The following is a 56,137-nucleotide window of genomic DNA, read 5'->3' on the forward strand; positions in this document are numbered from 1 at the left end:
TCTCCAACCGGGACGGCTGGGGCCGCCTGCTGAGCCTGGCGACCGTCTCCGACCCGGAGCTGGAGGCGATGCACCGGGGCGACGACCCGTTCGGTCCGGCGCCGTTCACGGTACGGCGCCCGATCGACATGAAGGCGTGCCAGAAGGGCTTCCGTGCCACCGCGAGCATGTCCGCGACGGTGGCCCGCACCGCCGCGGGGCAGCGAGCGGCACTCACCCGGGCCCTCGACGAGGCCGGCACCGACCTGGCGACCATCGACTGGTACGTCCTCCCCCACTTCGGCCGGCGCCGGCTCGACGCCTCCTACACCGCCCCGCTGAGCATCCCCGAGGAGCGCACGCTCTGGTCGTGGTTCCGCGGCGTCGGCCACCTCGGCGCCGCCGACCAGTTCGCGAGCCTGGGACACCTGGCGGACACCCATGCCCTGCGCCCCGGCCAGCGGGTGCTGGTCATGGGCGTGGGCGCCGGGTTCACCTGGTCCTCGGCGGTGGTCGAGGTGGTGCGGCCACCCGCCCGGCCCGTCTGACCGTCCCGCCGTGCCCCGGCCCCCCTCCCGACCCCCGTCTCCTGCCGACCTCTCCTGCCGAAGGGACACCTGACCCGTATGGGAACCACCACCAAGCGGCCGGCCGCGCCGCCCGCCCCCGCGATCGCCTTGGAGGGCGTCTCCAAGCGCTACGGCGACGTCCGCGCCGTCGACGACCTCACCGTCACCGTCGAGCCCGGCCAGACGGTCGGCCTGCTCGGGCCCAACGGCGCCGGCAAGTCGACCACGCTGGACATCCTGCTGGGCCTGGTCCGCCCCGACTCCGGCCAGGTGCGGCTGTTCGGGCAGCGGCCGGCCGATGCCATTAGGGCCGGGCTGGTCGGCGCGATGCTCCAGACCGGCGGGCTCATGCCCGAGGTGAAGGTGCGGGACCTGATCCGGCTGGTGCACCGGCTCGCCCAGCACCCGCTGCCGGTCAAGACCATCATGAGCCAGGCCGGCATCGAGGACATCGCCGGACACCGGGTCGACAAGCTCTCCGGCGGTCAGCGGCAGCGCATCCGCTTCGCCCTCGCCATCGTCGAGGACCCCGACCTGGTCGTGCTCGACGAGCCCACCGCGGGGATGGACGTGGCCACCCGCAACCAGTTCTGGGAGACGATGCGGGCCCAGACCCGGGCCGGGCGGACCCTGCTGTTCGCCACCCACTACATGGAGGAGGCGGACAATGCCGCTGACCGCATCCTCGTGATGCACCAGGGGCGGCTGCTCGCCGACACCACCCCCGCCGCCATGAAGGCCCGCACCGGTCTGCGCCGCATGAGCTTCACCTGCCCGGGCGCCGACGTCGGGCAGTTGCGCGGACTGCCGGGCGTGGTCGACGCGCAGGCGCACGGCGACACGGCGGTGCTGCACAGCGCGGACTCCGACGCCACGGTGGAGGCCATGGTGCTCGGTGGGCCCCGCCCGCGCGACCTGGAGATCACCGGCCTCGGGCTGGAGCAGGCCTATCTGAGCATCACCCAGGATCCGGGCGGCGAGCGGTCCGGCTCCGACCCCCAGCCCCTTGGCTCCCTCGTCACGAACAAGGAGACGACCCGTTGAGCGTCCTGCTGGAACTGGAGATCAAGCGCGCCTTCCGGGACTGGCGCTTCATCGTCTTCACCATCGGCATGCCCATGATGATCTACCTGTCGAGCGCCCGCAACAAGACGGCGACGCTCGGCGGCACCTCGGCGGCCAAGTACCTGCTGGTGTCGATGGCCGTCTTCAGCGCGATCGGCGCCGCCCTCAACGCCGGCGGCCCGCGCATCGCCGCCGAGCGGGAGATCGGCTGGACCCGGCAGCTGCGGCTCACCTCGATGTCGAGCGGCAAGTACATCGCGGCCAAGGTGCTCACCGGCGCGACGGTGAGCCTCACCGCCACCGTCGCCATCTTCGCCTTCGGCGGGTTCTTCAACGGGGTGCGGATGTCGGGCCCGTCCTGGGTGGGCGCCACGCTCGCCGTATGGTTCGGCAGCCTGGTCTTCTGCTCGCTGAGCGTGCTGCTCGGCTACATGTTCACCTCCACCTCGATCACCGTCGGCCTGATGGTGGTGAACCTGGGCTTCTCGATGGCGGGAGGGCTGTTCTGGCCGGTCGAGACCTTCCCGTCGTGGCTGCGGGTGGTGGCGAAGCTGACCCCCACCTACCACCTCGCGCAGCTCGGCCACTACGCGCAGCGCGGCGAATGGCCCTCCGTGGTCGACCTCGTCGTCCTCGGCGGCTATCTGGCGCTGTTCTCGGCGCTGGCGGCCTGGCTCTACCGGCGCGACGAGATCCGCGTCTGACCGGCGCCGGAGTGTCTCCGGCCGCCCCGTACGAACGGCCCGCCCGGATGATCCGGGCGGGCCGTCGGCGTGCGCGCGTACCGCGACCCGAGGCGCAGGGCTCAGCGGGCGGCCAGCGCCGCCAGATCACGTACGAGCTGTGCCGGGCTGGGCAGCGCCCGCATCTCGTCGCGCAGCCGCGCCGCCCGCTCGCGGTGGCCGGGATCGCCGAGCAGTTCCCCCACCGCGGCGCGCACCGCCACGGCGTCGGCCCGATGGGCGGGCAGGGCGAGCCCGGCGCCGGCGGCGGCGACCCGGCGGGCGTTGAGGAACTGGTCCATCGCGCACGCCATGACCATCTGCGGCACCCCGGCGGCCGTCGCCGTCATCACCGCCCCCGCGCCGCCGTGGTGGACGACCGCGTCGCAGCCGGGCAGCAGCAGGTGGAGCGGGCACTGGGCCAACACGGTCACCGACGGCGGCAGTTGCCCGAGCGCGGCGACGTCGGCCGCCGGGGCGGTGAGGACGACGTCGGCGTCCAGCTCCGTCAGGGCCGCCAGCACCTCGGGCAGCCTGAACGCCTGCGGACCTGCCACCCGGGTGGCCGAGTTGCCCCAGATGACGCAGACCCGGGGCCGGCCGGGGCGCGGCGGCGCCAGGCGGGGCACGGCGCCGGGCCCGTTGTAGGGGACGTACCGCATCGGCAGGCGCGCCGCGTCGGTGCGCGGCCGCAGCCCGGCGGGGCACGGGTCGATGACGTGCCGGACGAAGTCGGGCCGGAACTCCCCCGCGCCGTGGCGGCGGAACGCGCCCGTGGGGTCGTCCGGGCGCAGCCGCAGCCCCGGCTCGTCCTCGTCGGTGCCGACCGGACCCCACAGGTGCAGCACCGATGGCACCCCGGTCACCCGGGCTGCCAGCACGCCTTCAAGGCTGAGCAGTTCATGCACCACGAGGTCGGGCCGCCAGCGCCGGGCGAGGCCGACGGCGGCGTCGAAGCCGCGCCGGGCCGGCTCGGCGAGCCGCGCACCGCTCTCCCGGGTGAAGTCGGCGAAGGTGAACTCGGCGAGGGACCGCATGGGTTCGCCGGTGACCGGGTGCGGCGGCGGCGCGGGGTAGGGCCAGGTGCCCTCCTGGGCGTTCCAGACGTTCTGCAACCGGGCCAGGAACATCATGTCGACCTCGCCGAGCACCGGCACCGGCACCAGCCCGGCCCGGCCGATCTCCGTGCTCTGCGACGGGGCGCAGGCCACCCGCACCTCGTGCCCGGATGCCTGGAGCGCCCACCCCAGGGGCACGAGCGGGTACCAGTGCCCGCGCCAGGCCGACACCGTGAACAGCACACGCATGCATGTCTCCTCGGATTCAACCACCGGTCCGCCAGGATCGCGGAGCGCTCTCGATCCGGGGTCGAGCCGCCCTGCAGGCGGCCCGGCCACAGTGGCGGCGGCCCGCCGCCCGGCGGCCACCCTGGGAAGGAGCGATCGTGACCGGAGCGGATGCCGAACGGCTCACACCGCAGCGGCTGTTCGAGATGATGGCCGCGTTCAAGCAGACCGCGGTGGTGCGTGCCGCGGTCGAGTTGAAGATCTTCGACGCACTCGCCGAGGGGCCGGCCGACGCGGCGGTGGTGGCCGCCCGGACCGGCGCCGACGAGCGCGGTACCCGGCTGCTGCTCGGTGCGCTGGCCGCGCTGCGGCTCGTCGACGAGTGCGAGGGGCGCTACGGCCTGGTGCCCGGCGCCGGGGAACTGCTCGTCACCACCAGCCCCGGATACTGCGGCGGCATCGCCTCGGTGGCGGCGAGCACCGGTGAGTGGGAGGCACTGGGACGGCTGGCGCGCACGGTACGCGAGGGCGGCCCGGTGCCGGGCGTCGACGCCCTGGCGCCGGATTTCCCGTACTGGGTTGACTTCGCCACCCACACCACCTTCGGCACCGTTCGCGCGGCCGAGCTCCTCGCCGACGTCCTGGAACCCTGGGCGAAGGAGCGCACCGGGCTGCGCGTGCTGGACGCCGGGTGCGGGCACGGCCTGACCGGCTACACGCTCGCCCGGCGGCTGCCGGACGCCCGGATCACCTCGCAGGACTGGCCCACCGTGCTCGAGGTCGCCGACGGGCACGCCCGCCGGCTCGGGGTGCGCGACCGGGTGGAGCTGCTCCCCGGCGACGTCTTTGATGTGCCGCTGGACGGCCCGTACAACGTCGTGGTGGTGGGCAACCTGCTCTTCCACTTCCCGCCGGAGCGCGCCGCCGCGCTGATGAAACGGCTCGCCGGGGTCCTCGCGCCGGGCGGCCGGCTGGTGGTGCTGGGGTTCACCACCGGCGACCGGCCGCCCGCCGACGAGCCGCACGCCCACCTGCTCGGCCTGCTCATGCTGTCGTGGACCGCGGGCGGCGAGCTGCACTCGACCGAGGCGCACCGCGCGATGCTCGCCGAAGCCGGTCTGACCCGGGCCGAGTTGACGACGCGGCCCGGCCTGCCGCTGAGCGTGCTGGTCGGCTCGCGCGCCGACGAGGGCTGACCGGTGAGACGGTCGCCGGAGGGGGCGCCGGGAGCGCGGCCCTCGCCGAGGAACTCCTCCAGCGGTCCTCGAGGACCTCGTGCAGCATGGTGGGGACAGGCCGTGCGTGGCGGGCAAGCACCGGACAGGAGTGGGACGTTGATGGACACCAGCAGGCCCGGCGCGGGCGGGCGCCGATGACGCGGCGACCGCCCGGCAGACGGCGGTTCCCGGTGGCGACCGCCTCCGTCCTCCTGGTCACCGGTGCGGTGACCGCGGCGCAGTTCGCCTGGCCGGAGGTGCTGTCGGCACTGCGGCGCGACCCCGACGCGCTCGCCCGCGGCGAGTGGTGGCGGGCGCTGTCCCCGCTGCTGGTCCAGGACCCCTCCTGGCAGTCGCTGATCACCGTGCCGGGCATCGCGCTGCTCGGGGTGCCGGTCGAGCGGCTCCTCGGCTCGCGCGCGATGCTCGCGCTCTATCTGGTGCCCGGCGCGGTCGGCGAACTCGTCGGGTACGCCTGGCAACCGCACGGCGCGGGCAACTCCGTCGCCGACCTGGGCCTCGCGGGCGGGCTGATCGCCTGGCTGTACCTCGAGGCGGGCGACCGCGGCTGGCCGCGACCGCTGCTGAACCGGGTCCGCCTGTGGGGCGGTGCGGTGCTCGCCGGGGCCGTGGTGGACACCGCGCTGCGCGACATCCACGGCCTGCCCACGATGACCGGCGCCGCCCTCGGCGCCGGTCTGCTCCTGCGGCGCCGCCGACGCGCCCGCTGACACCGGCGCGCCGACGGTCCGTGGCGAACCGCCACGGGCCGTCGGCGTCTGCGCGGGGATACGGCCGGCTCGCCACCGCTGGCTCCGCTGTCGAGGCCGATCGCCGTCGCGGCGGGGAAAGGCCGGTCCCCGGCGGCACCGCAGCCCGCGCCCGGTGCGCGGACACGGCCCGGCACGGCGGCGCGGGCGCCGGCGACTCCCCGGCGCCCGCGCCGCCTCGCGTGCTCAGTCCCGCGGAGCGGCGACGCGGCGGCGAACGGTGTCCAGGTGTTCCAGGCCCGCCAGGACGGCGTCGGTGTCGCCGACGAAGTCGACCAGGCAGGCGATCTCGTCGGCGCCCGCGGCGCGTACTCGTTCGGCCACCGCCGTGCAGGCGTCCACCGAGCCGATCAGCGAGGTGCCGCCCAGGTACCGGTTGACGCCGAATTCGGCGAGGCGGGAGCGGGCGTCGTCGCGGCCCATGAAGTCACGGCCCCGGCGCCCGCCGCTCATCGACCCGCCGGCGCGTACCGCGCGGGCCTCCAGGTCGATGGCGGTCAGCAGGTACTCCCTGAGCGCGGGCGCGGCAACCGCGTGCGCGGCCTCGGTGGTCGCGGCGACGTAGGTGTGCATCATCACCGTGACCCGCCCCTGGTCGAACCCGGCCTGCGCGCGTGCCTTGCGGTAGACCGTGATCTTCTCGGCGAGCCCGTCGACGTCCTGGTTCTCCAGGTGGGTGAGGACGTTGGTGCCGAGACGGCCCGCGGTGCGGAAGGTCTCCTCGCTTCGCGAGACGGTGGTCCAGATCGGCAGCTCACGCTGGACCGGCCGCGGGTAGAGGTCGACGGTGACCTCCTCGCCGTGCGGGTTGGGCCCGGTCCAGGTGCCGTCGGCCCAGGCCCGGCGGATCGCCGCGATGTCGGCGACGACCCGCTCGCGGCGGCCTTCGTACGCCTCCGGGGCCAGCACGAAGTCGTTGACGTTCCACCCGGAGCCGACCGAGATCGCCGCGCGCCCGCCCGAGATGACGTCGATGACGCCGAAGTCCTCGACCACGCGCGCGGGATGGTGCAGCGGGGTGACCACGCTGCCCACCCGGATCTGCATCCGCTCGGTCACCGCGGCCACCGCGGCTGAGGTGACCGCCGGGTTGGGGAAGGCTCCGCCGAAGCGGTGGAAGTGGCGCTCCGGAGTGGAGACGAAGGAGAAGCCGAGCTCGTCGGCGCGGCGGGCGCCTGCCAGCAGCAGTCGGTAGGCGTCGGCGGCGGCGTCCCCGACCGCGGCGAAGAAGAACAGGCCGAAGTCGAGGCCGTCCGGGGTGTCGGTCATGATGCTGCTCCCTGCTGTCCGAGCTGCTGTATGAGCTGCGGTATGTGCTGTGCGATGGGCGCGAGCGCGTCGGCGGCCCCGTCTCCGGCCGCCAGCCGCTCCACGACCGGTATGTAGTCCGCGAGTGTCGGCAGGCCCGTCATGGCGTCCCGCAGGGCCGCCGCGGCCGCTCGGCAGGCGGGGTCGCCGAGCAGCTCCCCGACGAGCCCGCGCAGTTCGGCGGGCCCCGCCTCGGCTGCGGGGAGGTGGCTGCCCGCGCCGGTGCGCGCCAGGTGGACGGCGAAGAACCGCTGGTCGGGGCTGTGGCTGAGCGCCAGCTGCGGTACGCCGTGCAGTGCGGCGGTGAGCATGGTGCCGGTGCCGCCGTGGTGGATGACGAGGTCGCAGGAGGGGATGAGCATGTGCAGGGCGCAGTCCTCCACGACCCGAACCCCCTGCGGCACCGTACCCAGCAGCGGCCGCTGGCCCGCCACGACGGCGGCGACGAGCTCGACGTCGAGCCCGCACAGGGCGTCGAGCACCCGGGGGGCGAAGAAGCCGTCCGGGCCAGCCACCTCGGTCATGGTGATGCCCAGCGCGACGCAGATCCGGGGCCGGCCAGCGGGCCGCTCCAGCACCCCGGACGGCACCCGCCCGGCGCTGCTATACGGCACGTAGCGCACCGGCAACCGCCTGGCCATCCCCGGCACCTGCGCCGCCTCGGGGCAGGCGTCGAGGTTCCACCACTCTGGCACGTCGGCCAGGCGCAGCCCGAACCGTTCGAAGAGCGCGCCGAACTCGGGCGGCAGGTTGTCCCGGCCCAGGCCGCGGCCGACGATGTCCGGCCCCCAAGGGCAGCGCAGCGACAGCGCGCCCGTGACGGCGGCGACGAGCGGCCCGGCGAGCGCGGACGGCTCCCAGACCACGACGTCCGGCCACCAGGCGCGGGCGAACCGCACCACGTCGTCGGCCATGCCGTCGGCGATGTCGCAGAAGAGCGTCTTGGGGTCCGCCGCCGCGGGCCGCCCCGTCCCGGCCCGCTCCCGGTAGCGGCGGGCGAAGTCCACCGGCGGGCCGGCGCCGACCACGGGTATGCCGGACGCCGCGACGGTGTCGACGAGCTCCGGGTGGGTGGCGGCGTACACCTCGTGTCCCGCGGCGCGCAGGGCCCAGGCGAACGGCGCCATGACGAAGTAGTGCGACGGCATCACGGCCGTCACGAACAGCACACGCACCGGTGCACTCCCCTGTTGTTCCCGTGTTCCGGGGCCCCGGTCACAGTGCCGGGGCTTCCTGTGCGGTCGCCGGGGAGTCGACGTAGCGGTCGAGCACCCCCTGGTAGTAGTCGTCGGCGAAGGCCACCGGTCGCGGGTGCAGCAGCCGCCGCAGCTTGTCGATGCGGACCCGGTGGTTGGCGCCGAGGCCGGTGACGAACCGGCGCGTCGCCGGGGTGCCGAGCCGCCGCTCGAGATGGTCGACGATCGCCTCGACGGGGACGGCCACCCCGGAGGCGATGTTGACCACGTCGTCGCGCACGCCGAGCGTGAGCAGCCGGTCGACCAGGTCGACCACGTCGTCGATGGCGATCAGATCGCGAGCCGCGCCGCGGTGCACCGTCACCTCGCCCGCGCGCACCTGGCTGATCAGTGAGGGCAGCAACTGGTGCGGCGGGTGGCCGGGGCCGACGACGTGGCCGAGGCGGAGGACGAGGTGGTCGGCGCCACCGGAGCCGACCACCTGCTCCAGCGCCCGCTTGTGCCGCCCGTACGGAGTGCAGGGCGTGACCAATTCGTCCTCCCGCCCGTGGCAGCCGGGGGCGCCGTACATGCCGGTGGAGGCGGTGGAGAAGAAGACGAGCCGGGTGCCGTCGGCCCGGCAGCGGCGCAGTACCTCCCTCACCAGCGCCTCCTCGCGGGCGAATGCGGCGGCCGAGGTGCCGGCGGCCCAGGACACCCCGGCGGCGAGCAGCACGACCCCGTCGTGGCGGTCGGCCAGGCGCGCGAAGTGCCGGGCGAGGAAGCCGTTTCCGACGATCTGCACGGCCGGCTCACCCGGCCCGGCCGGCGGCGGCCTTGGCCAGCTCGGCGACGACGTCGGCGGGGGCGGGCATCGCGGCCGTCGCGGCGGCGACCTCACTGGCCCGCTCCCGGTACCCGGCCTCCCGCAGCAGTGCCTCGGCGCGCTCCAGTACCGCCTCGGTGGACGCCTCGCCCGGCAGCAGGCGCAGCCCGCAGCCGTACTCCTGCAGCCGCAGCGAGTTGTCGAACTGGTCCGAGGTCTGCGGCAGGCACAGTTGGGGGACACCCAGCGAGAGCGCGGCGAAGACCGAGCCCGGGCCGCCGTGGCTGATCAGCAGGTCGCAGCCGGTGAGCCCGCGCTCCAGCGCGAAGCGGCCGGCCGCGACCACCCCGGACGGCAGCGGCCGCCAGGCCTCGGCGACGCGGTCGTCCACCGCCACCACGACCTCGGCTCCGAGACCGGTGAGGGCGCGGGCGAGTTCGGCCATGCGCCCGGGGAAGTCGAGGCGGCCGTGGGTGGGCAGCATGCTGCCGAGGGTGAGGCAGATCCGCGGCCGGGAGCGCGGCGCGTCGAGCCAGGGGGGGCGGACGTCGGGGCCGTTGTAGGGGACGTACCGCATCGGCAGACCGGCGCGGGGGTCCGGGCCGCGCAGCGCCGCCGGGCGCACGTCCAGGAAGAGCGCGGGGTCCTGCAGCCGGGGCACACCGAGGGCGGCGCGCTCGGGCCCGAGTTCCGCCACGGCGCTCGCCCGCGGCCCCTCGGGGGCGCTGAAGTCGGACAGGCTCAGCCCGGGCTCGATCCACGGCACGCCGTGCGCGGACGCCGCCAGTTGTCCGGCGTACTCCATGGGCTCGCACACCAGCAGGTCCGGCCGCCACGTCTCGATCAGGCGGAGCGTGCCGTCGAGCGTCCGGGCGGCCAGCCGTCCCCAGGCACGGCCGCTCTCCCTGCGGCGCTCGGCCGGGTCGGCCGCGGGGGTGAGCCGGCGACCGTCCCGGTCGTGCAGCATGAACTCCTCGAACGCCACGGGCGGTGCGCTGGTGGCGGCGGGGAGCCCGGTGGCCACGACGGTCTCGCTGAAGTTCTCCGGCGCGGCCACCAGCACCTGGTGGCCCGCGGCACGCAGTGCCCAGGCGAGCGGCACCATCGGATACAGGTGGCCGGGCAGGGGGGCAGTGGTGAACAGGACCCGCATGTCGACTCCTCGGTCGGATGGGCTGGGGGTGCGGCGCCGTCAGGACGCCGTCTGCTTCAGCGGCTCCCACCAGCCGCGGTTCTCCCGGTACCAGGCGACCAGGTCGGCCAGACCCCACTCGAAGGCCACCCGCGGCGCGTAGCCGAGCTGCTCGCGGATCTTGCTGTCGTCGAGCGCGTACCGCAGGTCGTGGCCCTTGCGGTCGGCGACCTTCCGGACCATGTCCCAGTCGGCGCCGCACAGTTCGAGCAGCTGCTCGGTGATCTCGCGGTTGGTGGCGTGGTGGCCGCCGCCGATGTTGTAGACCTCCCCCGCGCGGCCCTTGGTGAGCACCAGGTGCAGGGCGCGGCAGTGGTCGTCCACGTGCAGCCATTCGCGCACGTTGCCGCCGTCGCCGTAGAGCGGGACGGGCTGCCCGTCCAGCAGGTTGGTGACGAACCGCGGGATGAGCTTTTCGACGTGCTGGTGGGGCCCGTAGTTGTTGGAGCAGCGGGTGATGGAGACGTCGAGGCCGTGGGTGCGCCAGTAGGCGCGTGCGATCAGGTCGCTGCCCGCCTTGGAGGCGGAGTAGGGGGAGTTGGGCAGCAGCGGTGACTCCTCGGTCCACGCGCCCTCGGTGATCGAGCCGTACACCTCGTCGGTGGAGACGTGCACCACCCGGGGGACGCCGCAGCGCAGCGCCGCGTCGAGCACGCACTGGGTGCCAGCGACGTTGGTGCGCACGAATCCGGCGGGGCCGTCCAGGGAGCGGTCCACGTGGGACTCGGCGGCGAAGTGCAGCACGGCGTCGTGGCCGGGGAAGACCTCCTCCAGCAGCGGCTGGTCGCAGATGTCCCCCTTGACCAACTCCAGCCTCGGGTCGTCCAGCGGGAGGTTGGCGGGGTTCCCCGCGTAGGTCAGGCTGTCGACCACCGTCACCCGGGCCCCCTCGAAACCCGGGTAGGCGCCCGCCAGCAGGGAGCGTACGTAGTGGGAGCCGATGAACCCGGCTCCGCCGGTGACCAGAATCCTCATGGCGCCGAGCGTCGTGCCGGCGTCTCGAACCGGGGTCGAACCGCTGTGGAGGCACCGGCTTCGGTACCGAGCGCGGCACGCAGCCGGGCGACGGCGTCCGGGTCGGACAGGTGACCGAGCGCGGCCAGGTGTTCGGCGGCGCGCAGCAGCGCGGCCCGGTCCCGGTGCGGGCCGCGGGCACGGGCGTCGAGCAGGGACACCACCGTGCTGCCGCCCCGCGTGACGCCGGGGTGGCGGCGGGCGAGCGCGGACAGGCTCTGTCCGGGCCCGGTCTCGACCAGATGGCAGGGGCCCGCGGCGAGCAGCCGGTCAAGGGCGGGTCCGAAGCGCACCTGGCGCGCCGGCTGGCCGGCCCAGAACTCCGGGTCGGTGGCCTGGTCCGCGGTGAGTTCTGCGGCGGTGTAGCCGGACAGGACGGTGATGGCCGGCGGGCGCAGCGGCACAGCGGCGACCGAGAGGAGGTGCCGGCGGCAGGCGTCGTCCATCGACGGGCTGTGGAAACCGTGCGTGGCGCGGGCCCGGGCGCAGACGACACCGTCCGCGGTGAGTGCCCCGGCGACCGCGGTGAGCTGTGGTTCCGGCCCGGCGAGCAGGAGTTGGGCGGGGGCGTTGACCGCGCCGACGACGACCTCGTCGGTCAGGTACGGGGCCACCTCCGCCTCGCTCGCGGCGACGGCGAGCATGCCACCGGGGGGCGCGTCCGCGATGAGCTCGACGCGCTCGGCGAGCAGCGCCACCGCGTCCGGCAGCGTCATCACCCCGGCGAGCACCGCCGCGGCCGCCTCCCCGGCGCTGTGGCCGAGCAGCACGGCGGGCCGCGCGCCCCAGGCCAGCAGCATCCGGCCGAGCGCGTAGTCGAGGGCGAACAGCAGCGGCTGGGCGCGCGAGACGTGGTCGAGCGGGACGGCCGGGTGCTCGCTCGCCCAGTCGCCGCGGATCCGGTCGCCCTCCGGGCCGTACAGGTCGAGCACCTCGTTGACGGCGGCGGTGAAGGACTCCTCGACGCCGTACAGGCCGAGGGCCATGCCGGGTCGCTGTGCGCCCTGACCGGGCAGCAGGAAGGCGAGCCGTGGCGGGGCCTGTGGCCCCCTGGCGGGCGGCGCGGGCGCGGCTGCGGGTGCGGGCGCGGTGGAAGACATCGGTCCGGCTCCTGCGGGGGGTGAGGCGGGGTGTGGCGGGGGTGGGGTGACGAGCCGCCGGACACACCGCGGCCGTCCCGCCCGGGTGGGGCGGGACGGCCGCGATATCGGCGGCCTGGTGGGCCGCGGTGTGGTGGCCCAGGTGGGCCGTTCCGGCGGGTGGCCGAGCAGGCCGCTCCGCGGCGGCCGGGTGGGCCGCCGTGCGGTGGGCACGGGTCGCGTCCGGGTCAGGCCGCGTACGACCGGGCGCCGTTGATCAGGTCGAGCAGCGCGCGCGGGGTCTCCGCCTCGGCTGCGGCGTCGTCCGGGATCACGATCCCGTAGTCGCGCTGGATGCTCCCTACGACCTGCAGCAGTGCGAGCGAGTCATAGCCGAGCTCCATGAAGTCGGTGTCGAGGACGTCGCCGTCGAGGTCGACCCCCTCCGCCTCGCCCGCGTTCTCCCGGAGCAGGCGGGTCAGTTCGGCGAGTTCCATCACGGTCTGCTGGGACATGTCAGCCTTCCTCGTTTTCGGTAGCGATGCGCCGGAGCCGGACGCCGTCCGGCGCCGGCCGCGGCGGAGCACCAGGGCGGCGTTGAATCCGCCGTACCCCCGGGCCAGGACGAGCGCGGTGCCCAGCCGGGCCTCCCGGGCGGCGCCGGTGACCAGGTCGAGCTCCATACCGTCGGCGGGCGCCTCGACTCCGACGGTCGGCGGGACGACACCGTCGCGCAGCGCGAGCAGTGCGGTGGCCGCGTCCAGCGCGGCGCCGCCGCCGAAGAGGCGGCCGGTCATGGTCTTCGGCGCGGTCACCGGCACCCCGCGCGGCCCGAAGAGGGCCACCAGCGCCTCGGCCTCCGCGCGGTCCAGCGCGGGGACCCCTGCGGCGTCGGCGAAGACCACGTCGACGTCCTCCGGAGTCAACCGTGCGTCCGCGAGCGCCAGTTCTGCGGCCCGTTGCAGCCCGGGCGGGCGGCCGCTGCCGGGCCGCGGGTCGAAGGTGGCCGCGTACCCGGCGACCTCGCCGTAGACCTGGCCGCCGCCCCGCCCGAAGACCGACTCCGCCTTCTCCACCAGCAGGATGGCGCCGCCCTCGCCGGGTACGTAGCCGCACGCGTCGGCGGAGAACGGCAGATAGGCGCGGGCGGGGTCGGCCACCTCGCTCAGGCGCCCGGTGGCGATCTGGGCCACCCAGCCCCATGGGCACAGGGCGCCGTCGACGCCGCCGGAGACCACCAGCGAGGTGCCGCGGCGCACGTGCCGCCGGGCGTGGCCGAGCACGTCGAGCCCGCCGGCCTGCTCGGTGACGAGCACCCCGCTCGGCCCGCGCATCCGGTGCCGGATGGAGATCTGGCCGGTGTTGACCGCGTAAAACCAGGCGAACGACTGGTACGCGCTGACGTACTCCTTGCCCTTGCTCCACAACTGCTGGAGCTCGCGGTGGCCGTACTCGACGCCGCCGCCGGAGGCCGCGGTCACCACGCCCATGCCGTACTCGTCGAGCGCGGCCGGGTCGATCCCGGCGTCCCGCACCGCCCAGTCGGCCGCGGTCAGGGCGAGCCGGGTCATGTGGTCGGTCTGCGGGATGAGCCGGCTGGGGACGTGCTCCTCGGCGACGAACCCCGGTACCTCCCCGGCCACCCGGGACGGGTACTGCGCTGCATCGAACCGGGTGATCGGGCCGAGGCCGCTGCGCCCCTCGACCGTGGCCTTCCAGTACTCCTCGGCACCCAGGCCGTTGGGGGCCACCACGCCGATCCCGGTCACCACCGCCTGCGCCGTCATCGGCTGCTCCTGTCCGGCCGGGCCAGCACCAGCGCGGTCTGGAAGCCACCGAAGCCGCTGCCCACGCTGAGCACGACGTCGGTGCGCTGCTCGCGCGCGGTGAGGGGAATGTAGTCGAGGTCGCACTCGGGGTCGGGCTCGTGGAGGTTGGCCGTCGGCGGCAGCACGCCGTGCTCGATGGCCAGCGCGCACGCCGCCGCCTCCAGGCCGCCGATCGCGCCGAGCGAGTGCCCGATCATCGACTTGATCGAGCTGACCGGGGTGTTGTACGCGTGGTAGCCCAGGCTGCGCTTGAACGCGGCGGTCTCGTGCCGGTCGTTCATCTTGGTGCTGGAGCCGTGGGCGTTGATGTAGTCCACCGCCGAGGGGTCGACGCGGGCCTCGCCGAGCGCCACGTCGATCGCCTCGGCCATCTCCCGTCCGTCGGGCTTGAGTCCGGTCATGTGGTACGCGTTGCAGCGCGAGGCGAAGCCGGCGATCTCCGCGTAGACGTGGGCACCGCGGCGGCGGGCGCTGCCGAGGTCCTCCAGGATGAGCACGGCCGCTCCCTCGCCGAGCACAAGCCCGTTGCGGGTGCGGTCGAAGGGGCGCGAGGCGTGCTCGGGGTCGTCGTTGCGCGGGGTGGTCGCGTGGATGGCGTCGAAGCAGGCCGAGGTGATCGGCGAGATGGGGGCCTCGGCGGCGCCGGCGACCATCATGTCGACGGTGCCCTCCCGGATCAGCTCGGCGGCGTGACCGAGCGCGTCGAGACCGGAGGTGCAGCCGGTGGAGACCACGGCGGCGGGGCCCTCCGCTCCCGAGAGCCAGGCCAGTTCGCTCGCCATCGAGCTGGGCACGAAGTGGCGGTACAGGTCGGGGACGGCGTACTCGTGGTCGACTTGCCACTTCCGGCCACCGTCGCTGACCACCACGTACTCGCGCTCCAGGCTGGTGGTGCAGCCCACGGCGTTGCCGAGCGTCACGCCGATCCGCGTGGGGTCGTAGCTGTCCTCGGTCACACCGCTGTCGGCGAGCGCCTCGCGGGCGCTGACGACGGCGAACTGCGCGGCGCGGTCCAGCCGCCGGATCTCCTGCGGGCTCAGCCCCTCGGCGGCCGGGTCGAAGTCGGCCTCCGCGGCCACCCGCGACCGGAACGGCGAGGCGTCGAAGTGGGTGATGGTACGGGTCGCGGTGCGGCCCGCGGTAAGCATCTCCCAGTACGCCTTGGTGCCGATGCCGCCGGGGGCGACGATGCCCAGCCCGGTGATGACCACTCTGCGGGTCACGGCCGGCCCGCCCTTCTCACGTGCACTCTCACGTCTTCCCTTCCTCGCTGTGCCGTCCCGCGACGGCCGGGACCATCGTCGGCGGGCCGGCTCGACGGTGACTCGAAACCGGGTGCGGGCCCGCTCGCCGCCCGCCGCACCGCCGCGAGCAGCAGCGACTGGCGCAGCGTGGCCCGGTGGTCGGGCGCCGCTCCGGGCACGCCGCGGACCGCTTCGGCGAACGCGCGTACGGTGGCCTCGACCTGGTCGGCCGCCTCCAGCCCGACCGTCTCCGAGCCGCCCGCCCGCTCCAGGACGAGTGCCGGGCGGTGGTCGGCCGGCGGCGTGAAGGCGCGGTCCACCCGCAGCCGGCCGGTGGCGCCGCAGATCTCGTACATCGAGCGGTAGCCGGCCCCGATGCCGAAGGTGAGCTGCGCCGTCACCCCGTCGGGGCGGCGCAGCAGCACGGCGCCGGAGGTCTCGACCTCCCGGTCCGGCGGCCGGTGGAGCACCGCGCCGGCGACGGTGAGGTCCCCTCCGAGCAGGTGGAGCGCGGCGCGCACCGGGTAAAGCCCGATGTCGAGCAGCGCGCCGCCGCCCAGCTCAGCGCTGAACCGGATGTCGTGCGGCGGCAGTTCGGGGATGGTGAAGGCGGCGCTGAACGACCGCGGCGCCCCGATCGCGCCCTCGGCCACCAGCCGCCGTACGGCCTCGTGCTGCGGGTGGCGGACGAACATCACGTTCTCCATCAGCACCAGACCGCGGGCCCGGGCGAGCGCCAGCAGCCGCCGGGTCCGGGCGGGCGACGCGGTGAGCGGCTTCTCCGCAAGCACGTGCCGGCCCGCGAGCAGGGCCCGCTCGACCCACTCGGCGTGCAGTGCGATCGGCAGCGGCACGTAGACCGCGTCGATGTCGTCCCGCTCGAGCAGCGCCGCGTAGCCGTGCACGGGCCGGCCGCCGAACCGCTCGGTCTGTGCCACCGCCCTGTCGTCGTCGCGGCTGGCCACCGCGGCGACCTCGGTGAGCGGGCAGGCGGCGAAGGCGGGCAGCATGCGCCGCCGGGCGATGTCGGCGGTGCCGAGGACGCCGATCCGCACCGGGCGCGGCGCGGCCGGGCCGAGGCCGAGGCTCACGCCGCCACCTCGACGGTGGTGTGGTCGCCGACGACGACGCGATGGCGGCCGAGTTCCTCGCCCGCGGCGCTGACGACCGCGGCGCGGCCGATCAACGACCCGTGGATGCCGCGCACCTGGCGGACGGTCGCGCCGTCGAGGGCGATGGAGTAGCCGAGCGTGGCGTCGCTGATCCGGCAGTCGCGGCCGATGGCGGTGTGCGGGTCGACGTGGCTGTCTTCGATGACCGTGCCGGCGCCCACCACGACCGGGCCCTCGATGCGCGAGCGGATCACCCGCGCCCCGGCCTCGACGACGACCTCGCCGACGAGTTCGCTGGCCGCGTCGACCATGCCGTCGGTCCGTCCGGTGAGCGAGTCGAGCAGCTCGCGGTTGCAGTCCAGCACGTCCTCCACGCAGCCGGTGTCACGCCAGTAGCCGCCGTACTCCGTCGCCTCGACCCGGGCGCCGTGCTCGACGAGCCAGGCGATGGCGTCGGTGATCTCCAGCTCGCCGCGGGCGCTCGGCCGGATGCCGGCGACCGCCTGGTGGACGGCCGGGGTGAAGAAGTAGACCCCGATCAGGGCCAGGTCGCTCCTCGGCTCCTGCGGCTTCTCCTCGACGGCGAGAACGCGGCCCTCGGCGTCCACCTCGGCAACGCCGAACGCGCGCGGGTCGGCCACCTTGTGCACGAGCACCTGGGCGGCGGGCCGCCGGGCGCGGAACGCCTCGGCGATCTCCCGCACCCCCTGCAGCAGCATGTTGTCGCCGAGGTACATCACGAAGTCGTCGTCGCCGAGGAAGTCGCGGGCGATGGCCACGCAGTCGGCCAGCCCGCGCGGCTCGTCCTGCGGGATGTAGGTGATCCGCATCCCGTACCGGCCGCCGTCGCCGAGGAGCGACCTGATCTGCGGTGCCCAGTCGCCGACGATGACGCCGACCTCCTCCACCCCGATCGCCCGCAGGTTGTCCAGGACATGCTCCAGGACGGGCTGGTTGGCTACCGGGATCAGCTGCTTGGGCATCGAGTAGCTGAAGGGACGCAGGCGGGTTCCTCTGCCGCCCGACAACACCAGGGCCTTCATGGACCTCTCCTCACCGCGACGGCCGCTCCCGACGGGGCGGTCGGCACCGGGGTGCTGAAGGTGTTCCCCGGTGCCCTGGACGCAGCCATCGTGCGCCGCACCGGTCGAAGCGCTCTCGAACCTCAGTGAGTCCGCAGCCGTTCAGTCCGGCGCGCTCAACTGGCCTGCGGCAGTCGTACCGCGCCGCCCCGGCTCGCCGTCCTGGGCTCCCAGTCGATGCCGGAGTCACTCAGGATCGTCCGGTGCAGCGCGGTCATGGCCTGCGACGGCTCCGTCCCCAGCTCGGACTTCATCGCCTGCCGCAGGCGTGCGTAGACCTCCAGAGCCCGCCCCCGGCGCCCGGCCCGGCACAGCGCGACCATGTACTGCCCGTGGAACGTCTCGTCGAGAGGGTGCTCCACGCACAGTCCGACCAGCTCGCCGAGGATCTCGTGGTGGCGGCCGAGCCGCAGGTCGGCGTCGACGCGGCGGCTGAGGACGCTGAGCCGGGACTCCTCCAGGTGCAGCACTTCGGCGGTCATCCGTGGCCCGGTCTGCACGTCCACCAGGGCCCGTCCCTGCCACAGCGCGAGCGCCTCGCGGAACCGGTCGGCGGCGGTGGCGAACTCCCCCGCCGTCATGGCCCGGTGACCGGCGACGGCCCGGGACTGGTACTCGCGGACGTCGACCGTGCCGCCGTGGGTGTCCAGCAGGTACCCGCCCGCCTTCGTCACGACGACGTCCTTCGCGTCGAGTTCGGCGGCGCCGGGGACGTCCTCGAGGGTGGCGGCGATCAGGTTGCGCAGATGGAGGATGTAGGTCTGCAGGGTCGTCGCGGCACTTCGGGGCTGGTGGTCCTGCCACAGCTCCTCCATCAGGGCGTCGACGGAGACGAAGCTGTCGGGGCACAGGGCCAGCAGCGCGAGCACCTTGCGGGGTTTGGCGGCCGTGGGCACCACCGGCCTGCCCCGGAGGGCGACCCGGAAGGGCCCCAGAACACTGATGTCGAGCATGCGTTACTCCTTGGGGACGGCCTGGAGACGGCCTGGGTACGGCCTGCCGGCGGGCCTCGGCGACGGGCCTTGACGACGGTCTGCGCACCATCGCGAGCAGTCCTAGAGCCGGGCTCGACCCGCGCAGAAGCGTGCATACGGGACAGCGCGCGCACCGGACACGGCACTACGGTCACCACCCCTGCGCCACCGCGGCGGGGGCGGGGGCGGGGACGGCGTCGAGGTCGGGACTCGAGGCGAGAATCGCCTGGTGGAGCCGTTGTACGCGGGGGGAGGGCTCCAGCCCGAGTTCGTCGATGAGCGTGGTGCGCAGCCGCCGGAAGACCTCCAGCGCCTTGCCGGCCCGGCCCGACCGGTACAGCGCCACCATGTAGTGGGCGTGCAGCGCCTCGTGGAACGGCTGCTCGGCGGTGAGCCGGGCCAGCTCGCCGAGGAGCTGCGGGTGGCGGCCGAGCCGCAGCCCCGCCTCGATGCGCATCTCGACCGCGCCGAGCCGGCTCTCCTCCATGGACATGGACTCGATGCGCAGTTGGGGGCCGGTCGGTACGTTGACCAGGGTCGGCCCGTCCCACAGCGCGAGTGCCTCGCTCAGCAGCCGCTCGCCCGTCCGGTCGTCGCCGCCCGCGAGCGACTGCTGCCCGTGGCTGATCAGGTCGCGTGCCCGGTGCAGGTCGACGCACTCGAGCGGGATGTCCAGCCGGTAGCCGCCGTGCTCGGTGCGCAGTGTCTCCTTGGCGGAGCCGTCGGCGCGCTCGGGGGTGGCCGCGTTGATGCGGCGGCGCAGCTGCAGCACGTACGTCTGCAGCGTGGTGGCCGCACTGCGCGGAGGCTCCTCGCCCCACAGCTCCGCCGTCAGCGTGTCAACCGTCACGATCTGGCCCACCCGCGCCGCGAGCAGGGCCAGCAGCTGCCGCGGCTTGGCGGCCGTCGGGACCACGGACACCTGGCCGATCCGGGCACGCAGCGGCCCGAGGAGTCTTATGTCAGCGATCACGGTTTCCCTCACTTCCCCCTGGGCAGACGCCCTACGACCGGACTCCGCCACCGTCACATTTCGGCCTGCTCCGGACCAGTGCGCCGCTCACCGCGGTGCGGTGCGTTTTTCCCCCGGAAACCGTGAATCCGTCATACCCGGTGGATGAGGTCTGCACTGGTCCGGTCCTCGCCGGTGGCATTTACTCCTCGATGAGCGCTGAAGCCGGCCTCGCGGCCGACTCGACCGACCCGATGCGACAGGGCGGTGGCGCACGACTCGTGTGTAACTCGCGTAAGGAGAGACCATGTCACTCACCCATGACTGGCGCTTCGCGGAGCTCATCGCACGCACCTGGATGGAGCCGGCGCTGCGCGAGCGCTACCTCGCCGAGCCGCGCCGCGTGCTCGCCGAGGCGGGTATCGAGCTGCCGGCTGGCTGCCCGGTGCCGGCGCTGCCCAGCAGCGAGGAACTCGAGGTGGTGGTGGACCGGTTCGACACCCTGCCCGCCGCCGCGCCGGCCGCGGCCTTCTGCCTGAGCCTGGCCGACGAGCCGATGACGGCCGTCTGCGGCGCGGTGGGGGCGCTCGCCGCATGAACGTGGCAGGGGGGAACGCAGGGACCGTACGCATCGGTTTCAAGCCGCACCTGCGCCCGCAGGTGGTGGCCGAGGACGGGGTGTACCTGGTCTCCGAGCGGGGAGTGACCACGGTGCCGGGGACCGCCATGGCGCGGCTGGCGCCGCTGCTGGACGGCACGCGCGACATGCCCGCGCTGCTGCGGGAGGCGGCGCCCGAACTGGACTGCCTTCAAGTGGGTGAGCTGGTCGGTCAGTTGACACGCTCGGGGCTGCTCGACCACCGCGCCCCGCAGCACGCGCCGTGCGACGACCGCGCCGCCGAGGCGTACTGGGAGATCGTCGGCGGGGAGCGGGTGCGGCGGGCCGCCGGACGGCCGATGAGGCTGCGGCTGACCGAGGTCGCCGACGTCGACCCGGCCCGCACCGAGGCCGTACGCACCGCCTGCCGGGACGCCGGGATCACCGTCGTCGACGACCCGGCCGACGACTCCGGCGACACCGCCCTCGACCTGGTGGTGTGCGAGGACTACCTCGACCCGCGGCTCGCCGGGGTGGACGCGGCGCACCGCGCCACCGGCCGGCCCTGGCTGCTCGCCAAGCCCTACGGCAGCACGGTGTGGATCGGCCCGGTCTTCCGGCCCGGCGAGAGCGCCTGCTGGCACTGCCTGGCGCACCGGCTGCGGGGGCGACGCGCCGCGCAGTCGTCGGTGCCGGGCCACGCGGGCGATACCGCCCTGCTCGCGCCCCGGGCGGCGCTGCCGGTGACCGTCGCCCTCGGCGCCGGGCTCGCCGCACTGGAGTGCGCCAAGTGGCTCGCCGGGAACCGCCATGACGCGCAGGACTACGTCGTCACCTTCGACACGCTCGGGCCGGCAACGCGCCGGCACCGGCTCGCCCACCGCCCGCAGTGCTCCGAGTGCGGCAACCCGCGGCTCGCCGCCGAGCGAGCCGGGCAGCCGGTGCGCCTGGAGTCCCGCCCGAAGGCGTCCCGTGGCGGCGGCGGCCACCGTGCGCTGCCCCCGCGGGCGGTGCTGGAGCGGTACGGGGACCTGGTCAGCCCGGTCACCGGAGTCCTCAAGGAGATCCGCCGCGACGAGCGCGGCCCCGACCTGCTCAACGTCTACCGGGCCGGCTACAACCAGGCCCTCGGCCCGCGCCGGATGGCGGAGCGGCGCACCTCGCTGCGCCAGGAGAGCGCGGGCAAGGGCCGTACCGCCCTGGAGGCCCGGGTCGGCGCGCTGTGCGAGGGCGTGGAGCGGATCAGCGGCACCTGGCAGGGCGACGAAGCGCGGGTACGCGGCTCGCTGCGATCGCTGGGCGACCGCGCCATGTCCCCCCTGGACGTGCAGCTGTGGCACGAACGGCAGTACCGCGAGCGCGACACGTGGAACACCCCGGGCCACCCCTTCCACCTCGTTCCGGAGCGCTTCGACGAGGACGCGGTACTCGACTGGACGCCGGTGTGGTCGCTCACCCGCGGCCGTCATCTGCTGCTGCCCAGCGCCCTGCTGTACTACAACGCCCCCGACCCGGTGGGCCGCCGGATGACCCGGGCCGACTCCAACGGCTGTGCGGCGGGCAGCACGGTAGAGGACGCCGCGCTCCAGGGGCTGCTGGAGCTCGTCGAGCGGGACGCGGTGGCGCTGTGGTGGTACAACCGCACGCGCCAGCCCGCCGTCGACATGGACGCGTTCGGCGATCCGTGGACCGCCCGCGTCGAGGAGGCCCACGCCGCGCTCGGGCGCGAGGTGTGGGTGCTCGACCTCACCTCGGACCTCGGGGTGCCGGTGATGACCGCGCTGTCACGGCGGACTGACGAGCCGGCCGGGGCCGGCGAGGACATCGTCTTCGGCTTCGGCGCGCACCCGGACCCGGCGGTCGCGCTCTGCCGGGCGCTGTCGGAGATGAACCAGCTCCTGCCCGCGGTGCTGGACGCCGGGCCGGACGGCACCGGCTACACCTGCTCCGACCCGGTCGCGCTGGAGTGGTGGCGCACTGCCCGCCGTGGCACCCTGCCCTACCTCGCGCCCGACCGGGCGGTGCGGCCGCGCACCCCGGGCGACTACGGCTACCGGCCCACCGCCGACCTGCTCGACGACATCGACGCGCTGCGCCACCGCCTTGAGGAACGCGGCATGGAGGTGTTGCTGCTCGACCAGACCCAGCCCGACCTGCGACTGCCGGTGGTCCGGGTGATCGTGCCCGGGCTGCGCCACTTCTGGCCGCGGTTCGCGCCGGGCCGGCTGTACGACGTGCCGGTGGAGCTCGGCCGACTGGCCGCGCCGACGCCGTACGACGACCTCAACCCCGTCCCCCTGTTCGTCTGACGCCTTGGTTCGTTCAACCCGTCCCCGACTCCCAGGACTTGCTGTGTCCCCTCTCACTCAGCCCACCGATCCGCTGCTCCTCGCCGGCAGCGACGGACTCTGGTCGCTCCGCGAGGACGCCTACGTCCAGGACGAGGGGTCCGCGCTGGAGGTCCAGTCGCGCTGGGGCGGGGTGCGCGTCAACCACCCCTCGCCGATGCTGCGGGAGGTGCTGCGCCGCATGGAGCTGGGCCCCGGGCGGCTCGAGAACATCCGGGGCACCTCGGATCTGGTGCAACGGGTGCGGTTGATGGTGGAGTTGCAGCAGCTCGGCGGGCTTGTGGTGCGCTCGGTGTCCGCCGCCGACGGCCGCAGCCCGCTGATGTCGGTGGTGCCCACGGCCGCCGACGCCTGGCTGCGCCCTGCGCCGACGCCGGAGGACCGGCGGCTGCGGCTGTCCCGGTTCGCCGCGCTGCGCTCCACCGGCGACGGGGCGGTGCTCGAGTCGCCGCTGTCGCCGTTCCGGGTGGTCCTCCCGCGCCCGAAGGCGGGCTGGCTCATCGCCTCGCTCGCCACGCCGACGACGGCGCGTGAAGCGGCCGAGCGGCTGCCGGTCGACCCGGGGACGGTGCGTACGCTGCTGTCGTACTTGCTCGCCACCGGGATGGTGCAGGCGGCCGACGAAGCCCGCGGCGCGGACGGCGCGGTCTTCGCCGAGGACGCCGACCCGGTGCTGCGTACCTGGTCCCACCACGACCTGATGTTCCACTGGCGCAGCCGGCCGGGCTTCACCGACGGCGTCTTCGGCGCCGAGTACGCCCTGCGCGGCGTCCAGAACCCGCCGCCGCGGATCCGCCCCCTGCCGGACGGCACCCGCGTCGCGCTGCCCCGGCCGGGCGACGGCGGTCCGGGCGACGAGGGTCCGGGGCTGTCCGTGACCGAGGCGATCGAGCAGCGCGTCTCCGCGCGCAGCCACGGCCGGAGCCCGCTCACCCTGGACCAGCTCGGGGAGGTGCTCCATCGGGCGCTGCGGGTGCGCGGCGGCGACGCCGATCGGCCCTACCCCAGCGGCGGCGCCTGCTACGAGCTGGAGTTCTATGTGAGCGTGGCCCGCTGCCAGGGACTGGAGCCGGGGATCTACTACTACGCACCCGCCGAGCACTGCCTGGTGCGACTGCCCGCGGACGAGGCCGCGCTGCGCGGCATGCTCGCGGACGCCAAGGCGGGCGCGGGCATGTCCGAGACGCCCGACGTGCTGTTGACCATGACCGCCCGTTTCGCCCGGGTGTCGTGGAAGTACAGCGGGATCGCCTACGCGCTGACGCTCAAGCACGTCGGCGTGGTGCAGCAGACGCTGTATCTGCTGACGACCGCCCTGCGGATCGCCGGGTGCGCCATCGGCACCGGCGACACCGAGCGGTCGGCCCGGGCCTTCGGGCTGGACTGGCGCGAGGAGTCCGCGGTGGGGGAATTCATCCTCGGTTCGCTTCCGGACCAGGAGCGCCGGGAAATTGTCAACCGGACATGAGCGCGATTGTTTTCCACCAAATGTATGATCACCCCCTGGCGAGCTGACCGGGGGAGGATGCTATGCCGACGCAGGCCGACCACCTGCGAAGCGCCGGTCCCGACGAGGGCCGGGTCGATGAGGACTCGACCATGCGCTGCAGGGGCGGAGAGCCGACCGGACAGCCTTCGGGGCTTCCGCTCGGCGCCGAGGCGCCGCCACCGCACTTCGCCCTCGCGGTGGTCTTCACCGTCATGGCCGGCTTCTTCGTCATGCAGGTCGTCGACATCCTCGACCAGGGCGTGACACCGCTCGACATCGCCCTCGTCTTCACCGTGCTGCCGGCGCTGATCGGCTGTCAGGTGGCGCAGACACTGCCGCGGCTGCGTCCGCTGCGGGACCGCTACGGGCGGGCGATCCTGCTCGCCCAGGTGCTCCTCGTCGTGCTCCCGTGCGCGTTGTTCGGGTGGGCCTGGGGCGGGATGGGCGGCTTCGTCGGCGCATCGGCGCTGCTGGTGCTGGAGACCCGCAAGGGGATCGCGGTCTTCGGCACGCTGGTGGCACTCATCGCGCTGTCGACCGGGGCGCGCTCCGGGTTCGGCACGGTGGCGGTGCCGTACATGGTGGTCTCCTCCCTGCTCACCGGGATCATCGTCTACAGCCTCATCCGGCTGGCCACGCTGACCATCGCCGTCCACGAGGCACGTGAGGACTTCGCCCGTATCGCGATCGTCAAGGAGCGGCTGCGCTTCGCCCGGGACCTGCACGACCTGCTCGGCTACAGCCTCTCGGCGATTACGCTCAAGGGCGAGCTCGCCTGCCAGCTGGTCGGCCGGGCGCCGGACCAGGCCCGCGACGAGCTGCTCGGCATCATCGACATCTCGCGGCAGGCGCTGGCGGACGTGCGCGAGGTGGCGCACAGCTATCGCTCGCTGTCGCTGCTCAACGAGCTGTCCTCGGCCCGCTCGGTGCTCTCCGTCGCGGGCATCGAGGCGCATGTGAGGATCGATTACGACCGGCTGAGCGCCGAGGCGGACACCGAGCTCGCCACGGTCCTGCGCGAGGGCGTCACCAACGTGATGCGGCACAGCGAGGCGTCCCGCTGCCGCATCGAGGCGACCCAGCGGGACGGTGTCGTACGGTTGTGCATCGCCAACGACGGGGTGCCCGCGAAGGAGAACTCTGGGCGACGGGGCGGGAGCCGGGGCGGCAGCGGACTGCAGAACCTCACGGAGCGCATGACGGCCGTGGGCGGACGGCTCACCGCGGGGGTGGACGAGGACGGCTGGTTCCGCCTGGTCGCCGAGACCGCCCCCGCGCCGCCGGCGGCCGGCGCCGGCCGCGGCTGACCCACAGGCCGGTCCGACCGGCGGATCCCTCGGCGGGGCTGACGGGCGGTCGCCCTCAGACCCATCCCGCCTCACGGGCGATGCGCACCGCGTCGAGCCGGTTGCGGGCGCCGAGCTTCGTCACGGCGGCCGTCAGGTAGTTGCGGACGGTGCCGACCGACAGGAACAGCCGGCCGGCGATCTCCGCCGCGTCCGCGCCGTCACCGGCGATCTTCAGCACTTCCGTCTCCCGCTCGGTGAGCGGGTTGTCGCCGCTGTCCCAGGCGGCGAGCGCCAGCTCCGGGTCGACCACCCGCTCGCCCTGTGCCACCCGGCGGATGGCACAGGCGAGCTGGTCCGGCGGGGCGTCCTTGAGGATGAAGCCCCGGGCGCCTGCGGCGAGCGCACGGCGGAAGGTGCCCGGCCGCCCCAGGCTGGTCAGGATGAGCGACTGGCAGTCGGGCACCTTGCGGCGGAGTTCGGCCGTGGCGGTCAGCCCGTCCACGCCCGGCAGGTCGATGTCGATCACGGCGACGTCTGGCTGGTGGACGAGGGCCATCGGAACGATCTTGTCGCCGTCGGCCACCTCTGCCACCACCTCGATGTCGGGTTCGAGCCGCAGGAGAGCCACCAGCGCCCCGCGCACCATGTGCATGTCTTCGGCCAGCAGGACCTTCATGCCCAAGTTCCCCCGTGTCGTGCTCCGTCAGGCGTCTGCTCTGGTCAAGGGCAGCAGAAATCAAGCACCGCAGTGGTCCGGCACTGCAGAAGGTGCGTAGCGGTCAGACGGATCGTACGCCGGACGCCCAGCCGAATCCATGTCCGATAACCGCAGACCCCGTCCGGGACGCGACCCCACCGGTCCGCGTCCCGGACGGGGCAACCGCCCGTCACGCCGCGAGTGGCGCCCTCGGTGCTCCCGCCATCGCCCCCGCCAGCGAGACGTCGAGCAGCGCGGCGGCGGCCGTGTCACCGCGGTGCCGTCCTCCGGGTACGTACGGCCCGGTGTCGTGCATCGCCCAGCTGACGGTGTAGGCGTCCGCCACCCGGGCGGTGCCGAAGACCCACTCCGGCCCGGTGCCCGGCTCGCCGTCGGGGGTGAGCACGCGCGGCCGGCCTGCGTCGACATCGAACCCGAAGGCGCTGAACCGGAACCGCATCCCCTGTCCGATCGCCTTGCTGTACGCCTCCTTGAGCGTCCACAGCCGCACCATCTCGCCGGGCCGCCGGTCCTCGCCGACCTCGCCGAGCTGCGCGATCTCGTGCGGGGTCCAGAAACGCGATTCCATGCCGGTGAGCCGCATGCGCCGCCGGGTCAGCTCCACGTCCACCCCGATGCCGCCGCGCGCCGAGACCCCGACCAGCAACAGGTCCCCGGTGTGGCTGAGGCTGATGTCGAGCTGCGCGCAGCCGCGCAGGTACGGACGCCCGCCGGGCCGGTAGGCGAGTTCCACGGAGTGCGGGGGCGCACCGACCGCCCGCCCGGCGACGTACTTGATCAGCCGTCGGGAGGCGGCGAAACGGGCCCGCACCGGCTCGTGCGCCATGCCCGCGTAGCGCTCCCAGTCCGCGCCGAGCAGGTCGCGTAGCCCGGCGTCGTCGAGGTCGGCGGGGCGCCAGTCTTCGAGCACGCCGTAGACGAGGGCCGCGCCACGCTCGTGCAGGCTGCGCTCGATGCGCTGCCAGGGACCGGCGGGACCGCGCAGCCGCACCGGCCGCTGGTCGGACAGGGCGGTGTTCACGTCGTGCACGTCGTTCACCACGGCTCACCCGCCGCGCCCAGGGCACTCGGGGCGCCCGGGACGCCGTCGAGCGCGAGGCGGGCCCGCCGCCGCTCGGCGGCGAGGTGCCGGGCGAGGGAACCCACGGTCGGGTGGTCCCACGCGGCGGTGGGCTCCAGCACGGTGCCGCAGGCGCGTTCCGCCTCCGCGGCGAGCGCCACCGCGCCGAGCGCGTGCAGCCCGTTCTCCTCGAAGGTCCGCGTCACGTCCAGCTCCCACACCGCGCACCCGAGCAGGTCGGCCAGGCACCCGGTCAGCCACTCGCCCAACCGCCCAGCTTCCCGGTGGAACACCTCGGCGTCGCTCACGTCCCCACTCCCTCCCCTGTGGCCATCCCCGACGCGTACAAGTCGTAGGTGCGCCCGCTGTGATAACGGTCGAGAACCTCTCGCAGGACCCCCTCGGTGGTGGGCGTGCGACGGGCCGGGAGCGGGCGGCCAAGCCGCTGGGTGAGGCCCATGAGCGCCTCGGTCACCCAGGCCGGCTGGGCGAGGAAGGAGTCCGGGTCGCCGCTGTGCGCCTGCCATACGCCGAGGCACGCGGCGCCCGCGGTGACGAGTGCGTACCGGTCGGCGAGCGCGTACATGGGCGGCGTGGCGAGCGCGGCGGGTTCGCCGGGCGGCAGCGCGCGGCAGTCCTCGCGCAGCCCGCGCAGCTCGTCCTGGAGGCCCTGCGCCAGCTCGCGCAGCGGTTCCAGGGCGGCGGGGCCGACCCCGGGCGGTCCCTGCCACGAGCCGCAGGCCCGCACCGCCTCGCAGAGCGTCCCGGCGAGCGGGTCCGCGCCGGCGGTGAGCGCGAGCCGGCCCAGGTCGGCCGGGGGCAGCGGGCCGTCGGTGAACAGCGCGGCGGGCGCGCCCGGCCCGCGCAGCCACGCATCGCCGGCGAGCCGGGGGAACTGCGGCAGCATCGCCGCCAGACCGGCGGCGGCGCCCGCCCTGCCCAGCCCGGCCCGGGGCAGGTCGCGCAGGTAGCGGCGGAGGACGCCGTAGCCGCCCTCGTCGGCGTGGAAGCGTGCGCCAAGCACCGGCGCGAGGTTCTGGACGGTCTCCTGAAGCAGCCCGGGGACCAGGTACTCGGTCACCGCGGTGGGCAGACTGGAGTGCTCGGGCAGCAGATGCAGCGCACGGGCGGCGACGAGCGCGAGGCAGTCGCAGACGAGCAGCGTGACGAACGCCCGCGCCACCGCGGCCCGGTGGTGCGGATGTTCGAGCGGCGCCCCGCCGTACGACGGGTGCTGCAGCCCGCACTCCACCGCGGTGCGCAGCGCGGTGTCGGCTCCGCCGAGCACCATGCCGGGCACGAGCGAGCGGGTGACCTGGAGGCACCGCAGCGCCAGCGGGGTCCCGTCGCCGGCCCCGCCGAGCAGCGCGTCGCCGGGCACCGGGAGGTCGTGGAACTCCAGCCCGCGGCGGTGGCCGTCGCCGACCGCGCCCGGGTCCCGCGGCATCAGCCGGACGCGGTCGGCGTCGGCACCGGCGAGATCGACCAGCAGCGCGGAGTGGCTGTGGCCGCCCTGGTCGGGGGAGGTGCGGCCGAAGACGACGAGCGCGTCGGCCTGCGCCGCGTGCGCCACGGCGGGCTTGACGCCGTCGAGCAGGAAGCCGCCCCCGTACGGCACCGCGTCGTACTCGCCCCGCAACAGTTCGCCGCCGTAGGGGAGTTCCTGGTGGGCCGCGGCGAGCGTACCGCCGCGCAGAAGCAGCTCGGCGGCCCGCCGGCGCTGCCCGGGGGCGCCCGCCGCCCAGACCGTCACGGCGCCGGGCAGCGAAGCGGCGGCGTGTGCGGTGCCGAGCGGGGTGTCGCGCCGGAAGAGGACGCGGGCCATCCGTACGAGTCCGTCCCACCGTGTCAGCCGCCCGCCGAGTTCCTCGGGCACCAGCTCGGTGGCGAAGCCGAAGCGGAGCAGCTCGCGCGCGGCCCGCGGGTCGGGCGCGCCCTGCTCGTCGGCGGCGCGCAGGGCCCGGTGGCCGAACGGGTTGCCGGACGCCTCCGGGTCCCCCAGCAGCTCCTCCAGCGCGGCGACCCGCCGCTCGACGACCTGTTCCTGCGTCATCTCGGTTCTCCCTCCGCCATCGGGAACGGGAGGAGGGAGAAGGGCCTCCCGTCCTCGTACTGCCGGATCATCACCGTGGCCAGCCGGTCGAAGAGCGCCCCGTCGGCGCCGGACGGCGGCCGGACGCCGAGGTGGGCGAGGACGCGCGTCAGGCACGCCTCCAGCCACAGGCCGTCCCGCCACAGCCCGTCGGGGCCGTCCCCCACCGCCGGCCCGCCGCCCAGCCAGAGCCCGGCACAGACCGCGCCCGCGAAGCACAGCGCGTACCCGCGACCCAGGCCCGGGTCGCCGGTCACGGCCGGTCCCGGCAGTCGCTGGTGCAGCGTGTCGGTCACCTCGAGCAGCCGCTCGGCGTGGCCTGCCGCCACACCGAACTCCGGTGCGGCACGGGCGAGATGCCGCAGCCGCCGCACGGACAGCGGCAGCGTGCCCAGCACCGCGCTGCCGTGCCGGGAGAACAGGCCGATCCGCTCCGGCGCGAACGGCACGACGGCCTCCGCCGCACCGAACAGCCGGTCGAGCTGCGGCCGGTGGTCGTGGGGCGAGCGGTGGCCGCGCACGAGCGACCTGAACTGCGCCGCCAGCACCTCCCGGCACAGATGGGCGTCCTCCGCCAGCGCGGCGGCCCCCGTGAGTTCCGGGACGAGCAGCCCCACCACGGCCGAGGTGACGCTCAGTTCGCCCGGCAGCAAATGCACCGAGCGGACGGCGACCAGGCTCAGCGCCTCGCACAGCAGCAGGTCCGCGTACGCCTCGGCGAATCGCCGGGTCTGCGGCGGCCTGCTGCCGGCCAGCCGCTCGCGCAGCGCGTGCTCGGCCGCGCCGAGCGGTAACGCCGAACCGGCCGCCCATCCCAGCTGACGTGCCTTCAGCACGATCTCCGCACCGCGTCCCTCACCGCCCACGAGGGCGTCCGCACCAACCCGCGTGTCGCAAAATGCGAGCCGCCGGCTTCCGGACGGGCCGCCGCGGCCGGGCAGGCTGTCGGGGCGGAGCAGCAGCAGCGAGTGGGCGCGAGGGGTGGCCACCGGCGAGGTCCGGGAGAGCAGGCTCACGTACGAACCCGGCGCCAGGTCGTCGCCGACCCACTCCTCGCCGTCGACGCGGTAGCCGCCCACCACGGGGTACGCGGAGACGCCGGTGTGGGGCTCCGGACCCATGCCGGGCACGGCGAGCGACGACGCGATGCGCGTGCCGCCCACGACCAGCCGCCCGACCCGGTGCGCCGCGACCGCATCGTCCGAGACCCACACCGGCGCCACCGCGTGGAACGTGCGGCCGTGCGCCAGCGCGACGCCCGGGTCGCGCCGGGCCACCATGCGCAGCGCCTGATGGAGCTCGGTGTAATCGGTGAGCTCGCCGCCGTACTCGGCGGGGACGTAGTACGCGGACAGCCCGCACCGGTCGAGTGCCGCGCATACCCCCGGACGCCTGCGGCGCCGGACCGCCCCGCCGCCGTCCAGCGCCCGCTCCAGCCGGGTCGCGAAGCGCCGGAACCGCAGCCGCCTCCGCTCCCCCGTCATGGCTCGCCCGCCTCGCGGTCGGCGGCCCGGAGCGGGTACGGCCCCGCCCTCAGCGTCCGCTCGAGCCAGCGCTCCAGGTCGGTGAGGGGCAGGTCCGCGCGGACCCGTTCGGGGTGCAGCGGCGGTGGGCCGAGCAGGGGCGGGGCCGCGGCGTCCGCCTCGGGGCCGCTCAGCCAGGACAGGGGGACAGGTCCGCCCAGGCAGACGCAGACCGCCTGCATTCCCTCCGTGGCGAGCAGCCGGACCACGACACCGCCCAGCCTCCGCCAGCACCTCTTCACCCGTCCCTCTCCTCTGCACCGGGGGCTCCACACCCCGTCGGCACAGCCTCCCCCCGTCCCCTCAACGCCCGCTCCAAAACCGCCCGATAAACCTCCGCGGACCTCGGGCCGCCCGTCGGTCCCCGAAGGACGAGACGCTGTTGGGGTTGTCGGTCTGGGCTCGAACCCGAGCCTGGAGGGCTGTGAGGGCGGAGGGCGGGGTGGCCGCCGGCGGGATGACGATGCTGTGCGTCTTGAGCAGCCTCCTGATCTTCAGCAGGGTGCGGTGCATGGCGGTCCGACTGCTGTCGAACAGCACCGCGAGGGGTTCCGCGGCCAGGGCGACCCGCAGGTGAAGGACGGCTGCCAGGACCTGGTCGGGGAAGGCGAGCCGGGGCGGGCGGCCGCGCTTGACGTCGCCGTCGAGTGCCAAAGCGTCGGTGAGATCGCTCAGTTGCTGCCGTGACATGCCGGTCAGGGCGGGGTCGGACAGGAAAGCGTGGTCCCACTCCGGGGCCGGCTTCTGCGGAGCCCGGGTCGCTGGGACGGCTGGGCAGGGCTGGGTGTGCAGGGCATAGTTCCAGTCGCCGTGGAAGGCGTGTCGGGTCAGTGGCAGGGCCGCCATCTCCGCGTCGCCGATCTGGACTCCGGTTGGGTAGGTGTTGGTGTCCAGCTCGGCCATGACGCGCAGGCCGGTGCGGGTGGTGGTCGCGGCGATGGACTGGACGATGACTTCGTGGCTGGTCAGCGGGCGGCCGCGCCAGTTCATGGTGATGTGGGAGAAGAGCCGGTGCCCGATTTTGTTCCACTTTGATGTGCCCAGCGGCAGGTGGCACACGGTGATGGTCAGTCCTGTTTCGGCAGCGAGCCGGGCGAGTTCGAGCTTCCAGACCCGGGTGCCGTAGCCGTTCGAGCCGCCCGCGTCGGCGGTGATGAGCAGTCGTGTCGCCTGCGGGTAGGCGGCCCGGCCCTGGCCGCACCACCAGCGGCGGATCGATTCCACTGCGAACGCGGCGGTGTCGTGATCGGTGCCCATGTTGACCCAGCCGGTGTCCGCTGCGAGAGCGTAGATCCCGTACGGGACGGCCTTGCCCAGCTGCGGGTCGGCGAAGTCATGGACGTTCACCGGCACCGGATCAGCGGCAGGCCGCCACTGGCGGCCGTTGTTCTTGAACTCGCCGACGAGCTCCTTCTTCTTGGTGTCCACGCTGATCACCGGCTGGCCGGCGTCCCGGTGATCGCGGGCCTGCTCGTTGAGATAACGGAACTGGGCATCCCGGTCCGGATGCTGGCTGCCCTCGACGGTCTTGGCGTTGGCCTGCAGACTGAAGCCTTCCTCCCGCAGCAGGTCCGCGACGGTGTCCGCACTGACTTTGTGCCCGGTCCGAGCCAGCTCCCGCGCCAACGTGCGGGTCGACTTCACCGTCCACCGCAGTGGCGACATGGGATCACCGCGCTCGTCCGGCTCGACCAGCGCCAGCAGTGCCGGCCGCAGCCTCGGATCAAGATCTGCGACCCTCTTGCGGCCCCCGCCCGGCCGCCGCACCCGCCCCAGAGGCTCCTCGCCGGTCTCCAGCTCGAACACGCCCTTGCGGACCGTGGTCTCACTCACCGAGGCCGCCCGCGCGACGGACCGAACACCACCGTGTCCCAGGACACGGGCCTCTGCGGCCATCAGCAGCCGTCGCTGCCGCTCATCCAGATGCGGGAACAACACCGAAAACTTCATGACGAGTTGGGTACGGACCTCGTCCGGGATACGCATACCACACCAACGAGCCTTGGGACGGGAAGCAACACCTTGATGATCTGCAAGCCCTTAGCGTTGTCCCGTAACTGCTGGTCACAGGCGAGATGATCTCTCTGTGGCTGGTGTGATCACGGCGTCGGAACCCTCCTGGATAGCCCTGTTCACCGGGCTGAGCCCGCGGCAGTTCGGCAAGCTCGTCACCGCGCTGCGACGCGAGGGTGGCGACCCCGACCCGGTCCGCAGGGCCGGCTCTGGAGCCTGCCGATTCCAGTCCTGCTGGTAGCCGCGTACTTAGGGGGTTACCGGCGGTACAGGTCTCTGGCTGTGCTGCGGGGATGCCGGCCCCTACGCCGTTGTCCCGGCGCGCAGAGTGCCGACGGTCTAGGCTCCGGGTGCGGGGCCGTCTTCCGCCCGATGCGGCCCCGCACCTCGGTCTCACCGACCTTGCCGCACCCGCCGCTTCAACCTCACGGTGTCCGTTCACCGAACGACAGACTGCCGCGGCAGGACAGACAAGAGGCTCGCTGAGCAGCTCTGGAGGGGGTCACGAACAGGTTTTGACGCGGCCGAAGTCGAGCTGCTCAACGTCGGTGAACTCCATCATCAGGCCCTGGGCGCGGCGGCCGCCGTCGCGGAAGTAGGTCTCGCCCAGGGCCTCGGCGGTGATGGCGCGCAGTTGCTGGTCGGTGGCGCCGGCCTGCTGGGCGTCGAAGAGGCAGGCGGCGTAGGCGGGTGGCAGGGCGAGGGTGAGGTCGTGGATGCGGGCGTCGTCGGTGGTTCCAGGGGCGGAGGTGAAGCCGAAGCGGGCGTGGGTGTCGATGACGAGTCCGGTGGTGGTGGCGGCCTGGCGGCGGGCCTGTGCGCGGATGCGGGGCTGCTAGCGGGCGCGGACGGCGCCGGCCAGGCGCCCGGCTAGTACTCCAGTGCGGTTTCGTGATCTATCCAGCGGATTCGCCGGCGGCCCGTCGTCGGTAGTGGCTGCGTCGGGCTGTTGCCTGGTGGCGTCTACGCCAGTTGGACCAGTGCAGCAGCCTGGCCGCAGTCACGGCTGGTGGGTGGAAGGCGGCGACGAGCAGGTGGCGGATTTCCGGGACGGTCAGCGTGACCGGATCGCGGCTGCGGATGAAGTGGTGCATATCTGCGGGCGGTTCGGGGGCCGCGTCGGCGGCAAGCACGGTCAGGAAGGCCAGGGCGAGCATCGCGAGCGTGATGTGCCGGTGCCAGGAGGTCCAGTGCCGGACCTGGTAGTGGTCGAGTCCGACTTGGCTCTTGGCGGCCTGGAAACACTCCTCGACGCTCCAGCGGACACCGGCCACGCGAACGAGTTCGGACAGGGGAACCTCGGTGGGTGACCAGCACAAGTAGAAGGCGAGTTCGCCGGTGGACCGGTTGCGTCGGATGAGCAGGTGCCGGTGGCTGCCGGTGCCGATGTGGATCCAGGCCCAGTCGTAGTAACGCGGGCCTTTCGCACCGTTTCCGGCGCTCTGACGGTGCCAGGCCGTGGCGGGCAGGCGGCCGGCGAGGGTATCCGCGCGCACAAGGGTGCGGCCGTGGTTGATCCTCACCCGCATCGAGCAAGCGACGGCCATCACGTAGCCGACGCCGCGTGCCTCGAGGGCGGCGCGGAGCTGGGGGTCCTGACCGTAGGCTTCGTCGCCCGTCACCCAGGAGGCGCCGATTCTAGCGTCCAGTGCGGCCTCGATCATCTCTCCGGCCAGGCGGGGCTTGGTGGCGAACCGCACCGTCTCGGGTATCCCGGCTGCATGGCGGCGTTCGGGATCATTGGACCAGGAGTGTTCGGGGAGGTAGAGCCGTCGGTCGATCAGGGCCCGTCCTCGGCTGGTGGCCAGGGCGAGGAACACGCCGACCTGGGCGTTCTCGATGCGTCCGGCGGTGCCGGTGTACTGCCTCTGCACACCTGCCGAGGACCGACCCTTCTTCAGGAAGCCGGTCTCGTCGACAACGAGAACGCTGCCGTCGGCGGCGAGGTGTTCGGCGGCGTAGGCGCGCAGGTCATCGCGGACGGCATCAGCGTCCCAACGGGCGTAGCGCAGCAGGCGCTGCATCGGCCCGGGCCGCGTATGGCCCGCCTGTTCGGCCAGCTGCCAGCAGTTCTTCCGTTCGACGCTCGACAGCAGCCCGCGCAGGTAAGCGCGGGCCGCGGCCCGGGGCTCAACCCGCCTGAACCTGCCCGCGATCCGATCCATGACCTGGTCGAACATCGCCAGCCAGCGGGCAACGTCTACGCTATGGCCTGAGGCCACCGCACGATCTTCAGGAGTCCACACAACCCCCGATGATCACGCGGTGGCCGTACCCATTCCCAGCCGGCCCCTGACGCATGTGACCGAGCACTCCATCTGGAGGGCCTCGCCAGCTGACGCGCTCGTTTCTTTTCCGACCAGTCACTACGAGGGGCCCGGCGTCGCCGCGCGGAACAGGGCGAGGAGGGCCTGACCCGGCGGAGTATCCGCGTCGAAGAACTGCGTGGCCAGCTCGGGCGGGACGGCTGGTCCGTGCATGCGGATCTCGTGGCAGCTGAAGCAGAACGCCGCCTCAAACAGGGCCAGATCAAGGGAGTCCTCATATGCGCGAACGCTCCAGCCCGGTGAAAAGCCACAGCGGTGCTGTTGGCCGCTGGGCAGGGTCCCGATCAGGGCCAGGGCTTCGGCCGCTTCCTTTCCAGTCCAGTACGCGACCGCCCTGCCGGGATACGGAGCGCCCCGCTGAATTGGGAGGGCGGAGATCCGTACGACCTCGATCAACACGGTAGCGGCAACGGCATCGGTGGGGAGCTGCATGAGCGCAGTCTCCCCTCCGAACTGGTCTGCTGGGTGTGTTTGGAACTGGTCCAGCCCGCAGCCAAGCCGACTCCAAAGTACGTGCCGGACCGGAGGCGCACCAGCCCCTTGATCTGTCCGCCACCTGGAGCACTCAGCCTGGCCAAGTCGACCACTCACTCGCCAGGTGAAGCGCTCAGTCACAACGCAGGATCACGAAACCAGACTGGAGTACTAGATCCGGGCAGGGCCAGCAGAGGGTGCGCCCCTGCCGCCGAAGGCACACTGGTCCCGGCCCTGGTCGGCTTGGTGCGGGTGCTGCTGGAGCACCGCCGCTCAGCACGTCTGGCGCCATCGATTCAGCACGAGCCACAGGGACGCTCATGTACGTGAGGTCAATGAGTACCGCTCCCGGGAGCGGTACTCATTGACCTCACGTACATGAGCTCTGGTTCTCGGAGCTGCTCAGGTTGCTCGGCGCAGGGGGACGACGACGTCCTCGCCGGTGCTCTTCGCGCTGAGCCGGTAGTAGCTGATGTGCGCAAGCCGTTCGGATTCCTCGAGCCAGCCGGCCTCCACGACCTGGCGCCGGGTGCGGGAGAACACGGTCGGGGACATGCCGACAAGCTCGGCGAGCTTGGCTCCGGTCTCGATGACTGCGCCGGCCCGGTCCGCGGGGTGCATGGCGTAGAGCATGACGATCAGGCGCTGGTTGGCAGTCATGCCGGCGGTGCGGTGCAGGACGTCCAGGAGCTTCTGCTTGTCGTCGTTGTTCACTGGGCCTCCCACAGCAAAGGGGTCTTGTTGTCGAAGCCGGGGATGTCCGGCGGGTTGCACGTCTTGATCGCTTCCCGTTGCTCGATCCCAGTCCCGTGGAAGGCAATGTACGGGCTGATCCGGTAGAGCCGGTAGTTACCGATACGACCGCGCTCGATCAGGATGCGTAGTCTGAGGAGTTTCCGGTTGATCTTTCCTACGGCATCAGCGGTCATCCCGACCTTCTTGGCAATGTCTGCGCCGGTTGCCCTCAACGGCGCCATGCCCTGGGGAGAGACCCCGATCCACCACAGGACCATGAACTTTTGGCTCGGGGTGAATTCCTTGCTTTCAGTGATGGCCTCGACCCTGGCCTTGTCGACCTGGATGTGCTCACCCGAGAAGGCGTAGGGCGCATAGGGGATGGCCTCGCCCGTATCAGCGTCGACCAGTCTGCGTACTGCTCCCAATGGGCCCTCCGTGGCCGACCATTGCCTCGACGTGTATGAGTGGCGACCCTCAGGCCGACCAGATGAACTTAACGTACATGAGCGCGAAGTTCATGTAGTCCGCCTCCAGGGCGTGTCGCTGAACCCGAGATCAATCCGTTGCACCTGTCTCCTGCCGGAAATCAGCCCCTCCTCATGAACGTGACGTCAATCTAGTCCGTTCCTGCAGCCGTGTTCACAGATCTCACAGCATGAGCACTCAGGCTTCAGGAGCTGCCTGCTCCGCTCATAGGAACCGGGTGCGGGATGCCAGGAACTCGGTGCCAGATCGTCAGATCCTGCTCCGGAAACCGTTTTCGCAGGTCAGCGCACCTCTACCCCTTGCACTCTCTTTAGCAGTAGCACAGGCGGTTCTCGCTGCCGTCTCACCCCACGCCCCATGCGCCGTGTGCGGTCGCCGAAGCTCCTCATCAGGGCATCTTCCTGACACTCATGCCCTTACCCGGTGTCATCCGTCGAGGAAGAACATCGCTTCCCACCCACTCCTCAGCCGACGAAAGCACGCCACCGTGCGCCAGCACTCGACGAAGCACCCGTCACGTGTGCCTCGGTGAGCACCGCTAGCCTCAGCCACGGCTGCTCGTCAAAGCCCTGGACAGGCCGCAGCCGCCGGATCACCTGCTCGCCCCGTCGGGCACCCGCAGGCCCGCCAGGGCCGAGGATGCACCGACCCTAGGCGTCGGTGAGCCGCGTTGTGGGTGCTCGACACCACTGCAGCCATCGAACCAGGGCTCCCCCAGCGGCTGTGTGTAGTCGACTTGGGCCTAGTCGTGGGCCAGAAGGCCACTACCTGAGCTCTCACCGCGCGCCGTCCTCGCCAGCTTCGAGCAGCTGGCGAGCGCGTCGGTGACCTCTAGGTCGGCTGGGTGACGTGGCCGACGAAAGACTGCGCCAGCCAGCCGTCGCCCACGGGGTGGTAGTCGCCACGGCGGAGCGGGAAGTCACGGGCGGCCTCGGCTCCCGACAGTCTCTCCATGGTCCCATCGGGCCGACAGGCTCGGGCGAGCGCGGCGGTGATCGGCACAGGCAGCAAGCTCCTGCTCTTGGAGCCGCCCCTGCTCGGCTTGGGTGGCTCACCGGTCGGGAGCGAGCTCGTCCTGGACGACGGCGAAGTTCTGACCACGATCATTCAACGTGGTCGCGAGGGGCACGGATCACTGCCACTGATCTCCCGTTACGACCAGCACGAGGGACTGCACAGCCCCCGCCTGCCGTTTCTCTTCCAGCGCCGTCGCGGCTTCATCCCGACCGCGCTTCCGCCCGCGTTCATCGCGAGCGTCCTGCGCGAAGCACTGGACCGGGCCGGGCTCACCGACCAGACCGGGGAGGCCTTGGACCTCACGCCTCACGACTTCCGGAGGATCTTCGCGACCGACGCTCTTCAGGCTGGTCTGCCGCCGCACATCACGGCGAAGATCCTCGGACACGAGGACGTGAACACCACCATGGGATACGCGGCGATCTATCCCGAGGACGTGATCTCCCACCATCGGTCCTACATCGCCCGCCGCCGACAGCTCCGGCCCAGCGAGGAATACCGCGACCTCACCCCGGAGGAGTGGGACGAGTTCATCACCCACTTCGAGCTCCGCAAAGTCGCGCTCGGCGTCTGCACCAGGGACTACGGCACCGCATGCGTTCACGAGCACGCGTGCGTCCGATGCCCTTCCCTCCGACCAGACCCCGACCAACAGGACCGGATGGAAGAGATCATCGTCAACCTTCAGGCCCGGCTCGACGAGGCCCACACCCGCGGCTGGCGCGGTGAAGTTGCCGGCCTCGAAGCCACGCTCGCCGCTGCTGAAGGCAAGCTCAAGACCATGCGGGACCTCACCCAGCGCCACGGCCGAACCTATCTCGGAATGCCGCGTTTCGGCTCGTCAATCGGACGACAAAAGTGACGGCGGGCTGTCCCGCGAGCTGGACGCGGATCGCGGGACAGCCCGGTGCTAGCTGCTCATCCGAGGGAACGGCGTGATGATCGTGGAGGTTTCCGGCTTCGAGTCTGCCCCGAACGCAACGTTAGAGGCAGGCGCTTCGTCGGCAACGAGAAGCTCCGGCTGCGCGAACTTCCTGGTGGCTTCCAGAACGTCGGGGACGGGGAATTCTCGCCGCTCGATATAGACACGCGCGACCTCCCGGTCGACGGGGCTGGGGAGGTCCACTTCCTTGGGCATCTTGAAGTTCGTTTCACAGAGGGCCTGAACGATCCGCCACCCCTCATAGAAGACCTGCATGAAGCTGCCGTCGTGGGGCATCGGGCAGACGATCAGGTTCTTCTGCTCGTCCTTCTTGATTGCGTCAGAGGCTCCCGACTTGCTGGGAACGATGGCCACTCGCAGTCCCCTGGCCGCTTCGAGATGCGATCGGTTGATCTTGACCGTGGTGCCCACCCAGTGGTCGGGCTCGGTGGAACCGAGGAAGAGGTCCGCCTTCCACAGGCCCCTGATGCTCTGAGGCAGCTGGGCGCGGGTGCTGGGGCGCCGGAACGCAGCGGCGAGCCGGTTGAGGTGTCCCTTCAACTTCACGGGCTGCCCACGCTCTCCGGACAAGACCCTCGACTCGGTCGTGATGAGGTCGATCTCCGTGGAGATCAGCTGCTGAGAGCCGCTCTTCTCAATGGCGAACAAGATCGATGACGGGTCGCCTCGGTTGATCCGACAATGGCCGAGGGCATCGGCCACCCGCTCGACAACGATGGGGACCCCGTTGACTACCGCATCGTGAACGGCGTACTCAAACGCGATGCCGGTGTCCCCATCCCCCTGACTCCTGATCTTGCCGAGGAGCTTCAGCTTTATGTCCTCGCGCTTCCCGATCGCACTGAGCACGTCCTGGCCGATCGAGTGATAGATCCCCGCGATGATCGGCCGCGTGACCGCCACGAGGGCGCTCACCTCATCAGCGACAGGGTTGTTCTGCTTCTCAACGCGAATCTGCACGCATCACCAGCTTCTTTGCAGGGCGCCCCTAGGCACCGAACCAGGAGCCCCGCTCCACCCGTCTACCGGAACTCACCTCAAGCCTAGGCGGGGGGTCTGACACCTGGTTCGGATAAATCGGTGAGGGTGCCGTTGGTCAGCTCATGCACAGCAGTCAGCCTCCTTCGCTGAGGCGGGTCGCTGAGCCCATGCTGCAACGGCGGAGCGCGGGACATGGAATCGGCCACCCGCCAGCACGAGGCGCACGGCACGCAGGGCATCCAGGCCGGTCAGAGGGTCACCATCGACGATCAGGATGTCAGCGCGGTATCCCGTGGCGAGGCGTCCGGTCTGATCGCCCAGTCTGAGTGCGGAGGCGGCGCTGGTCGTGGCCATGTCGATGATGCGGTGCCTTGGAACACCCAGATGCTCGAAGAACTCGAGGCTGGAAATGAGGCCGCCGAAGTACGCTCGTGGGATGCCTGCGTCCGTCCCCGCCACGAGCTGCACCCCGCTCTCTGCCATCCGGCGCGTGGGGGCGAACAGCGCAGCGGCCTTTTCGGGACCGACTCGGTCGGCGAAGGCCTGCCAGTTCGGGTGGTTGGCAGGACAGACGTGAATCTGCTTGGCAATCAGCTGCGCGATGAGGTCCTCGCGTAGTTCGGGAGTGCCGTCTTCGGTCATCCAGCTGCAGTGCTCGATCGTGTCGACCCCTGCGGTGATCGCTGCGGCGATTCCCTGAACGCCGTGGGCGTGGGCGGCTACCGGCAGACCGAGCTGGTGCGCTTCCTCCACCACGACGGCGAGTTCTTCGGTGGTGAACTGGAGCTGCCAGATTGAGGGGCCTCCACGGGTCAGACCTCCGCCTGTCGCCATCACTTTGATGACGTCCGCACCTTCTTCGGCGTTGCGGCGCACCTTCTGCCGGATCTCGTTCTCGCCCTCAACTTCACCGCCGAGGAACCAGCAGTGGCCCTTGGGGGGCGTCAGCGGCGCGGTGGCGGCCAGAATCCGCGGTCCCGCCATGGCACCGTCGCTGATCGCATCCCGGAGCCGGACGGACAGGCCGCCACGGTCGCCCAGGTCGCGGGCGGTGGTGATGCCGGCGTCGAGCAGTTGCTGGGCTCGGCCGGCCATGCCCAGGAGAAGGGTCGCGTCGTCGCTGTCGGTCAGCGTAGTGACCGGGTCCGGTCCTGCGTCGAAGGCCAGGTGGACGTGGCAGTCGATGAGACCAGGAAGGACAGTGGCGCCGGGAAAGTCCATCACTCGACAGCCCGGTTCCGTATGAGCCAGTACGTCGTTGCGTACCCCCGCTGCCACGATGGTGTCGCCGGAGACGAGGACGGCGCCGTCGTTGATGTGTGTGCTGCTGGGACCGAGCAGTATGCGTCCTGCGGTGATGAGTACCTGGTTCACGACGTTTCGTTTCCTCAGTTGGTGTGTTGGGCCCTGGCGACGACGCGTCGTCGTCTCACCGCGTCCGACAGCTGAACCAGCTGCCGCACGTCGTCTTCCAGGCTCTGCGTCAGCGGCATCGCGACAGCAGCGGCCTGAGCGGGCGCCGTTGGGGGCTGCTCGTTGCGCAGTGCGGCGAAGAGCTGGTCGGCCAGGTCGTCGGCCCCTCCCGGATGGTTCTCCACCGGGCCTGCGATCGGTGACAGGTGGGGGCTGATCCGCACCAGGCCGTCCCGGCACTCGATGACTCTGCGGTACAAGCGCCGGTGGATTCCGAGCGGGAGCAGGTGGTCGCGCCACGGTTTGGCGGGCATCCGGCAGAGAGTGTGTTCGGGATACGCCTCGCAGAGAATCTGCCACAGCGGCCCCAGCCGGCGATACAAGCGGCGGTGCTGGCGGCGTATCCGCACTGCCGCGATCCGGGTAGCGGCTCCGGGGTAGCTGACTCCGATGAGGAACAGCGGAACCGCCAGCGCGATCATCACGCTTGAGGCCCAGGTGACGGCCTGGGGAACAGTGCCCCCCTGCCAACGGACCACGGTCAGTACGGTGCGGATCGTGCACGACGCGGCCATGGTGCCGATAGCCACTGCCGTGATCCAGAGGCCGGTTGCTAATGGCCGCTGGGAGGCCCGGGCATACGCGCAGGTCCAGCGCAGGGCCATGGCCAGGGCGTAGACAAGATATAGATCCGCGACGAGGTAGAAGCTCACCAGAGCCGGGTCGCGCAGGTCAGAGCCCCGGAAGTTAGCGCCGTCGTCACCGACGCCTGCGGTGATGGTCGCTGTGAGAAGGCCGGTCGCGGCGAGAGCCAGCAGGAGTGCCTCCCGGCGTGCGCGTGTGCTGCCCTCGGACGCATCAGCGGCGGCCGAGTACAGGTAGAAGCACATCAGCCAGTACGCCATGCTGAGCACGAACAGGTTCTGCACCAGCCGAGGGGCGCCCGGCCCTCCCGCGGAAGCGATCCAGTCGGCGAAGGGCTCTCTGGCCAGCACGAAGGAGCAGGCAGCGCTGATCAGACACAGCGTGACCGCGCGCAAGGCGGCGTCGCGGGGGGCCTTGACCAACTGGAATATCTTCCATCCCAGTGCTGCGGCGAACACCAGGCTTAAAGCCAGCATGATTAACGAGACGATCACAGCCACCCCTGCCTGTCACCCAGCGCCGTCTGGACTCGTCGAACCGACGCGTCCGTTGGCTGTGGCGGCGCGACCCGGTCCACGACTGAGGCCCACTCCAGGATGATGGTGGCGACGAGTTCCGCTTCTCGCTCGTGCTCCTGGTCGTAGGATGTGCGCCGCAGCGCCCGGCGGATCGCTTCGGGCGCGATGTCGGGCATCATCAGGCTCCACAGCTCATCGTCGTCCTCGTCGCTGTGGTGGTCGGCCAGAATGTGGCCCACCTCGTGCAAGATGATGTGATCCTGATGGGCTTTCGTCGTCTCACGCTGGTAGACGATGAAGTCGCTGGCGCCCGTGGCGATCCAGACCCCGAACGGTCCCGGCACGGGCAGGGAATAGGGCACCAGATGAATCGGCCGGCCGCGGCGCTCACCTAAGGCGCGGCACAGAGCCTCCACCTGGAGCGGCGGTTGCACGTCCAGCGCCTGCAGTTCCCGTCTGCAGCGGCGACGAAGCTGTCGCACCTTCAACCGTTCCCCCTAACCAAGGTCGAACTTCCTTCGAGCTGGCGACGGCTCATGCCGAAGGAAGACATCCGTGTTGGATGGCCGCCATCGGCTGGACTCGCGCGAAGTCTGGTCGGGATAGGGCGCGACTCGTTCAGAAACCGTCTGTGACGAAACACTAGCGAAGGGTTGACGGGGGTTGGCAAAGTCCCCCGGGCGACAGGGGGCCTATACAGCCAAAATGCGGTCGCCCGCAGTCGCCTGTGCCCGTGCCGGCGGGCGGGGACGGCCAGTGCGCCTCTGCGCGGTCGCGCGGCGGGCAGACGGATACGGCGGTCAGGCCTCGCCGCTCCGTGTGCCCGGGTCGTCTCCGAGGCCTTCCAGCTTCCGCAACTGATCTACGACTCCGGCCAGGGTCTGACGACTCGAACCGGAGAGGCCGTGTGCCCGAAGTGCGATGTTGCGCACATCGCTCTCCTTCAGTGCCTGAAGCAGGGCAAGTTGCTCGTCGATGCGCTGTGCCTGCTCGTTGTCGAGGAAGTAGGCAGGGCTGACACCGAAGTAGCGTGCCAGAGCTTCGAGGTGCTTCATGGTCGGGTTAGTCTTCCGGCCGGTACGCAGCTGCCAGATGTAGGTGGCGCTAATCGCCCGTTCCCCCGCGGCGATGTTGATGGCAGCGGCGACGTCCTCGTGGGAGGGCGTCTTCTGATCCTTCGGCGTCGCGGTCCGGAACAAGTGATCGAGCTTTTGCGCCAGAGTGCGGCTCACCTCACCGCCAGCACCCTGCTCGGTCGCGCTGCTCATCCCCCGACTCCTTGCTAGTTCATGGGTACCCGGACCACAAGTGTACTGAACGGCTGTCAACTGCTGCGGCAGCCATGGGAGTTTGCTGGAAACGCGGTGGATCTCGTGCCTATTATCCACCGGAGTCATGAACTGATGTTAATGGGGGAGTGATGGCACGGCACCAGAGACCCGTCCCGCAGGACACAACCGAAGCCGGCGGCGATCACCCCACGCTCACTCCGCATGACCAGCCGGAACCGGCACTCCCCTCCCCTGCCACTGCGGACCGGAGACGCCCCAGGAACGCCCCCCGCTCAACAGGTGCAGCGCAGTGAGCACACACGTACCCGACGACCCAACAGCCCTCGACCACACGCTGGAGGTTTCTCTCGGCCGGCGAGCCCCCTTCACCCAGGTCGGCGACTGGGTCCTGCTCTCCGGGACAGACTCCGACGCCCGAACCCTGTACTGGGCGCTGTCCGCCCATCTCAACGCCTCGCGGGACGACAACGAGGTCTGGCCGGGCCTGCTCACCCTCGCCCGCATCCTGGGACTGAAGAAGCCCGAGAACGTCTCCAAGTACATCCTGCAGCTGGAAGTGATCGGTGCCGTCGAGGTCATTCGCTCCAGCACCGGCCTCGTGCGCCGCAACCGCTACATCGTCCACCAGACCCCACCCGTCGGCTATTGCGGACCGCGGTCCATGGCCGACTGGTACGCCCTCAACCGAGCCAACCCCGACGAGCCCCCGGAAGAACGCGACGCACGCGAAGCGGCCTTCGACTCCTGGCTCACAGCCACCCGCCAGACGCTCAAAGAACACTGCGAGCGAACCGCCCGCGCCCGAGCCCTGGCAAGGAAGAACCGCACACCTCTGCCACCGGCCGAGTCCTTCCTCGGCCTGCACTCCCGTACCCCCACAGCAGGGGGTACGGAGCGAGCAGCAAACTCCGCCAAAACAGCAGGCCAGACCGTACCCCCCGTGGTGGGGGTGCGTACCCCCATGCCAAAGGGCTACGCACCCCCACACCAGGGGGTTGAAGAAGACCAAGAAGAACAACACCAAGAGACCGCGCCTGCGGCGCGAAGCGTCGCCTCCGGCCGAAGGCCTCCTACAGCTAGTAGTAAGCGCACCCGTTACACCACTGGAAGTCCGCGCACCGCTGCCGGCCAGCGGATGAACCGGACCCAAGCACAAGCCGTTCAAGCCGTCGAAGTCGGACTTCCCAAGGAACTGCGTGCTCTGCTCCCCCGGTGGCGCCCTGCAGCATTACGGGACACCATCCTGCGCGAGCACCAACACCGCACTGTCGAAGAACTGATCACACGAGCCAACCGCCGCTGGTACGCCTGGGGATTCGCCTCGACCGCCGACATATCCACTGGCGGAGCAGGCTTGGCTCACCCCGTCGGTGTCGCGGTACGGCTCATCGCATCCCACCGATGCCCCATCGGCAAGTGCGGCCGCGAATGCCCCGACCCGCGATGCGAAGACGGGGTCATCATCGACACCGACCAACCATGCCACCGATGTATCGAACACCGAAGCGATCACCGAAACCAGGAAGCCACTCAACGGCCTACCACCGCTCACCAGAGCAACAGACCGCGGAAGCCGGAATGCGAAGACTGCGGCAGACCCATGATCGGTCCAGCGCACCCCGATGGCATCTGCCGCGACTGCAGACAGTCCACGTCAGCGTCATCAAGCAACATCCGACGGCTCGCGTGACCCGCCGCCCAGCAGTTCGCTCGGACACAACAAGCATCATGAGTGGCCCGCCCACGGCCGGAGCAGCTGTAAACATCTGGAGCGCCGAGCATCGTTTGTCCTCAAGCCTTGTATGTCCGCTGCGCCTCCACCTCGGCTTCCTCGGTCCGTCCGAGGGCGCTGCTGCGGTACTCCGAGGGCCTGCTCCATGACCTGGACCGCGGCGAAGGCGAGCGCGTGACGCCGCCAGGACCGGCTCCGCATCCAAAGAGCCCGGCACCATGAGATCTAGAAGCTCAACCGCGCCCGCACGATGCCGGCCTCCAGCAAGGCCCCGAGTGGGCAGCGCCGGCAGCGACGTCGGTTGTGGCGGCCGGTGAAGTGCTACCAGCCCACCGGCTGGACGCGCACGGCGAGGGCGACGTCGGCGGAACACCCCGCGTAGGCGGGGAGGACAGGCAACATACGGTGCATCGAGGGTCGTGCGCTGCGTGCGGGAGCTGCTGCAGCGGATCCGCCCGATACTCGGAACGATGCGGAATGGCGGGTTCCTGCCCGCCTTCTGGCAGGTTGCTGTCACACTGGCGTCAGGCCCCGCTGTCCCCCGTCAGCGGGGTCGCTTCCGTCCGACCTGCAGGGCCTCGCCCGCAAGCGAAAATCTCTGGCGGCCGGGCTGGTGGAGCATCCGGCACAGTGGTCGATGCCTGTTTCGCGCCTGTGCCGCGGGTTGGGGCCGGGGCAGCGCCGGCGGCTGGCTTCGTGCGCGGCAAGGAGCAGCAGTTCGACAGCAGCTCGGGAGGCACTACGGCTGTGGGCACCCTCCGGATGTTCACGACGATGAGCAGCAGCGCGAAGGCTCCAGAGGTGGCGAGCCCCGTCCGGACATGTGCGGCGCCGCACCGGCTGAGGACACAGACGCTGGCTACGGGCGGAGGTAGCCGGTCGTGGCCGTGCCGTTGCCGACCGCCCCGCTCACGGGGCGGGGGCCTCCCGAAGTCGAGTACATCGTCTCCCCGCACGAGCGTGCGACGCCCGGAGTCGTGTCGAAGTGATGACGTGACTCGCGTAAAAAGCCAGGCGGCCAAGGTTCGGGCGCTACACACGGCGTCGGTGCGCCCTCCTCGTTGGCCGCGGCGACGAGGAGGTGCGCTGATCAGGCGGAGCCGGGCCGCATAGGCGGCGGTGATCCGGCCTCCGTCTCCGAATCGACGAGCGCCAGCTGCTCGCCTCATCCCAGGCCGAGTCGGCTCAGCGCTGTGGTCCAGCTGGTGACGATGGCCTGCTGCGCCGCCTTGAGGGTCACCTTCCCGGAGCAGACCGCGGTGTGCAGCTTCGACTCCACCGGGTCCTTCCTGTTGTTGACCCCGGAGCCCGGCTCGTGTCCGGGGTCCGGGGGCTCGAGGGAGTGCGTGGTCGTTGTGGTCGCTGCGGCCCGGGCAGAGTGCCGGGGCCGCAGCGACCACAACGACCACGCCGATGATGTCGGCGCCGGCGTTCCGCGACACCAGCGACTTCTCCCGCGTCATGCTGCACGGCGACCTCGGCTCCGACGAGGAGGTGACCGCATTCCTGCTCTACGCCAAGGCCGAACTGGGACTGCGCCTGGCGCAGCGGAAGCTTCAGAGGGCATCGCGGGAGCGGTCCGAGCGGATCGCCCTGGTCGCCGACCTGACAGGCTCGCAGCGGCGTGCAGCTCGGGTGCTGGGTCTGAACCAGTCGACCATCAGTCGCGCTCTGCGGGAGCGCCCTCAGCTCCCGTGATGACGTACGACCGCAGCTTCGGGAGTACCGGGCCACCTGGGGCTGCCGGTCTACGTCTGGGGCTGGTCGCTGTACGTGCGCGCCTGCGCCCGCCACATGGCCGCGTACTCACCTTCCTGCTCCAGGAGTGACTCGTGGGTGCCTTCTTCCAGCAGGTGACCGCCGTCGAGCACGATGATCCGGTCCGCGGCCCGGGTGGAGCCGAGCCGGTGGGTGATCAGGACGACGGTGCGGTCCTCGCTCAGCGCTCGGATACGGTCGTAGACGGCTTCCTCGGTACGGGGGTCGAGCGCGGACGTCGGCTCGTCGCAGATCAGCAGCGGGGCGTCGGTCCGGTAGAAGGCGCGCGCGCCGGCCAGGCGCTGCCACTGCCCGCCTGACAGGTCGCGGCCGCCCCAGTGGGACGGGGCGAGGTTGGTGTCGAGACCGTCCGGCAGGCGTGCGATGACGTCGTCGGCGCCGGACGCTTTGGCGGCTGCGAGCACCGCTTGGTCGTCGCCGTCGCCCTGGCCGAGGGTGATGTTCTCCCGGGCGGTGACCTGCCAGCGGGCGATGTCCTGCGGCAGCATGGCGAGACGTGACCACACCTGCTCCGGGTCCGCGGTCGCGAGGTTGACGTCGTCCCAGGTCACGGTGCCGTGGGTGGGGGTGTAGAGCCCGGCGAGGAGTTTGGCCAGGGTCGACTTGCCCGAGCCGTTCGCGCCGACGATCGCCAGGACCTCTCCGCGGCGGATGGTGACGCTCACGTTCTCCAGTGCGGGCCGGTCGGCGCCCGGGTAGCTGAAGGTGATGCCGTCGGCGCGGATGACGGACGGGTCGGCGGGGACCGCCGCGGGCTTGGCCGGAAGCCGGGTGCGGGCTTGTGCGTCGGTGAGGAAGCTGGCCCAGTCTCCGAGGTACAGGCCGGTCTTGTAGGTCGAGTTGATGCCGGTGACGAGCGCGTTGAGCAGGAGTCGGCTGGTCTGGACGGCGATGACGGCGGTCCCTGCGGCGGCCAGCGGGATGCGTCCGGCGGCCACAAGCCACAGCAGGGCCGTATAGACGAGGAGGGTGGCGGTGCCGGCGAGGGCGTCGCCGAGCAGCTGGTAGCGGGCGGTGCTGCGCCCGACCCGGGCGGCGTGGTCCTCCAGGCGCCGGGTCACGGCGGTGAACTGCCCGAGCAGCCACGGGCGCATCGTGCATGCCCGGACGTCGAGGGCGGTGGCGCGCCCGGAGGTGGTGTAGATCAGGGTGTGCCGCAGGCGCCGGTCGGCCAGGGCGTGCCGCTCGGCGAGGTGGGCGGCGCGCGCGGCGCGGACGGCGGCGGCGCCGCGCGGGAGGACGGCGAGCAGCAGCAGGGGCAGCAGCAGCGGGTCGAGGCCGGTGAGGATGCCGGCCGAGGCGAGGATGCCCAGCAAGGCGGCGGCGACCGAGGTCAGGGCCTCGATCATCAGGTGGGCGTCCTTGGAGGCGCGGTTGGCGGCCTCGCTGTGGTCGCACCAGGCCGGGTCGTCGTAGGCGGCGAGCGGTACGCGGGTGGCGGCGCCCAGGTATTCGAGTTCGGCGAGGGAGTCGACGCGCGGACCGATCCGTGCGGTGGTGGCCACGGTGATCGCGCTGAGCAGGGAGCGGGCGATCGCGGCCGCCGTGATGACCGCGAGGGACGGCCACGCCTGCTGGAGCCGGTCCATCACGTGGCCGGGTGCGAACAGCGGGGTCAGCGCGCCGCGGGTGGCGTACAGGCCCACGGCCATCAGCGCTCCGGTGGCGACCTGGAGGACGGCCAGGCGGATCAGGGCGGTGCGGTCGGCTGTCCAGGCGAGGCGGAGCGCGGCCTGGGCAAGGGCGGGCAGGCGGCGGGCGATGGTGAGGAAGTCGTCGGCCAGGGCGTCGTCGTGGCGCTCGGCGCTGACGCTGTACTGCGGGACCGCCTCGCCCGCGTCGTGCGGCCGGCGAAGCAGCCGCCAGGGCCGAAGCCGCCGGCCGGCGGACGGGGGCGGGGTACTGGTGTCGCGGCTGGTCTGCGTGTCTGTCACATCCAGCGCAACGCTTCACCCGTACGGGTGGTTGCGGTGGCGAGAGGTGGCGAACCTTAGTGCGATCGTTCCACTTTCAGGGCAGGCGTGTAGGGCCATCGGTAGCTGGTGACCAGCAGCAGATACTTGCCCGTACCGAGCCCAGTGAGGCGTCGTCCATGCTCGCAGTCACAGGTTGTTCGCGTAGAAGCTGGTGAGTCGTTCGACGGCGGCGTCGACGTATGCGGGTTCGTCGTACATCTCGTAGTGGCCGGCGCCGTCGATCACCATGAGGTCGACGGGGTTGGGGGCCAGCTTCCACAGCTGCATGCCCATGTCGTAGGAGCCGGTGTTGCCGATGCGTCCGGCGAGGATCACCTGGAGCGGCTGGGTCATGAGCCGATCGGCCAGATGGAACGCGTCATAGCCCATCAGGAGGGAGTCGCTGCGCAGGAGGCGCAGATTCGTGGAGCGCTCGTGCCCGCCGCGCTCGGTGCGGTAGTAGGTGATCGCCTGAGTGGTGTCGATGTCGGTCAGGCCCGCTGTCGCGGCGTCCTCGAGGGTGTCGGGCAGCCAGTTCACACGGGCCGTCTCGCCGGCGCGGGCCTCTTCGGTCCGTGCGTCCGCGAGGGCGTCGAGGGCTACGACCGGACCGTCGGGCTGGAAGCGCCGGAGGGCGGCGCCGATGTTGACGGGGACGACCGTGCCGACCGCTTTGATGCGGTGGTCTGTGCGGGCGGTGTGCACGGCGTAGCCCCCACCGGCGCAGATGCCGAGGACGCCGATGCGCCGCGGGTCGATGCCGGGGGTCGTGGTGAGCATGTCGATGGCGTAGGAGATGTCCTCGCCACGGCGGTAGGGGTCTTCGAGGTCGCGGGGCTCGCCCTGGCTCTCGCCCTGGTGGGCGGGGTCGAAGACGAGCGCCGCGATGCCGCGGGCGGCGAGACGGGAGGCGTAGTTGGCGCCGATCTGCTCCTTCACGCTGCTGCCGGGGGTGGAGAGCACCACGGCGGGCAGCGGTGTGCCGTTGTGGGCGTCGTCGGGCAGGTGGAGGTCTGCGGCGAGTTCGATGGGACCGCGCGGGATCGTGAGGTGCAGAAGCATGTGTGGCCTTCCTCCGTGAGGTCGTTGTTCCACGGGAGTCCAGTACAAGGCAGCACCTAGTACGATATGGAACTAATACGAAACTGTACCGCCTGGACGGAGGCCCGTATGTCGGTGGACGGGGCGCAGCTGTGGACGCTGAACCAGCGGCTGCTGGCAGTCGTGATGGATGCCTGCACGAAGGAGCTGGCCGAGCTCGGTCTGGAGACGAAGGAGTTCTTCGTCCTGGCCGAGGTGGAGGCGTCGCCGTACCCGGCCGAGATCGCGACCGCGCTACTGCTGCCCAAGGCGAGCGTGACGGTCTACGTCCGCAACCTCGTCGCCAAGGGCTTCATCCGCCGCGAGATCGACGAGGCGGACCTGCGGCGCCATCGGCTCGTCCTGACCGCCGAGGGCACGAAAGCACGCGATCGAGCACGTGCAGCCCTCGCGGCGGAGTACGACCGCAGGCTGGCGAGGGTCACCGCCCAGGACCGCACCGAGCTGCAACGCATCCTTCAGGAGATGCTCTCGCCCGCATGAGGCCATGGTCACGAGCCTGCCCGGTGAGTCCCTGCTCGCCAGTGCTGTGACCGCGTAGATTCGGTTGTGGCGGCCGGTGAACTACCAGCCCACCGGCTGGACGCACACGGCGAGGCGACGTCGGCGGAACACCTGCTCGTCGGCGGGAAGGACAGGCAACATACGGTGCGTCGGAGGTCGTGCGCTGCGTGCGGGAGCTGTTGCAGCGGATCCGCCCGGTTGTCGGGACACGATGCGGGATGCCGGGTTCCAGCCCGCCTCCTGGCAGGTTGCTGTCACACTGGCGTCAGGCCCCGCTGTCCCCCGTCAGCGGGGCCGCTTCCGTCAAAGAGCACGGTGCCCGATCCGCAGGCCTCGCCCGCAAGCGGAAGTCTCTGGCGGGCGTGGCCGGTGGAGCATCCGGCACGGCGGTCAGCGTCTGTGCTGCGGGTTGGGGCCGGGTTAGCCCCGACAATCGAGATCCGGGCGGTGCCACGGCGTCGGTGCGCCCTCCTCGTTGGCCGCAGCGACGGAGGGGCGCTGACCAGCTGGGAGCCGGGCCGCGTAGAAGACGGCGATCCGGGCCCCCGGATCGGCGGGCGCCAGGCCGAGCCGGCTCAGGGCGGTGGTCCAGTCCGTGACGATGGCCTGCTGGGCCGCCTTGAGGGTGGTCTTCCCGGAGCAGACCGCGGTGTGCAGCTTCGACTCCACGGGGTCCTTGAGGTTGTTCGCGCCCGAGCCGGTCTTGTGGCCGGGGTCCGGGGGCTCGACCCACAGGTTGCGGGCGTCGTTGGGGTCACCGCCGAGCTCGAGGGAGATCAGGTGGTCGTACTCGGCGTCGCCGAGACGGCCGGTGTAGCCGTAGGAGGCGGCGTTCGCGCGCTTCTCCGGCCCGGTCACACTCTCCGGAGGCCGGATGCCCTTGGTGTAGCCGCCCTTGCGGCAGATCGTCGACGCCAGCGTCGCCTGCGTCACCGCCGGCGAGATAGCGCCCGGTGTGCACGAGGTGTCCTCGAGGGGCTCGCCCTTCTCGTACCGGTAGCGGCAGCTGCCCGCGGCCGGCTGCCGCTGCACCGCGTACGTCTTCTGCGGCCCCGCCCCCACCGGAATCCCAGCCGCTCCAGGCGAGGCAACCGTGCCGGACGGCCCCGCCGCAGGCGTACCGTCCTTCCCCGAAGTCGCCGACCCTGGTTGCGAAGCGGATGAACAGCCCGACAGCAGCAGGCAGGACAGCAGCACCGGTGGCACCGCGCGGCGGACGAAGCCCATGACGACCCCTCACGGTCGAACAGCAGATGGCCACAAGCTCCCCCGCCCGGACGGCCACCTACCTCTCACCGCCGGGCGCACAGGTGTACGCAGGCTCACCAAACGGCACACGCGGCGTGAGCTCCTGGAGCTCCGGAGTCCCCCGCCTCCGCCGCGCTCCAGTGACCTCCTCATCAGACGACCGAGCCCAGCACCCCACGGCGGCCGGCCGGGAGCTCTCAGGCAGAGTGGCTAGCGAACGCCGCCCGTGCCGGCGTGGGGCACCTGTTTCACGGTGCCTGAGCAGTGGAAGGGCTGATCGGTACTTCTTCGCTCCTTGGAGGACTTGATGCCAGAAGATTTCGAAGAAATCCCTGAGCTTGACCACCCCGACACCGACGACACCGTCGACGAGACCGGAGTTGACCCCAAGGACATCGAATTGGTGATGGCCCAGGTTGGTTGTTCAAGGGCGAAGGCGGTCAGGGCCTTGAAAGAGAGCGGCGGCGACCTCATCAACGCGATCACGGCGGCCAGCGAATAGTCGGCGAGCCGTGACCGTGATGGGTCAGCATCGTCGACGAGTACCTTGCAGGCTCCGGTGGGGCAGATCCAACTTTCTCGGGCCTGTCGGCGGCGGCCGCCAGCCGCAGCAGGTCGAAGGCGACAAAGTGGGCGGGCTGCGCTTCCGCGAGCCGGGCAGCGTCAGCGCCCCGCCGCTTCGCCCGTTCCTGGAGCCGCTCGAACGCGAGCCGCCCGGGCTCTCACACCACCAGTTCGCCGTCCAGCGCGGTAGCGTCCGGCAGCTGCGCGCCGGCAGCGCGGATCTCGGGGAAGGCCGGCGCCAGATCGGTGCCCTGCCGCGAGCGCAGCACCAGACGCCCAGCATCAACGGACAGCAGCGCCCGGAAACCGTCCCACTTGACCTCGGCAGCCCACCCCGGCGGCAGGACGGGCTCCGGGGCGGGGGGCGGCGAGCATGGGCTCCGGCAGCATCCAGGTCACAGGGTGATGCCTTCCACGGCATCTCGCCGCGCTCCACCCGGACGGCCGGTGATCCGGGGCGCCGGGCATCGGGGGTTGAGACTGGTAGGAGTCTGGGATCGGGTGACCTGAGTTCCTGCCACCGGAATGATCCAGGTCACGCTGCGTCGTCGATGAGGCCGAAGTCCTCGGTGAACACGTCCAAGAACGCGCGCCGCTCTGCCGACGGCTCCGCTGCTGCCAACTGCTGGATAATCTCGGCGAGCGAGCCTCGCTGATCAGGCGTGAGTTGATCGAAGGTGCCGGCCACGAAGTCGAGTTGCTTGGCGGCTGCCCGGGGCTCGCCGTCCTCGTCGATCGTGCTGCCGATGAACCGTGTGAGCTCGATGACGAGCCTGGTCAGCGCCTGCACGAGCGAGTCGTTTCCGTTCATCGGTCTCCTGCCTCTTGATGCGGCCGGCTACGGTCACCGGGTGCGTAGTGTTTCTAGGGGGGCGCCTGCCTCGCTGGCGGCGTGCGCGTCGTGGTCGGGCGGGATGAACTTGGCGACTGATCGGGCTTACTTCGACACCCGAGGTAGAGGCTCCGCGCCCCCCGCATAGATTTACTCAATCTTGACTATCTCGTGGAAGCGTGCATTCCGGCGGCCGCACGCTCACTTCACCCCCTAACACATCCGGGCGAGCCGCCTCGCGAAGTTCATGAGCCTGTCCCGAGGTTCGTCCTCGGGGGCGCTGCAACTCTCCCTGCAACAAAGGCTGCTGAACCCGAAAGGGGGGCTTCCGAGGGGGCCCAATAGGCGCCCAGCGACCGCTCGCCAAGCCCCTACAGTGGAACTCGTCCGAACAGCGAGAAAGCCTCACCCTCCTGGTGGCCGCCAGGATTCCGGGTGAGGCTTCTCGAACGATCCCTTGGGGGAATCTCCATGCATCATCGCACGATAGACGCCGCCAGCGACGAGCCGAGTGAGCCGAGCCGCTTCGAGCGCGCGCGCCGGACTCTCACCCTCATGCGCCGCCGGTTCCTGCTCGGCCTGGCATACGGCTCCGGCACCGGCTGCGTCACCCTGGCCGTGCTGTGCGTCGAGCGCCACATGCGGTAACCCGCGGCGCGCTGCCAGCAGACGCCATCGGGGCCCCGCACGATGCCGTGCGGGGCCCCTGCCCTGCCCGCGGGAAGGGGGTTGCGCTGGGTGCGCACCGGACAGCACGCGCGGCCTGTGCCGTCCGGGCTGACGTGATCGGGCGTCAGGTCTTCACAGGCCGATCCCCTCGGTCGCGGCGTCCTCGAACGCCCCGCCCTCGTCCACGTACTCGCAGAACACAGGCGAGTTGGCCGACCAATCGCCCTGGCGGCGCAGTTTTTCGATGCGCCTGCCCTTCTTGCGGCCGGTGGTGACCAGACCGCGCCGGGCGGAGTGCCTGGTACTCCGGCGCCCGTCAGGCCCGCGCACTTCGCGTAGCGCGCGAGCGCCCAACCGACACCGTCACCGCGCCGGAGGCGTCGTCCTTCACCAGCTCAGCGTCCAGGTGGGCGGCGATGGCGTCGGAACCGCTCATTGGGAGGCCTCCGTCGTGGCGGTGTCCGTGTAGGGCCAGGGCCGAACGGGAGGGACGGTAGGGCCCGGCTCGGACATTGCCGACTCGCCGCCGTCGCTGTCGTCGGGGTGCAGGCGGCGGTTGAGGAGGCGGCCGAGCGTGTGCACGGCGGTCTGGATGGCCAAGCGCTCGGCAACGGTGAGCTGGGTGCCCAGCTGCGGGTGGTCGCTGCTCACGACGTTCCATCCGGCGGGCTCGAAGGGATCAGGGTCGAACTTGACGCTGAAGGTCTCCTGGGACGACGGGTAGCGAAGGGTCAGGTCAGCGGAGTCGATCACGGCCGTGCCTTCGCCACCGACGGGGACGGCGGTCCGAAACGCCGTCAAATGATCTTTGTATGGATGTCCAGTTCGGCCCAGTACTTCTGTGCGGCCTCCTGGGCACCGGCCAGTTGCGCGAGCAGGCTCTCGCCTACGTCCACCTTCCGGTCCGGGTCGGTGGAGTCCTCCAGCAGGATGCCGATCCGGTCCAGGGCGATGCTTAGGTGCCAGGCGGCGTTGGCCAACCGGTTGGGTCGCTCGGTGAGCATCGCTGGCCGGACCAGGGACCAGGCATGCTGGGCGAGTTCCCGTACTGGCTCGGCGGTGAGCGGTGCGTAGGGCGGGAGCATGCCGGCGGATTCGGCGGCCTTGTCGGTGGGTTCGACGCCGCGGGCGCGCAGGTCGTCGTAGACGGTGTCGCGGGAGACGTCGGCGGCGCGGGCGAGTTCGGCGATGGTGCGGGTGCCCGCCCACCAGGCAGCGGCCATCAGGTCGGCACGGTTGTCGGCGAGGCGGTCGCGCCGCGTTGCCCATCCGCGCAGGGCGGCCAGCGCGGCGCCGCGTACGTCCGTCGGTTCGGTGTCGAATGGGTCGACAGTGGAGTTCATGCCCCTGACGGTATGTCGACCCACTCGACATGTCGACTGGTTCGACAGTTTCAGGCCTTTCTGTAAAGCGGAGTTGACGGCGCCTCATGCCCGTTTACCGCCTCGGATCTGGCACGGTAGGCGGCCCGAGGCGAGATCCCCGGGGCTCGGCCTGCTCCAGCGAGACCGCTGCGGCCAACGGCTTCAACACGCTGATGCGTTCGCTCGGCAGCACCTGAACCGGCCTCCTGATCGGCTGCGGCGTTGCCCTCTGGCGGGTTGCCGTCACACTGGCGGCAGGCCCCGCTGTCCCCCGTCAGCGGGGCCGCTTCCGTCCGATCTGCAGGGCCTCGCCCGCAAGCAGTCTCTGGCGGCCGGGGCCGGTGGAGCATCCGGCACGGCGGCCAGCGCCTGTGCTGCGAGTCGGGGGCGAGGGTAGCGTTGACGGCCGAGATCCGGACGCTGCGCACCGCGTTGGTGCGACCTCCTCGTGCTGGGCACCGAGCCGGGTCATCCGCCAACTGCAGGGCAGCCGCGGCCCGGACGGCAGGTGGGCCGACTGCGTCGCCCAGGACGTCGGCCTGCTCCCGCCGGGCGGCCACGATCCGGGCGTCGGCGGACACCTGCGGGTACGGCCGTTCACCGACGCCGACCCGGATCTGGCCCGCCAGGCAGCTCAACAGGCCGCCCGGCTACGGCGTGGATAACGCGCAGCTCACACCCGTTGGCACCCCGGCATCCGTCTGCTGCCACCCGTCAGCAGGCGTCGTCCCCGTACGCGGCTTCCTCCAGGGCCCGCAGGATCAGCCGGAACTCGTTGTCATCGACGTCTTGGACGACCGCGCCGAGCTGCACCCCGCAGCGCCGCACCAGCGACGCGGCGACCTCCAGCACGGCCATCTCGCTGCGCGAGGACTTCAGCGCCCAGGGAGAGGAGAGCAGGAGCAGGCCGATCGTGTCCCAGCTCACCGAGGGGTGTGTGCCGTTGCGGTCGATGACCGGCTTGTCGGCGGCCGCCGACAGTGCCGCCTCGTCCTCCAGCAGGCGGCGCAGCCAGTAGCCGTCCCGGTGC

Annotated in this window: 54 protein-coding genes and 3 pseudogenes (2 of these 57 only partly in view); 16 read left to right on the top strand and 41 right to left on the bottom strand. The window is 71.7% G+C overall.

All coding sequences use genetic code 11. The features are described 5' to 3' along the window. The 3 genes from BLW85_RS00485 to BLW85_RS00495 all read left to right on the top strand — a co-directional run. Positions 1-527 carry the 3' portion of a ketoacyl-ACP synthase III family protein gene (locus BLW85_RS00485; RefSeq protein ID WP_074989982.1) on the top strand. The gene continues 505 nt to the left of window position 1, outside the view, so 527 of the gene's 1,032 nt are visible here — the last part of the coding sequence; the start codon falls outside the window, past its left edge; it ends in the stop codon at positions 525-527. Between the two features lie 78 nt (positions 528-605). Beyond that, a complete protein-coding gene (locus tag BLW85_RS00490) occupies positions 606-1,592 on the top strand; it encodes an ABC transporter ATP-binding protein (RefSeq protein WP_074989983.1) in 987 nt (328 codons plus the stop codon). Next, positions 1,589-2,317: an ABC transporter permease gene (locus BLW85_RS00495; RefSeq protein WP_074989984.1), complete on the top strand. Its 729-nt coding sequence runs from the start codon at positions 1,589-1,591 to the stop codon at positions 2,315-2,317. The genes BLW85_RS00490 and BLW85_RS00495 overlap by 4 nt, the downstream gene beginning before the upstream one ends. A 101-nt stretch (positions 2,318-2,418) precedes the next feature. Here the strand turns inward: BLW85_RS00495 and BLW85_RS00500 are convergent, their stop codons facing one another. After that, entirely contained in the window at positions 2,419-3,642 is a 1,224-nt protein-coding gene (locus BLW85_RS00500) for a nucleotide disphospho-sugar-binding domain-containing protein (protein WP_074989985.1), read from the bottom strand. Between the two features lie 137 nt (positions 3,643-3,779). On the opposite strand from BLW85_RS00500, the gene BLW85_RS00505 reads away from it, so the two are divergent. Both BLW85_RS00505 and BLW85_RS00510 read left to right on the top strand, forming a co-directional pair. Then, positions 3,780-4,817, top strand: a complete 1,038-nt coding sequence (locus BLW85_RS00505; protein ID WP_167381339.1) for a class I SAM-dependent methyltransferase — start codon at positions 3,780-3,782, stop codon at positions 4,815-4,817. A 212-nt stretch (positions 4,818-5,029) separates the two neighbouring features. Beyond that, positions 5,030-5,569 carry a rhomboid family intramembrane serine protease gene (locus BLW85_RS00510; RefSeq protein WP_244174765.1) on the top strand — a complete coding sequence of 180 codons (540 nt, stop codon included), beginning with the start codon at positions 5,030-5,032 and terminating at the stop codon, positions 5,567-5,569. A gap of 225 nt (positions 5,570-5,794) precedes the next feature. Here the strand turns inward: BLW85_RS00510 and BLW85_RS00515 are convergent, their stop codons facing one another. The 13 genes and pseudogenes from BLW85_RS00515 to BLW85_RS00570 form a co-directional block, all read right to left on the bottom strand. Then, complete coding sequence (locus BLW85_RS00515) at positions 5,795-6,877, bottom strand: MupA/Atu3671 family FMN-dependent luciferase-like monooxygenase (RefSeq protein WP_074989986.1); 1,083 nt, start codon at positions 6,875-6,877, stop codon at positions 5,795-5,797. After that, the gene (locus BLW85_RS00520) at positions 6,874-8,091 is read right to left on the bottom strand and encodes a nucleotide disphospho-sugar-binding domain-containing protein (protein ID WP_074989987.1); all 1,218 of its coding nucleotides are present in this window, start codon (positions 8,089-8,091) and stop codon (positions 6,874-6,876) included. The genes BLW85_RS00515 and BLW85_RS00520 overlap by 4 nt, the downstream gene beginning before the upstream one ends. 40 nt (positions 8,092-8,131) lie before the next feature. Further along, positions 8,132-8,896 carry an NAD-dependent epimerase/dehydratase family protein gene (locus BLW85_RS00525; RefSeq protein WP_074989988.1) on the bottom strand — a complete coding sequence of 255 codons (765 nt, stop codon included), beginning with the start codon at positions 8,894-8,896 and terminating at the stop codon, positions 8,132-8,134. A gap of 7 nt (positions 8,897-8,903) precedes the next feature. Next, on the bottom strand, positions 8,904-10,070 hold the full coding sequence (locus tag BLW85_RS00530) for a nucleotide disphospho-sugar-binding domain-containing protein (protein WP_074989989.1): 1,167 nt from the start codon (positions 10,068-10,070) through the stop codon (positions 8,904-8,906). Between the two features lie 39 nt (positions 10,071-10,109). Next, the gene (rfbB, locus tag BLW85_RS00535; RefSeq protein ID WP_074989990.1) at positions 10,110-11,084 is read right to left on the bottom strand and encodes a dTDP-glucose 4,6-dehydratase; all 975 of its coding nucleotides are present in this window, start codon (positions 11,082-11,084) and stop codon (positions 10,110-10,112) included. Next, complete coding sequence (locus tag BLW85_RS00540; protein ID WP_074989991.1) at positions 11,081-12,223, bottom strand: acyltransferase domain-containing protein; 1,143 nt, start codon at positions 12,221-12,223, stop codon at positions 11,081-11,083. Before BLW85_RS00540 ends, rfbB begins: the two co-directional genes overlap by 4 nt. 227 nt (positions 12,224-12,450) lie before the next feature. After that, positions 12,451-12,717, bottom strand: a complete 267-nt coding sequence (locus BLW85_RS39875) for an acyl carrier protein (protein ID WP_341867925.1) — start codon at positions 12,715-12,717, stop codon at positions 12,451-12,453. 63 nt (positions 12,718-12,780) lie between these two features. Beyond that, a pseudogene (locus tag BLW85_RS00545) lies at positions 12,781-13,989 on the bottom strand (ketosynthase chain-length factor); the annotation flags it as partial. Further along, positions 13,986-15,254, bottom strand: coding sequence for a beta-ketoacyl-[acyl-carrier-protein] synthase family protein (locus BLW85_RS00550; RefSeq protein WP_074989992.1), 1,269 nt, complete (start codon positions 15,252-15,254; stop codon positions 13,986-13,988). The pseudogene BLW85_RS00545 and the gene BLW85_RS00550, both read right to left, overlap by 4 nt. Further along, entirely contained in the window at positions 15,251-16,366 is a 1,116-nt protein-coding gene (locus BLW85_RS00555) for a Gfo/Idh/MocA family protein (RefSeq protein ID WP_074989993.1), read from the bottom strand. Before BLW85_RS00555 ends, BLW85_RS00550 begins: the two co-directional genes overlap by 4 nt. Beyond that, entirely contained in the window at positions 16,363-17,430 is a 1,068-nt protein-coding gene (locus BLW85_RS00560) for a glucose-1-phosphate thymidylyltransferase (protein ID WP_074989994.1), read from the bottom strand. The genes BLW85_RS00555 and BLW85_RS00560 overlap by 4 nt, the downstream gene beginning before the upstream one ends. 155 nt (positions 17,431-17,585) lie before the next feature. Then, entirely contained in the window at positions 17,586-18,422 is an 837-nt protein-coding gene (locus BLW85_RS00565; RefSeq protein ID WP_074989995.1) for an AfsR/SARP family transcriptional regulator, read from the bottom strand. Between the two features lie 172 nt (positions 18,423-18,594). Beyond that, the gene (locus tag BLW85_RS00570) at positions 18,595-19,416 is read right to left on the bottom strand and encodes an AfsR/SARP family transcriptional regulator (protein ID WP_244174766.1); all 822 of its coding nucleotides are present in this window, start codon (positions 19,414-19,416) and stop codon (positions 18,595-18,597) included. 286 nt (positions 19,417-19,702) lie between these two features. Between BLW85_RS00570 and BLW85_RS00575 the strand changes: the two genes are divergently transcribed. The 4 genes from BLW85_RS00575 (at position 19,703) to BLW85_RS00590 (ending at position 25,137) form a co-directional block, all read left to right on the top strand. Continuing rightward, the gene (locus tag BLW85_RS00575; RefSeq protein WP_074989996.1) at positions 19,703-19,993 is read left to right on the top strand and encodes a TIGR04351 family putative TOMM peptide; all 291 of its coding nucleotides are present in this window, start codon (positions 19,703-19,705) and stop codon (positions 19,991-19,993) included. Further along, positions 19,990-22,302, top strand: coding sequence for a TOMM precursor leader peptide-binding protein (locus BLW85_RS00580; RefSeq protein WP_074989997.1), 2,313 nt, complete (start codon positions 19,990-19,992; stop codon positions 22,300-22,302). The genes BLW85_RS00575 and BLW85_RS00580 overlap by 4 nt, the downstream gene beginning before the upstream one ends. Positions 22,303-22,345: 43 nt before the next feature. After that, the gene (locus tag BLW85_RS00585; RefSeq protein ID WP_074989998.1) at positions 22,346-23,809 is read left to right on the top strand and encodes a SagB/ThcOx family dehydrogenase; all 1,464 of its coding nucleotides are present in this window, start codon (positions 22,346-22,348) and stop codon (positions 23,807-23,809) included. Positions 23,810-23,871: 62 nt separating this feature from the next. Further along, positions 23,872-25,137 (top strand): sensor histidine kinase, encoded by a 1,266-nt coding sequence (locus tag BLW85_RS00590; RefSeq protein ID WP_079172184.1) that lies wholly within the window; start codon positions 23,872-23,874, stop codon positions 25,135-25,137. Positions 25,138-25,192: 55 nt separating this feature from the next. On the opposite strand, the gene BLW85_RS00595 is transcribed toward BLW85_RS00590, so the two are convergent. The 7 genes from BLW85_RS00595 to BLW85_RS00620 form a co-directional block, all read right to left on the bottom strand. Beyond that, positions 25,193-25,795 (bottom strand): response regulator transcription factor, encoded by a 603-nt coding sequence (locus BLW85_RS00595; RefSeq protein WP_074989999.1) that lies wholly within the window; start codon positions 25,793-25,795, stop codon positions 25,193-25,195. A gap of 211 nt (positions 25,796-26,006) precedes the next feature. Next, on the bottom strand, positions 26,007-26,876 hold the full coding sequence (locus BLW85_RS00600; protein ID WP_244174767.1) for a 4'-phosphopantetheinyl transferase family protein: 870 nt from the start codon (positions 26,874-26,876) through the stop codon (positions 26,007-26,009). Beyond that, the gene (locus tag BLW85_RS39085; protein WP_074990000.1) at positions 26,873-27,205 is read right to left on the bottom strand and encodes an acyl carrier protein; all 333 of its coding nucleotides are present in this window, start codon (positions 27,203-27,205) and stop codon (positions 26,873-26,875) included. Before BLW85_RS39085 ends, BLW85_RS00600 begins: the two co-directional genes overlap by 4 nt. Continuing rightward, positions 27,202-28,950, bottom strand: coding sequence for an acyl-CoA dehydrogenase family protein (locus BLW85_RS39090; RefSeq protein ID WP_074990001.1), 1,749 nt, complete (start codon positions 28,948-28,950; stop codon positions 27,202-27,204). The genes BLW85_RS39085 and BLW85_RS39090 overlap by 4 nt, the downstream gene beginning before the upstream one ends. Then, positions 28,947-30,473: an acyl-CoA dehydrogenase family protein gene (locus BLW85_RS39095; protein WP_074990002.1), complete on the bottom strand. Its 1,527-nt coding sequence runs from the start codon at positions 30,471-30,473 to the stop codon at positions 28,947-28,949. Before BLW85_RS39095 ends, BLW85_RS39090 begins: the two co-directional genes overlap by 4 nt. Further along, positions 30,470-30,754 carry a DUF6059 family protein gene (locus BLW85_RS00615; RefSeq protein WP_074990003.1) on the bottom strand — a complete coding sequence of 95 codons (285 nt, stop codon included), beginning with the start codon at positions 30,752-30,754 and terminating at the stop codon, positions 30,470-30,472. The genes BLW85_RS39095 and BLW85_RS00615 overlap by 4 nt, the downstream gene beginning before the upstream one ends. Positions 30,755-30,815: 61 nt before the next feature. Continuing rightward, a complete protein-coding gene (locus BLW85_RS00620) occupies positions 30,816-32,498 on the bottom strand; it encodes an ISAzo13 family transposase (protein ID WP_244174768.1) in 1,683 nt (560 codons plus the stop codon). A gap of 100 nt (positions 32,499-32,598) precedes the next feature. On the opposite strand from BLW85_RS00620, the pseudogene BLW85_RS00625 reads away from it, so the two are divergent. After that, positions 32,599-32,819: pseudogene (locus BLW85_RS00625) on the top strand (IS5/IS1182 family transposase); the annotation flags it as partial. Positions 32,820-33,027: 208 nt separating this feature from the next. Here BLW85_RS00625 and tpg read toward each other — a convergent pair. From tpg to BLW85_RS40515, 6 genes and pseudogenes are all read right to left on the bottom strand, one after another. Continuing rightward, positions 33,028-33,360 (bottom strand): annotated as a pseudogene (gene tpg, locus BLW85_RS39880) (telomere-protecting terminal protein Tpg); the annotation flags it as partial. A gap of 61 nt (positions 33,361-33,421) precedes the next feature. After that, complete coding sequence (locus BLW85_RS00630) at positions 33,422-34,705, bottom strand: IS701 family transposase (protein ID WP_079172186.1); 1,284 nt, start codon at positions 34,703-34,705, stop codon at positions 33,422-33,424. Positions 34,706-34,891: 186 nt separating this feature from the next. Then, positions 34,892-35,284, bottom strand: a complete 393-nt coding sequence (locus BLW85_RS00635) for a hypothetical protein (RefSeq protein WP_074990005.1) — start codon at positions 35,282-35,284, stop codon at positions 34,892-34,894. Positions 35,285-35,728: 444 nt separating this feature from the next. Beyond that, positions 35,729-36,040, bottom strand: coding sequence for a hypothetical protein (locus BLW85_RS00640; RefSeq protein ID WP_046419124.1), 312 nt, complete (start codon positions 36,038-36,040; stop codon positions 35,729-35,731). After that, positions 36,037-36,489, bottom strand: a complete 453-nt coding sequence (locus BLW85_RS00645; RefSeq protein WP_074990006.1) for a MarR family transcriptional regulator — start codon at positions 36,487-36,489, stop codon at positions 36,037-36,039. Before BLW85_RS00645 ends, BLW85_RS00640 begins: the two co-directional genes overlap by 4 nt. Before the next feature lie 892 nt (positions 36,490-37,381). Continuing rightward, complete coding sequence (locus BLW85_RS40515; protein WP_279628556.1) at positions 37,382-37,504, bottom strand: hypothetical protein; 123 nt, start codon at positions 37,502-37,504, stop codon at positions 37,382-37,384. On the opposite strand from BLW85_RS40515, the gene BLW85_RS00650 reads away from it, so the two are divergent. Next, a complete protein-coding gene (locus BLW85_RS00650; protein WP_079172187.1) occupies positions 37,503-38,429 on the top strand; it encodes a site-specific integrase in 927 nt (308 codons plus the stop codon). The two genes, BLW85_RS40515 and BLW85_RS00650, sit on opposite strands and share 2 nt — an antisense overlap. Positions 38,430-38,477: 48 nt before the next feature. On the opposite strand, the gene BLW85_RS00655 is transcribed toward BLW85_RS00650, so the two are convergent. The 5 genes from BLW85_RS00655 to BLW85_RS00675 all read right to left on the bottom strand — a co-directional run bounded on the left by BLW85_RS00655 (position 38,478) and on the right by BLW85_RS00675 (position 43,335). Next, positions 38,478-39,470, bottom strand: coding sequence for a hypothetical protein (locus BLW85_RS00655; protein ID WP_074990008.1), 993 nt, complete (start codon positions 39,468-39,470; stop codon positions 38,478-38,480). Between the two features lie 141 nt (positions 39,471-39,611). Next, positions 39,612-40,865, bottom strand: coding sequence for a metal-dependent hydrolase family protein (locus tag BLW85_RS00660; protein ID WP_107409035.1), 1,254 nt, complete (start codon positions 40,863-40,865; stop codon positions 39,612-39,614). Positions 40,866-40,879: 14 nt separating this feature from the next. Then, entirely contained in the window at positions 40,880-42,049 is a 1,170-nt protein-coding gene (locus tag BLW85_RS00665) for an MAB_1171c family putative transporter (RefSeq protein WP_079172188.1), read from the bottom strand. Beyond that, positions 42,040-42,549, bottom strand: a complete 510-nt coding sequence (locus BLW85_RS00670; RefSeq protein WP_244174769.1) for a hypothetical protein — start codon at positions 42,547-42,549, stop codon at positions 42,040-42,042. Before BLW85_RS00670 ends, BLW85_RS00665 begins: the two co-directional genes overlap by 10 nt. A 318-nt stretch (positions 42,550-42,867) precedes the next feature. Then, on the bottom strand, positions 42,868-43,335 hold the full coding sequence (locus tag BLW85_RS00675) for a helix-turn-helix domain-containing protein (RefSeq protein WP_074990011.1): 468 nt from the start codon (positions 43,333-43,335) through the stop codon (positions 42,868-42,870). A gap of 313 nt (positions 43,336-43,648) precedes the next feature. On the opposite strand from BLW85_RS00675, the gene BLW85_RS38730 reads away from it, so the two are divergent. Then, positions 43,649-45,049, top strand: coding sequence for a hypothetical protein (locus BLW85_RS38730; protein ID WP_143060387.1), 1,401 nt, complete (start codon positions 43,649-43,651; stop codon positions 45,047-45,049). 1,455 nt (positions 45,050-46,504) lie between these two features. After that, the gene (locus BLW85_RS00685) at positions 46,505-46,789 is read left to right on the top strand and encodes a helix-turn-helix domain-containing protein (RefSeq protein ID WP_074990013.1); all 285 of its coding nucleotides are present in this window, start codon (positions 46,505-46,507) and stop codon (positions 46,787-46,789) included. Positions 46,790-46,839: 50 nt separating this feature from the next. Here BLW85_RS00685 and BLW85_RS00690 read toward each other — a convergent pair whose 3' ends face one another. Together BLW85_RS00690 and BLW85_RS00695 are read right to left on the bottom strand one after the other, a co-directional pair. Then, on the bottom strand, positions 46,840-48,804 hold the full coding sequence (locus BLW85_RS00690) for an ABC transporter ATP-binding protein (RefSeq protein WP_079172189.1): 1,965 nt from the start codon (positions 48,802-48,804) through the stop codon (positions 46,840-46,842). A gap of 168 nt (positions 48,805-48,972) precedes the next feature. Next, on the bottom strand, positions 48,973-49,887 hold the full coding sequence (locus BLW85_RS00695) for an alpha/beta hydrolase (protein ID WP_074990014.1): 915 nt from the start codon (positions 49,885-49,887) through the stop codon (positions 48,973-48,975). A gap of 108 nt (positions 49,888-49,995) precedes the next feature. Between BLW85_RS00695 and BLW85_RS00700 the strand changes: the two genes are divergently transcribed. Next, positions 49,996-50,409 (top strand): MarR family winged helix-turn-helix transcriptional regulator, encoded by a 414-nt coding sequence (locus BLW85_RS00700; protein ID WP_074990015.1) that lies wholly within the window; start codon positions 49,996-49,998, stop codon positions 50,407-50,409. Positions 50,410-50,850: 441 nt separating this feature from the next. On the opposite strand, the gene BLW85_RS00705 is transcribed toward BLW85_RS00700, so the two are convergent. Then, positions 50,851-51,462 (bottom strand): hypothetical protein, encoded by a 612-nt coding sequence (locus BLW85_RS00705; protein ID WP_341867923.1) that lies wholly within the window; start codon positions 51,460-51,462, stop codon positions 50,851-50,853. A 523-nt stretch (positions 51,463-51,985) separates the two neighbouring features. Between BLW85_RS00705 and BLW85_RS00710 the strand changes: the two genes are divergently transcribed. Further along, the gene (locus BLW85_RS00710; protein WP_143060388.1) at positions 51,986-52,180 is read left to right on the top strand and encodes a ubiquitin-like domain-containing protein; all 195 of its coding nucleotides are present in this window, start codon (positions 51,986-51,988) and stop codon (positions 52,178-52,180) included. Positions 52,181-52,400: 220 nt separating this feature from the next. On the opposite strand, the gene BLW85_RS39885 is transcribed toward BLW85_RS00710, so the two are convergent. Together BLW85_RS39885 and BLW85_RS00720 are read right to left on the bottom strand one after the other, a co-directional pair. Beyond that, positions 52,401-52,586: an ATP-dependent DNA ligase gene (locus tag BLW85_RS39885; protein WP_341867926.1), complete on the bottom strand. Its 186-nt coding sequence runs from the start codon at positions 52,584-52,586 to the stop codon at positions 52,401-52,403. A gap of 191 nt (positions 52,587-52,777) precedes the next feature. Next, positions 52,778-53,053, bottom strand: a complete 276-nt coding sequence (locus BLW85_RS00720; protein ID WP_074990017.1) for a hypothetical protein — start codon at positions 53,051-53,053, stop codon at positions 52,778-52,780. A gap of 492 nt (positions 53,054-53,545) precedes the next feature. On the opposite strand from BLW85_RS00720, the gene BLW85_RS39100 reads away from it, so the two are divergent. Then, positions 53,546-53,722, top strand: a complete 177-nt coding sequence (locus tag BLW85_RS39100; protein WP_167381341.1) for a hypothetical protein — start codon at positions 53,546-53,548, stop codon at positions 53,720-53,722. 153 nt (positions 53,723-53,875) lie between these two features. On the opposite strand, the gene BLW85_RS00725 is transcribed toward BLW85_RS39100, so the two are convergent. From BLW85_RS00725 to BLW85_RS00740, 4 genes are all read right to left on the bottom strand, one after another. Further along, on the bottom strand, positions 53,876-54,073 hold the full coding sequence (locus BLW85_RS00725; RefSeq protein ID WP_074990018.1) for a site-specific integrase: 198 nt from the start codon (positions 54,071-54,073) through the stop codon (positions 53,876-53,878). Between the two features lie 102 nt (positions 54,074-54,175). Continuing rightward, the gene (locus tag BLW85_RS00730; RefSeq protein WP_074990019.1) at positions 54,176-54,496 is read right to left on the bottom strand and encodes a hypothetical protein; all 321 of its coding nucleotides are present in this window, start codon (positions 54,494-54,496) and stop codon (positions 54,176-54,178) included. Positions 54,497-54,540: 44 nt separating this feature from the next. After that, positions 54,541-55,086, bottom strand: a complete 546-nt coding sequence (locus BLW85_RS00735) for a hypothetical protein (RefSeq protein WP_074990020.1) — start codon at positions 55,084-55,086, stop codon at positions 54,541-54,543. Positions 55,087-55,821: 735 nt separating this feature from the next. Then, a protein-coding gene (locus tag BLW85_RS00740; RefSeq protein WP_074990021.1) for a hypothetical protein crosses the window boundary here: on the bottom strand, positions 55,822-56,137 show its 3' portion. The gene runs 95 nt beyond the window's last position; only the last 316 of its 411 coding nucleotides appear in the window; its start codon lies beyond the right edge, outside the window — the gene reads right to left on this strand; the stop codon is at positions 55,822-55,824.

The organism is Streptomyces misionensis (assembly GCF_900104815.1).
Lineage (GTDB): Bacteria > Actinomycetota > Actinomycetes > Streptomycetales > Streptomycetaceae > Streptomyces > Streptomyces misionensis.

What these genes read in the sequence shown, in the direction of transcription:
- BLW85_RS00490 (WP_074989983.1), top strand. Translation starts at nt 606, where the DNA reads ATGGGAACCACCACCAAGCGGCCGGCCGCGCCGCCCGCCCCCGCGATC.
- BLW85_RS00500 (WP_074989985.1), bottom strand. Translation starts at nt 3,642, where the DNA reads ATGCGTGTGCTGTTCACGGTGTCGGCCTGGCGCGGGCACTGGTACCCG.
- BLW85_RS00515 (WP_074989986.1), bottom strand. Translation starts at nt 6,877, where the DNA reads ATGACCGACACCCCGGACGGCCTCGACTTCGGCCTGTTCTTCTTCGCC.
- BLW85_RS00530 (WP_074989989.1), bottom strand. Translation starts at nt 10,070, where the DNA reads ATGCGGGTCCTGTTCACCACTGCCCCCCTGCCCGGCCACCTGTATCCG.
- rfbB (WP_074989990.1), bottom strand. Translation starts at nt 11,084, where the DNA reads ATGAGGATTCTGGTCACCGGCGGAGCCGGGTTCATCGGCTCCCACTAC.
- BLW85_RS00540 (WP_074989991.1), bottom strand. Translation starts at nt 12,223, where the DNA reads ATGTCTTCCACCGCGCCCGCACCCGCAGCCGCGCCCGCGCCGCCCGCC.
- BLW85_RS39875 (WP_341867925.1), bottom strand. Translation starts at nt 12,717, where the DNA reads ATGTCCCAGCAGACCGTGATGGAACTCGCCGAACTGACCCGCCTGCTC.
- BLW85_RS00560 (WP_074989994.1), bottom strand. Translation starts at nt 17,430, where the DNA reads ATGAAGGCCCTGGTGTTGTCGGGCGGCAGAGGAACCCGCCTGCGTCCC.
- BLW85_RS00565 (WP_074989995.1), bottom strand. Translation starts at nt 18,422, where the DNA reads ATGCTCGACATCAGTGTTCTGGGGCCCTTCCGGGTCGCCCTCCGGGGC.
- BLW85_RS00575 (WP_074989996.1), top strand. Translation starts at nt 19,703, where the DNA reads ATGTCACTCACCCATGACTGGCGCTTCGCGGAGCTCATCGCACGCACC.
- BLW85_RS00580 (WP_074989997.1), top strand. Translation starts at nt 19,990, where the DNA reads ATGAACGTGGCAGGGGGGAACGCAGGGACCGTACGCATCGGTTTCAAG.
- BLW85_RS00590 (WP_079172184.1), top strand. Translation starts at nt 23,872, where the DNA reads ATGCCGACGCAGGCCGACCACCTGCGAAGCGCCGGTCCCGACGAGGGC.
- BLW85_RS00595 (WP_074989999.1), bottom strand. Translation starts at nt 25,795, where the DNA reads ATGAAGGTCCTGCTGGCCGAAGACATGCACATGGTGCGCGGGGCGCTG.
- BLW85_RS39090 (WP_074990001.1), bottom strand. Translation starts at nt 28,950, where the DNA reads ATGACGCAGGAACAGGTCGTCGAGCGGCGGGTCGCCGCGCTGGAGGAG.
- BLW85_RS39095 (WP_074990002.1), bottom strand. Translation starts at nt 30,473, where the DNA reads ATGACGGGGGAGCGGAGGCGGCTGCGGTTCCGGCGCTTCGCGACCCGG.
- BLW85_RS00620 (WP_244174768.1), bottom strand. Translation starts at nt 32,498, where the DNA reads ATGCGTATCCCGGACGAGGTCCGTACCCAACTCGTCATGAAGTTTTCG.
- BLW85_RS00630 (WP_079172186.1), bottom strand. Translation starts at nt 34,705, where the DNA reads ATGTTCGACCAGGTCATGGATCGGATCGCGGGCAGGTTCAGGCGGGTT.
- BLW85_RS00635 (WP_074990005.1), bottom strand. Translation starts at nt 35,284, where the DNA reads ATGCAGCTCCCCACCGATGCCGTTGCCGCTACCGTGTTGATCGAGGTC.
- BLW85_RS00650 (WP_079172187.1), top strand. Translation starts at nt 37,503, where the DNA reads ATGGTCCCATCGGGCCGACAGGCTCGGGCGAGCGCGGCGGTGATCGGC.
- BLW85_RS40515 (WP_279628556.1), bottom strand. Translation starts at nt 37,504, where the DNA reads ATGGAGAGACTGTCGGGAGCCGAGGCCGCCCGTGACTTCCCGCTCCGC.
- BLW85_RS00675 (WP_074990011.1), bottom strand. Translation starts at nt 43,335, where the DNA reads ATGAGCAGCGCGACCGAGCAGGGTGCTGGCGGTGAGGTGAGCCGCACT.
- BLW85_RS00685 (WP_074990013.1), top strand. Translation starts at nt 46,505, where the DNA reads ATGATGTCGGCGCCGGCGTTCCGCGACACCAGCGACTTCTCCCGCGTC.
- BLW85_RS00695 (WP_074990014.1), bottom strand. Translation starts at nt 49,887, where the DNA reads ATGCTTCTGCACCTCACGATCCCGCGCGGTCCCATCGAACTCGCCGCA.
- BLW85_RS00700 (WP_074990015.1), top strand. Translation starts at nt 49,996, where the DNA reads ATGTCGGTGGACGGGGCGCAGCTGTGGACGCTGAACCAGCGGCTGCTG.
- BLW85_RS00710 (WP_143060388.1), top strand. Translation starts at nt 51,986, where the DNA reads ATGCCAGAAGATTTCGAAGAAATCCCTGAGCTTGACCACCCCGACACC.
- BLW85_RS00720 (WP_074990017.1), bottom strand. Translation starts at nt 53,053, where the DNA reads ATGAACGGAAACGACTCGCTCGTGCAGGCGCTGACCAGGCTCGTCATC.
- BLW85_RS39100 (WP_167381341.1), top strand. Translation starts at nt 53,546, where the DNA reads ATGCATCATCGCACGATAGACGCCGCCAGCGACGAGCCGAGTGAGCCG.
- BLW85_RS00735 (WP_074990020.1), bottom strand. Translation starts at nt 55,086, where the DNA reads ATGAACTCCACTGTCGACCCATTCGACACCGAACCGACGGACGTACGC.